Origin of the sequence: Vibrio sp. Hal054 (assembly GCF_037162405.1) — a bacterium.
GTDB classification, from domain to species: Bacteria; Pseudomonadota; Gammaproteobacteria; order Enterobacterales; family Vibrionaceae; genus Vibrio; species Vibrio diazotrophicus.
On sequence record NZ_JARLUT010000001.1, the window covers coordinates 3,344,940 to 3,402,610 of the forward strand.

50 protein-coding genes, 5 tRNA genes and 1 pseudogene (2 of these 56 cut by a window edge) are annotated in these 57,671 nt (G+C 44.9%); 41 read left to right on the plus strand and 15 right to left on the minus strand.

What is annotated here, in order from left to right; all coding sequences use genetic code 11:
• From cpaB to P4S58_RS15695, 15 genes and pseudogenes are all read left to right on the plus strand, one after another.
• On the plus strand, positions 1-600 hold the 3' portion of the coding sequence (cpaB, locus tag P4S58_RS15625) for a Flp pilus assembly protein CpaB (protein WP_102964123.1). It extends 288 nt beyond the left edge of the window; 600 of the gene's 888 nt are visible here — the last part of the coding sequence; its start codon lies off the left edge, out of view; the stop codon is at positions 598-600.
• Between the two features lie 3 nt (positions 601-603).
• Complete coding sequence (locus P4S58_RS15630) at positions 604-2,019, plus strand: type II and III secretion system protein family protein (RefSeq protein WP_281252110.1); 1,416 nt, start codon at positions 604-606, stop codon at positions 2,017-2,019.
• A 15-nt stretch (positions 2,020-2,034) separates the two neighbouring features.
• Positions 2,035-2,583, plus strand: a complete 549-nt coding sequence (locus tag P4S58_RS15635; RefSeq protein WP_102964124.1) for a pilus assembly protein FlpD — start codon at positions 2,035-2,037, stop codon at positions 2,581-2,583.
• A 296-nt stretch (positions 2,584-2,879) separates the two neighbouring features.
• Positions 2,880-3,443: pseudogene (locus P4S58_RS15640) on the plus strand (AAA family ATPase); the annotation flags it as partial.
• A gap of 273 nt (positions 3,444-3,716) precedes the next feature.
• A complete protein-coding gene (locus P4S58_RS15645; RefSeq protein WP_102964126.1) occupies positions 3,717-5,018 on the plus strand; it encodes a CpaF family protein in 1,302 nt (433 codons plus the stop codon).
• A complete protein-coding gene (locus P4S58_RS15650; RefSeq protein ID WP_102964127.1) occupies positions 5,015-5,914 on the plus strand; it encodes a type II secretion system F family protein in 900 nt (299 codons plus the stop codon). The genes P4S58_RS15645 and P4S58_RS15650 overlap by 4 nt, the downstream gene beginning before the upstream one ends.
• 3 nt (positions 5,915-5,917) lie before the next feature.
• Entirely contained in the window at positions 5,918-6,823 is a 906-nt protein-coding gene (locus tag P4S58_RS15655; RefSeq protein ID WP_102964128.1) for a type II secretion system F family protein, read from the plus strand.
• A complete protein-coding gene (locus P4S58_RS15660) occupies positions 6,820-7,590 on the plus strand; it encodes a tetratricopeptide repeat protein (protein ID WP_337164460.1) in 771 nt (256 codons plus the stop codon). Before P4S58_RS15655 ends, P4S58_RS15660 begins: the two co-directional genes overlap by 4 nt.
• Positions 7,587-8,057: a TadE/TadG family type IV pilus assembly protein gene (locus tag P4S58_RS15665; RefSeq protein ID WP_102964129.1), complete on the plus strand. Its 471-nt coding sequence runs from the start codon at positions 7,587-7,589 to the stop codon at positions 8,055-8,057. The genes P4S58_RS15660 and P4S58_RS15665 overlap by 4 nt, the downstream gene beginning before the upstream one ends.
• A gap of 2 nt (positions 8,058-8,059) precedes the next feature.
• A complete protein-coding gene (locus P4S58_RS15670; RefSeq protein ID WP_102964130.1) occupies positions 8,060-8,563 on the plus strand; it encodes a hypothetical protein in 504 nt (167 codons plus the stop codon).
• Positions 8,563-9,966 (plus strand): VWA domain-containing protein, encoded by a 1,404-nt coding sequence (locus P4S58_RS15675; RefSeq protein ID WP_102964131.1) that lies wholly within the window; start codon positions 8,563-8,565, stop codon positions 9,964-9,966. The genes P4S58_RS15670 and P4S58_RS15675 overlap by 1 nt, the downstream gene beginning before the upstream one ends.
• Positions 9,967-9,988: 22 nt before the next feature.
• Complete coding sequence (locus P4S58_RS15680) at positions 9,989-10,507, plus strand: HugZ family pyridoxamine 5'-phosphate oxidase (RefSeq protein WP_102964132.1); 519 nt, start codon at positions 9,989-9,991, stop codon at positions 10,505-10,507.
• 114 nt (positions 10,508-10,621) lie between these two features.
• Positions 10,622-11,011 carry a YbaN family protein gene (locus P4S58_RS15685; protein WP_102964133.1) on the plus strand — a complete coding sequence of 130 codons (390 nt, stop codon included), beginning with the start codon at positions 10,622-10,624 and terminating at the stop codon, positions 11,009-11,011.
• Positions 11,008-12,600, plus strand: a complete 1,593-nt coding sequence (locus P4S58_RS15690; protein ID WP_102964134.1) for an ABC transporter ATP-binding protein/permease — start codon at positions 11,008-11,010, stop codon at positions 12,598-12,600. The genes P4S58_RS15685 and P4S58_RS15690 overlap by 4 nt, the downstream gene beginning before the upstream one ends.
• A complete protein-coding gene (locus P4S58_RS15695; protein WP_102964135.1) occupies positions 12,597-14,231 on the plus strand; it encodes an amino acid ABC transporter ATP-binding/permease protein in 1,635 nt (544 codons plus the stop codon). Before P4S58_RS15690 ends, P4S58_RS15695 begins: the two co-directional genes overlap by 4 nt.
• Positions 14,232-14,296: 65 nt before the next feature.
• Here P4S58_RS15695 and P4S58_RS15700 read toward each other — a convergent pair whose 3' ends face one another.
• Positions 14,297-14,698: a c-type cytochrome gene (locus P4S58_RS15700; protein WP_102954968.1), complete on the minus strand. Its 402-nt coding sequence runs from the start codon at positions 14,696-14,698 to the stop codon at positions 14,297-14,299.
• A gap of 317 nt (positions 14,699-15,015) precedes the next feature.
• Between P4S58_RS15700 and P4S58_RS15705 the strand changes: the two genes are divergently transcribed.
• From P4S58_RS15705 to P4S58_RS15755, 11 genes are all read left to right on the plus strand, one after another.
• Positions 15,016-15,092: transfer RNA gene (locus P4S58_RS15705), tRNA-Arg, on the plus strand.
• 43 nt (positions 15,093-15,135) lie between these two features.
• Positions 15,136-15,211: transfer RNA gene (locus P4S58_RS15710), tRNA-His, on the plus strand.
• A 55-nt stretch (positions 15,212-15,266) separates the two neighbouring features.
• Positions 15,267-15,343, plus strand: a tRNA-Pro gene (locus P4S58_RS15715).
• Between the two features lie 9 nt (positions 15,344-15,352).
• Positions 15,353-15,428, plus strand: a tRNA-His gene (locus P4S58_RS15720).
• Between the two features lie 54 nt (positions 15,429-15,482).
• A tRNA-Pro gene (locus tag P4S58_RS15725) sits at positions 15,483-15,559 on the plus strand.
• A gap of 1,068 nt (positions 15,560-16,627) precedes the next feature.
• Positions 16,628-18,343 (plus strand): dipeptide ABC transporter ATP-binding protein, encoded by a 1,716-nt coding sequence (locus P4S58_RS15730; RefSeq protein ID WP_042489794.1) that lies wholly within the window; start codon positions 16,628-16,630, stop codon positions 18,341-18,343.
• Between the two features lie 94 nt (positions 18,344-18,437).
• Positions 18,438-19,997, plus strand: coding sequence for an ABC transporter substrate-binding protein (locus P4S58_RS15735; protein ID WP_102964136.1), 1,560 nt, complete (start codon positions 18,438-18,440; stop codon positions 19,995-19,997).
• Between the two features lie 169 nt (positions 19,998-20,166).
• A complete protein-coding gene (locus tag P4S58_RS15740) occupies positions 20,167-21,144 on the plus strand; it encodes an ABC transporter permease (protein ID WP_102964137.1) in 978 nt (325 codons plus the stop codon).
• 2 nt (positions 21,145-21,146) lie between these two features.
• On the plus strand, positions 21,147-22,085 hold the full coding sequence (locus P4S58_RS15745) for an ABC transporter permease (protein ID WP_102964138.1): 939 nt from the start codon (positions 21,147-21,149) through the stop codon (positions 22,083-22,085).
• 185 nt (positions 22,086-22,270) lie between these two features.
• Positions 22,271-22,849: a hypothetical protein gene (locus P4S58_RS15750; RefSeq protein ID WP_337164469.1), complete on the plus strand. Its 579-nt coding sequence runs from the start codon at positions 22,271-22,273 to the stop codon at positions 22,847-22,849.
• Between the two features lie 29 nt (positions 22,850-22,878).
• A complete protein-coding gene (locus P4S58_RS15755) occupies positions 22,879-23,214 on the plus strand; it encodes a hypothetical protein (RefSeq protein WP_337164470.1) in 336 nt (111 codons plus the stop codon).
• A 72-nt stretch (positions 23,215-23,286) separates the two neighbouring features.
• Here P4S58_RS15755 and P4S58_RS15760 read toward each other — a convergent pair whose 3' ends face one another.
• From P4S58_RS15760 to P4S58_RS15775, 4 genes are all read right to left on the minus strand, one after another.
• Positions 23,287-26,412 carry an efflux RND transporter permease subunit gene (locus tag P4S58_RS15760; RefSeq protein ID WP_102964140.1) on the minus strand — a complete coding sequence of 1,042 codons (3,126 nt, stop codon included), beginning with the start codon at positions 26,410-26,412 and terminating at the stop codon, positions 23,287-23,289.
• A 3-nt stretch (positions 26,413-26,415) separates the two neighbouring features.
• Entirely contained in the window at positions 26,416-27,567 is a 1,152-nt protein-coding gene (locus P4S58_RS15765) for an efflux RND transporter periplasmic adaptor subunit (protein ID WP_102955012.1), read from the minus strand.
• A 503-nt stretch (positions 27,568-28,070) separates the two neighbouring features.
• Positions 28,071-29,426 (minus strand): glutathione-disulfide reductase, encoded by a 1,356-nt coding sequence (gene gorA, locus P4S58_RS15770; protein ID WP_180980176.1) that lies wholly within the window; start codon positions 29,424-29,426, stop codon positions 28,071-28,073.
• A gap of 132 nt (positions 29,427-29,558) precedes the next feature.
• Positions 29,559-30,398, minus strand: coding sequence for a 23S rRNA (adenine(2030)-N(6))-methyltransferase RlmJ (locus tag P4S58_RS15775; protein WP_042489783.1), 840 nt, complete (start codon positions 30,396-30,398; stop codon positions 29,559-29,561).
• A 206-nt stretch (positions 30,399-30,604) separates the two neighbouring features.
• Here P4S58_RS15775 and prlC point away from each other — a divergent pair, with 206 nt between their 5' ends.
• Both prlC and P4S58_RS15785 read left to right on the plus strand, forming a co-directional pair.
• Positions 30,605-32,647 carry an oligopeptidase A gene (gene prlC, locus P4S58_RS15780; protein ID WP_102964142.1) on the plus strand — a complete coding sequence of 681 codons (2,043 nt, stop codon included), beginning with the start codon at positions 30,605-30,607 and terminating at the stop codon, positions 32,645-32,647.
• A 103-nt stretch (positions 32,648-32,750) separates the two neighbouring features.
• Positions 32,751-32,960 (plus strand): hypothetical protein, encoded by a 210-nt coding sequence (locus tag P4S58_RS15785; RefSeq protein WP_102942852.1) that lies wholly within the window; start codon positions 32,751-32,753, stop codon positions 32,958-32,960.
• Here the strand turns inward: P4S58_RS15785 and P4S58_RS15790 are convergent.
• The 4 genes from P4S58_RS15790 to P4S58_RS15805 all read right to left on the minus strand — a co-directional run bounded on the left by P4S58_RS15790 (position 32,932) and on the right by P4S58_RS15805 (position 35,392).
• Positions 32,932-33,396, minus strand: coding sequence for a DoxX family protein (locus P4S58_RS15790; protein ID WP_102964143.1), 465 nt, complete (start codon positions 33,394-33,396; stop codon positions 32,932-32,934). The genes P4S58_RS15785 and P4S58_RS15790 overlap by 29 nt on opposite strands.
• Positions 33,397-33,406: 10 nt before the next feature.
• On the minus strand, positions 33,407-34,189 hold the full coding sequence (locus P4S58_RS15795) for an HvfC/BufC N-terminal domain-containing protein (protein ID WP_102964144.1): 783 nt from the start codon (positions 34,187-34,189) through the stop codon (positions 33,407-33,409).
• Positions 34,186-35,031: an MNIO family bufferin maturase gene (gene bufB, locus P4S58_RS15800; RefSeq protein WP_102964145.1), complete on the minus strand. Its 846-nt coding sequence runs from the start codon at positions 35,029-35,031 to the stop codon at positions 34,186-34,188. The genes P4S58_RS15795 and bufB overlap by 4 nt, the downstream gene beginning before the upstream one ends.
• 100 nt (positions 35,032-35,131) lie before the next feature.
• On the minus strand, positions 35,132-35,392 hold the full coding sequence (locus P4S58_RS15805; RefSeq protein WP_102964146.1) for a BufA1 family periplasmic bufferin-type metallophore: 261 nt from the start codon (positions 35,390-35,392) through the stop codon (positions 35,132-35,134).
• Positions 35,393-35,702: 310 nt separating this feature from the next.
• Between P4S58_RS15805 and uvrD the strand changes: the two genes are divergently transcribed.
• Entirely contained in the window at positions 35,703-37,877 is a 2,175-nt protein-coding gene (gene uvrD / locus P4S58_RS15810; protein WP_102964147.1) for a DNA helicase II, read from the plus strand.
• Between the two features lie 747 nt (positions 37,878-38,624).
• Here uvrD and P4S58_RS15815 read toward each other — a convergent pair.
• From P4S58_RS15815 to rarD, 3 genes are all read right to left on the minus strand, one after another.
• Positions 38,625-39,284 (minus strand): LysE family translocator, encoded by a 660-nt coding sequence (locus tag P4S58_RS15815; protein ID WP_102964148.1) that lies wholly within the window; start codon positions 39,282-39,284, stop codon positions 38,625-38,627.
• Positions 39,285-39,365: 81 nt separating this feature from the next.
• Complete coding sequence (locus P4S58_RS15820; RefSeq protein ID WP_102964149.1) at positions 39,366-40,160, minus strand: AraC family transcriptional regulator; 795 nt, start codon at positions 40,158-40,160, stop codon at positions 39,366-39,368.
• Positions 40,161-40,233: 73 nt separating this feature from the next.
• Complete coding sequence (gene rarD / locus P4S58_RS15825) at positions 40,234-41,151, minus strand: EamA family transporter RarD (protein WP_102964150.1); 918 nt, start codon at positions 41,149-41,151, stop codon at positions 40,234-40,236.
• Positions 41,152-41,465: 314 nt separating this feature from the next.
• Between rarD and recQ the strand changes: the two genes are divergently transcribed.
• Positions 41,466-43,301: an ATP-dependent DNA helicase RecQ gene (gene recQ / locus P4S58_RS15830; RefSeq protein WP_102964151.1), complete on the plus strand. Its 1,836-nt coding sequence runs from the start codon at positions 41,466-41,468 to the stop codon at positions 43,299-43,301.
• Entirely contained in the window at positions 43,294-43,608 is a 315-nt protein-coding gene (locus P4S58_RS15835; protein ID WP_102964152.1) for a DUF3630 family protein, read from the plus strand. Before recQ ends, P4S58_RS15835 begins: the two co-directional genes overlap by 8 nt.
• A 143-nt stretch (positions 43,609-43,751) precedes the next feature.
• On the opposite strand, the gene P4S58_RS15840 is transcribed toward P4S58_RS15835, so the two are convergent.
• Entirely contained in the window at positions 43,752-45,581 is a 1,830-nt protein-coding gene (locus P4S58_RS15840) for an ABC transporter ATP-binding protein (RefSeq protein ID WP_102964153.1), read from the minus strand.
• Between the two features lie 139 nt (positions 45,582-45,720).
• Between P4S58_RS15840 and P4S58_RS15845 the strand changes: the two genes are divergently transcribed.
• The 4 genes from P4S58_RS15845 (at position 45,721) to fhuB (ending at position 51,603) form a co-directional block, all read left to right on the plus strand.
• The gene (locus P4S58_RS15845) at positions 45,721-47,826 is read left to right on the plus strand and encodes a TonB-dependent siderophore receptor (protein WP_102964170.1); all 2,106 of its coding nucleotides are present in this window, start codon (positions 45,721-45,723) and stop codon (positions 47,824-47,826) included.
• A 104-nt stretch (positions 47,827-47,930) separates the two neighbouring features.
• Positions 47,931-48,716 (plus strand): ABC transporter ATP-binding protein, encoded by a 786-nt coding sequence (locus P4S58_RS15850; protein WP_102964154.1) that lies wholly within the window; start codon positions 47,931-47,933, stop codon positions 48,714-48,716.
• Positions 48,707-49,639 (plus strand): iron-siderophore ABC transporter substrate-binding protein, encoded by a 933-nt coding sequence (locus P4S58_RS15855; RefSeq protein ID WP_102964155.1) that lies wholly within the window; start codon positions 48,707-48,709, stop codon positions 49,637-49,639. The genes P4S58_RS15850 and P4S58_RS15855 overlap by 10 nt, the downstream gene beginning before the upstream one ends.
• On the plus strand, positions 49,636-51,603 hold the full coding sequence (gene fhuB / locus P4S58_RS15860) for a Fe(3+)-hydroxamate ABC transporter permease FhuB (RefSeq protein ID WP_102964156.1): 1,968 nt from the start codon (positions 49,636-49,638) through the stop codon (positions 51,601-51,603). Before P4S58_RS15855 ends, fhuB begins: the two co-directional genes overlap by 4 nt.
• 28 nt (positions 51,604-51,631) lie before the next feature.
• Here the strand turns inward: fhuB and P4S58_RS15865 are convergent, their stop codons facing one another.
• Both P4S58_RS15865 and rsmD read right to left on the minus strand, forming a co-directional pair.
• Positions 51,632-51,898 carry a DUF1145 domain-containing protein gene (locus tag P4S58_RS15865; protein WP_042489753.1) on the minus strand — a complete coding sequence of 89 codons (267 nt, stop codon included), beginning with the start codon at positions 51,896-51,898 and terminating at the stop codon, positions 51,632-51,634.
• Entirely contained in the window at positions 51,895-52,494 is a 600-nt protein-coding gene (gene rsmD / locus P4S58_RS15870; protein WP_042489751.1) for a 16S rRNA (guanine(966)-N(2))-methyltransferase RsmD, read from the minus strand. The genes P4S58_RS15865 and rsmD overlap by 4 nt, the downstream gene beginning before the upstream one ends.
• A 297-nt stretch (positions 52,495-52,791) precedes the next feature.
• On the opposite strand from rsmD, the gene ftsY reads away from it, so the two are divergent.
• The 6 genes from ftsY to glpG all read left to right on the plus strand — a co-directional run.
• Complete coding sequence (gene ftsY, locus P4S58_RS15875) at positions 52,792-53,985, plus strand: signal recognition particle-docking protein FtsY (protein ID WP_337164476.1); 1,194 nt, start codon at positions 52,792-52,794, stop codon at positions 53,983-53,985.
• A gap of 79 nt (positions 53,986-54,064) precedes the next feature.
• On the plus strand, positions 54,065-54,739 hold the full coding sequence (gene ftsE, locus P4S58_RS15880) for a cell division ATP-binding protein FtsE (protein WP_042489747.1): 675 nt from the start codon (positions 54,065-54,067) through the stop codon (positions 54,737-54,739).
• Complete coding sequence (gene ftsX, locus P4S58_RS15885) at positions 54,729-55,697, plus strand: permease-like cell division protein FtsX (protein ID WP_102964158.1); 969 nt, start codon at positions 54,729-54,731, stop codon at positions 55,695-55,697. Before ftsE ends, ftsX begins: the two co-directional genes overlap by 11 nt.
• A gap of 164 nt (positions 55,698-55,861) precedes the next feature.
• Positions 55,862-56,719, plus strand: a complete 858-nt coding sequence (gene rpoH, locus P4S58_RS15890) for an RNA polymerase sigma factor RpoH (RefSeq protein WP_042489743.1) — start codon at positions 55,862-55,864, stop codon at positions 56,717-56,719.
• Positions 56,720-57,115: 396 nt separating this feature from the next.
• On the plus strand, positions 57,116-57,436 hold the full coding sequence (gene glpE / locus P4S58_RS15895; protein ID WP_102964159.1) for a thiosulfate sulfurtransferase GlpE: 321 nt from the start codon (positions 57,116-57,118) through the stop codon (positions 57,434-57,436).
• 8 nt (positions 57,437-57,444) lie between these two features.
• Positions 57,445-57,671: the start of a rhomboid family intramembrane serine protease GlpG gene (gene glpG / locus P4S58_RS15900; protein ID WP_102964160.1), read on the plus strand. Its footprint extends 625 nt past the window's final position; 227 of the gene's 852 nt are visible here — the first part of the coding sequence; its start codon is at positions 57,445-57,447; its stop codon lies beyond the right edge, outside the window.

A 57,671-nucleotide genomic window follows, 5' to 3' on the forward strand; every position in this document is an offset into this window, starting at 1 on the left:
TTAACCCGTACCGTAAAAGCTAATCAACCCCTAATAATGTCGGATCTTATTCGCCCTGATCAGAGCCAGTATATGTCGGCAATGTTATCCCCCGGAATGCGAGCTGTAACGGTTGAAATGACACTGGCAGGAATGAACTACGACATGCTTCGTCCCGGAAATTTCGTCGACGTGATTTTGACCAGCGAAAACACCCATGCTTCAAATCAGGGGTTTGGTGAGGTCAATAAACATGCAACCAGCGTGATATTACAAAATACGCGTTTATTGGCGATAAACGGCACGCTAACTCATCTTTTGGGTGGATCAAAGCAGCAGAAAGGAACTGAAGATCTTGTTGGGATGAGAGAGACACTTCCGGTCACATTTGAAGTGACTCCTGAAGGCGCGCAACGTCTGTTACTGGCAAAACAGCTTGGTAATCTTTCTTTGATACTGCGTGGTCACCTTGAGCAAGATGCTGCTCAGTCTGAAAGTCCGAAGACGTTATGGGATGAGCAACTGTCTGACAACCATCACCCTTCAGGTAAACCTGAACATTCTGTTCGGATTTTTGCTGGCGCAGAAGTTCGCACTCAAGAAAGAAGTACAACGAGATAAGTCATGATGCTTAGACATATTATTCTTTTAATCGCCTTGGTTGTGCCTTTCTCTACATTGGCAAATTCTGCGCAGAACTCACTTGATTTACACATTAATCAAAATCGCATCATATCCGTCAATGAGGATATTCAGGACATTTTTGTATCAGACCCGAGTGTATTGGTTGTCCATGCGCCTTCAAGTAGACATGTCATGTTGTCAGGTAAAGCTCTGGGCGAGACGGATGTTCTGTTGCTGGGTGGAGGCGCGAAAACTTTAGCGCATTACCAAGTCGCAGTTTCTGCAGATCTATCGGATTTGCAGCGCAGTGTTAGGCATTCGTTTCCAGAAGCGGATGTGCACTTTGCTTATAGCAAAGGGACGATCATTGTGATGGGGGAAGTTGCGAACGCTTTGCAAGCGCACGATATTCTTAGCCTTGCTTCAGGCTTTGCCAAAGGTTTACAGAATAAAGAACAGCAAGATTTAACCGCTGCTCCTCAACAGAGCAGTGCCGGTGGCCGTAGTGAAGGGGTAGCTAAACCTGGTGGTGGCATCGGTATGTATCCACTAGTTGTTAATCAGCTTAAAACATCGGGCAGTGCTCAGGTAAATATTTCCGTCAGAATTGTAGAAATGGAACGTTCGACCAGTGAGCAGTTAGGCTTACGCTGGAGCTCAATTGGCAATATGCGATGGGGAACTTGGGACACGTTACAAACGGCGCTTGGAGTTACTCCCGGAAATAAATTTCCAACCAACACTTTGCCGACTGATGGGCAACACGGCTTGAATGTCATTATTGATGCGTTGGTGGAAAATAGCTTAGTTAATGTGTTGGCTGAACCTAACCTAACGGCGAAATCTGGTGAGGCCGCCACTTTCATGTCTGGTGGTGAATTCCCTTTCCCTGTTGATAACAGTGACGATGGCGTGAGCATCGAATTTAAACGATTTGGTATTTCTCTCGAACTGACACCGACGGTGCTAAGCAATAATCAAATTAGTCTAACGGTGGCTCCGGAAGTGTCTACTCTCAGCCGGGAGCACAGTGTTTCTATTGCCGGTGTTGAAGTTCCCGGTATTGAAAGCCGCAGAGCGACCACAACGATTGAACTGGCCGACGGGCAAAGCTTCGCTCTGGCAGGGTTAGTACGTACCTATCAGGATCACAAGATTGAGTCTTTACCATTTCTGGGCGAAATCCCGATTCTTGCTCCTTTCTTTAGCAGTAATAGTTTCAAAAATTCAGAGAGTGAGTTGGTCATCATTGCCACTGCTCGGCTGGTTGAACCTACCAGTGACCCGAGTGAGTTAACTACGCCGCTTGATCGTTTCCGTCCAGCTAACCGATTTGAACGACTGTTCCTGAGAGATATGGGGGACACCCATGATGACCGCACCCGTTTATTTGGCAACTACGGCTATAACTATTAACAGCAGGTAAATGATATGAGATTAGTTTTAACTGCGTTGGGCCTTCTTTTACTTATGGGGTGCCAGCATCCGTACGAATCAAAGCCACATACCCGCTTTCAGGATCAGCAAACGCTCGAAACAACAGTGAGTCGGCTAGAGCAAGATTTGCTAGCAGCTGTAGCACCTCTAAACCTGCGTGAAGAAGAAGGCTATCTCACCGTGTTGTTGGATGGCGGCCGTCTGGATTCAAAAACACAGCAACGTTTGAAATCACACCTGACGGAGCTCGTTGTTATGCCCGTAGAAATTAGACATCAACCAAATGGTGCGAGTGTGGTTAATGCCGAGGTAACGGTAGATCTGAAGCCAAATACCTGCCGTTTTAACCAGCAAGCTCTGGTGGTTTCGAACTATGCCTGTCAGCAGTTGAGAAATCGCTACTTGAGTGTTGTGAATAAAAAAGCGTGGCATGAAGGAGAACAATATCAGCAGGGAACCAGTGCATTAACCACCGGGGCGGTGCAGCGTCTGTTTGGTAATCAGTTGAAGTCTGCAGAAAGACAACCAGTGACAGGAGAATAGTGGTGGCAGAAAGTGTATTTAATGTTGTTGCTTTTGTTCTCGATGATCACAGCCAGCAAGTATTTGAACAATTAGATAAAAACCTAACAACCCAGAATTTTGAAATACATAAAGGCAGTATTGAAGATGCTCGCCAGTGGTGTGTGAAGCAGGGTGCACCTCATGTACTTATCGTGGATGGTGGTGACTGTATTGGATTGGAAGGTTCACTGAGAAACCTTGCAGAGTACTGTCCACCGCAGATGAAATTGATTGTGCTGGGTAAGAAGCAGGAAGTTTCTCTTTATCGCAGTTTAATGTTTGCTGGCGTTAATGATTATCACACGACGCCACTCGATGTTGATGCAATACGGTTGAGCTTGCTGCATTTGCAAGGCTACCAGATTGCCAAACCTTTGCGACAGGGAAGGGTTATTTGTGTTTTAGGCAGTACGGGCGGATGTGGTGCTAGCACCATTGCGGCCAACCTTGGGTATTTTCTTGCCGAAACTCAGAATCAGTTTGTTGCACTGGTTGATTTTGATTTGTTCCACAGTCAGCACCCAATACTGCTAGGTACGGATTATGACCCGCATCTAGAGAATATTATTGAGGATGCGGAGCGTATTGATGAAACCTTGTTGGCACACAGCAGCCATCAACTGACGGATCGTCTACATCTATTCTACGGTCAGGACAGCCAGCTTCCCCATGATGACGCTGACCAACCAGTACAAGTGGTACAAGCGTTAGCGGAGCACTATGCGACGGTTATTGTTGATGTTCCCGACTTGAATCACCCAGCGATGAGGGCGATTTTGGCTCAGGCAGACAACTGCATTTTTGTTACAGACTACAGCCTGAACAGCTTTCGCTATTTAACCAAACTAACAGTCAACGCACCGGTGAAAACTCAGCGCCAAATCTTAGTCGGTAACTTATGCCGAAATGCAAAAGGTCGAGTGCCTAAGCAAGAGATGTCAAAAACACTCGGTTTGGATATAAGTGTTGAACTACCTTTTGATGCAAAAGCGATGGAAAAATCAGAGCGAGAGGGAGTACCTCTATTAACTGTGCGTACAAAATTGAGCAAGAAAATAACTCAGTTGGGTCAGTTGCTAGGGGCTCTTCTACAGAGCGCAAAGGGTAAGCCAATGTTTAAGCAAGAACTGTTGTCCCAACAGGCTCGTAGCTCTCAACTGCTATCTATGTCTGATGAGGCTAAATCAGCTTTTTATGAGTTAGTCGATCCGTCTGTCGCTGCCACTCTGGGGCGTGTTGAACTGTTGCCAAGAGTGAAAGATGCCCTGAGCATTATTTCAGGCAGAAAAATGCTGCCTTACAACCGTCAAGAGTTGTCAGTTTTGGCCTTACAGCTTGTTGATGAAATGGTAGGCATTGGTCCTATACAGCCTTTACTCGATGATCCTGAAGTTTCCGATATTCTGGTTAACGGGCCTGAAACCATCTATATCGAACGACGCGGCAAGTTGGAGAAAACGGACATTCGTTTTCGCGATTCAAAGCATGTGCTTAATGTAGCTCAGCGTATTGTGAATGCGATTGGACGTAGGGTAGATGAATCTAATCCTATGGTGGATGCCCGTTTAAAAGATGGCAGTCGTGTCAATGTGATTGCGCCTCCTTTAGCGCTGCATGGCACCTGTATTTCTATTCGTAAATTTCCAGCCAATAAGCTGATGCTCTCTCATTTGGTGGACAACGATAGTTTGTCCGCCCAGATGGCAGAGTTTCTGGCTCTTGCAACTTATTGCCGTTGCAACATCTTAATTTCTGGTGGTACTGGCTCAGGAAAAACAACCTTGTTGAATGCACTTAGCCGTCACATCAGTGAAGACGAACGAATTCTAACCATTGAAGATGCCGCAGAACTTTCTCTGGCTCAACCTCATTGGGTTCCGCTTGAAACTCGTAATGCGAGCTCAGAAGGAAATGGTGAAGTGACGGTTCGTGATTTGGTGAAAAACGCTTTGCGTATGCGTCCGGATAGGATTGTTTTAGGTGAAGTTCGTGGTGCAGAAGCATTTGATATGTTGCAGGCCATGAACACTGGTCATGACGGTTCTTTATGTACTTTGCATGCGAACAATCCGCAGGATGCGATTGTACGACTGACCAATATGCTCCAGATGGGCGGGGAGCGTTTATCGGATCACATTATTCGTAGCCAAATTGTCAGTGCAATCGACTTAGTCGTTCAGTTAGAGCGAATGCGTGATGGTCATCGCCGTATAACAGCGATAAGTGAAGTGACTGGAATTAAAGGTGAGGACATTGTACTCAACCCTGTTTTTCGCTTCGAGCTGATACGTGCTGAGCAGCAGAATATTCATGGTCGATTTAACTCTTATTCAGTGTCACCAACTCTTATAGAAAAAGCGGCGCATTTCGCCAAAGAAGACGCTCTTCTTCAATGTATGGAGCGTTGTGAATGATCTGGTTGATTTATATGGCGGCAGGTTGGTTACTGATAGGTACCGTTGTCTGGCGCTACATTGAACATCAGGAAGTTTGGCGTAATCAGTTAAAACGTTATGCCTTGCTTGAGCTGGAGTGTGGTTCAAATGAAACCCAACTTCCTTGGTATGGTTGGCTGTGGTATCAAAACCTGCAAACGTTCGTTAGCCCGAAGAAACTTAAGCAAAGCAAACTGCTTTTATCTGTTTCCATTTTCGTTGCGCCGTCAGTGCTTTGTTTTAACGGTATGGACTGGTATGCAGCGATACCCTTGTCATTCATTACTGCCATCGTAGTGGTGTGGTTTAGCTATCAACAGTTACAGCAAAGAGCAAAAGACAAGTTTCGCGATGAATTACCCGATGTGATCGATGGATTGATTCGGGCTCTGCGCGTCGGTGCGCCAATGGCAGATGTTTTACTTGAAATCGCTCAGCAGCATCAGGATGTGACGGCTCGTTTGTTTACTAAGATACACGATGAACTGAGAGTCGGTCAGAGTCTTGATGAAGTGATGAAGGCAGCAGCGCAGCGTATGCCAATTGCTGAATTTCGTTTCCTGACCATAGTGCTGAGTCTGCAGCAGGAAACAGGGGGGCGTTTAACTGGGGTTCTAGAAAGACTTGGGCACACCCTGAGAGCAAGAGCCGAATTAAATGCCAGTATTCAAAGTATTACTTCTGAATCAAGAAACTCAGCAAAGGTACTGGCGGCTTTGCCCGTGCTTGTCTGTTTAGTTCTATTTTCCACAGGCCGAGAGCATTTTGACTTTTTGATGACGTCATCTGGAGGTCAGGTAGTGATGGCTTATGTTGTGGGCAGCATTCTTGGTGGACTGCTGTTGATTCGACGTATGACTCAGCTTAAGGGGTGATGGATGATTCTTAGCCCCGTACTGCTCTGTTTATTGACTGTTGGCGCTGTGTGTATGGCGGTATTGATGTGGTTACTGCTGTTCCGTCAGTCTGAAGTCGCTTGGCAATTGCAGTGTCAGCGGTATTCACATTTAAGCCAAAATAGCGTCGTTAAGTCTGATAGTTCGTCATTTTTTACATCTCTTGGCTCCCTATATCCCGTATCAGAAAAGGAAACGGAACGTCTGAAACAGATGCTGGAACATGCGGGTATATCTGGTTCATCGGTTTTGCTCACGGTATTAGGCACCAAGCTATTCCTTGGTTTAATCAGTGTTGTTTTAGGTCTTATTTGGCAAGCCGTTGAGGGTGAGTTAATGGGGGCATATACAGTTATGGTGGTTCTCATTGGTTATGTGCTCGGCTCCAACTTACCTGAGTATTGGTTGCGGCGTCAGGCTACACAAGCTCAGCAAAAACAGCAGCAAGCTGTACCTGATGCGATAGACCTTATGGTGATTAGTGTTGAAGCAGGTCTATCACTTGAGCGAGCTCTGGAAAAGGTGGGGTTGTACCTTCTTGATGTCGAACCCATGCTCGCTCGGCAGATGCTTCGTACTTACGCTGAAATTCAGGTTAGAGGCGAACCAGCACAGTGCTTAAAAAAATTAGCATGGCGAACGGGTTTAAGAGAGCTTGAGCGTTTGGCGAATACTCTGGCGATGGCAGAACGATACGGTTCACCTTTGGCGGAGACAATGCGCACGATAAGCAATGATGCTCGGCAATCAAGAAAAATGTCATTGCAGGAACAGGCTGGCAAGTTGCCGGGGCGTATTACTCTGATTCAAATGGCACTCATTATGTTGCCTTTGATGGTCTTGATTGTCGCACCAACCATGAACTTATTACTGGAGAGTTTAAAATGATGAATGGTCATGTTTTACGTATGTGGGCATTGATTTTTGTAAGCTCGCTGCTTGTCGGATGTGCGACACCAGGCAAAGTCAAAAAGCAGACAGAATCGAATAACCGGGTATTAGCCGAAGCAGCCTTTAATTATGCTCAGTATGACAAAGCAGAGGCCCAATATTTAGCATTACTTGAGCTATCACCTGAGAATTTGCACTATCAAATGATGCTGGGTCGAAGCCAGTATCATCAAGATAAGAAGCAAACGGCTATCGCCAAACTGCGTTATGTGTGTGCCAGTGATGATGCTATCGCGGCTGAGTCTTGTGTGTATTTGGGGCGTTTTTTACTTACTGAGGGCAGAGAGTCAGAGGCGGTGGCTGCGTATCAGCTTGGAGTATCAAAAGCCAAAGACACTCATGTTAAGGCTCAGTTACATAATGGTCTTGGTGTCGCGTTATTGGCTAATCATCCAAAGCAAGCGCGTTCAGAGTTAGAGCACGCAATCTTATTGTCGCCTGATGAACCCTATTTCCGCTCTAATCTGGCCGTTAGCTATCTTCATAACAACCAAGTGAAAAAAGCTCGTGAAGTGTTTTCACCGCTATTGGCTTATCAACAACTTCCTCTTCAGGTGGAACTGAATTTTGCGTTGTTGCTATTGGCCGAAGGAAATGAGAACGAAGCCAGAGCTTTGCTTTCTCGTCATCTTCCAGCGAGCGAAGTAGAAAGAGATATCGAGGTTTTGATTTCTCGTCTTGCTGTTATCCGAGATGAGAAATGAGAGCGTATTGTCAGTCGCAACGTGGAGTGATCAGTATTGAAACCGCACTGTTATTGCCTGCTGTGCTGGCAGTGTTACTCGCGTTTTTCGATATAACCCGTATTCATTTGCAATACAGTCTGCTTGAGCATGCGATGCGCCATTCTCTGCGTGTTCTGATTGCTGAAGATTGGCGTAAACAGCCACTCAATATTGGCATAGTACAAAACATGATTGTGCGTAATAGCTATGGCTTTATTGACAGGGTTGACGTTGATATCACGCGTTACAACTCTTTGTCTGAGCTGCTTAACGTTGATGAAGAAGAGGAAGAGTCGAGTCGAGTTTTTCGTCCTGCTGATCCAGTATTTCGAGTCTCCGCAACCTTGACGACTCAGCTCGAGTTCAGCCCTTTAGCCGCCTTGTACTCAGAGCCGCTGGTGTTTCGTAGCACAGTTATTGCCTCCCAAGACTTACTGTTTGACTAGCTATGAAACGATACCTTTATTTGAACTCCAAGGCTCGACGCATACGCGGCAGTGTGAGCCTCGAAGTAACACTTATATTACCGATGTTGCTGACGATTATTGTCGCTGCCTCGGAGGTTCTCACTATTTTTCGAGTTGAACAGCGGTTGGTTAACCTTAACTACAACATTCTCGAGATGGTCGGTAACCGAAGTACGTTAACTTTAGACAACAACGTGGCTCAACTGCCTTATTTTAAAACGTTTGCCGAGACAGAGCTTTCTTACATTGCTCAAGGAACGGCGCACCTATCCATTGCTATGCACAATGCTGCGACCAATGAAACGACGCCTATCACAGTGAGTCCTCAGTGTCCTCTGACTCATGGCTGGCCTGATTTTGAGTTGGGTAACTTAGTTGAAGTAGCTATCTGTTTTACACCAGATGAAAAGGTGAGTAACAACGCTGTTTGGAAACTTTGGCCAACTGGGCGTTTCTACTCGCACATGATTAGGGAGATCAACTGATGTTGAGAGCTTCGCTCGTATCTTTTGGCTTCAATAAGCAAAGCGGTGTTATTTCGGCATCTGCAGCGATTTTTCTTACGGGTATGTTGACCTTTTTCAGCTTCGTCCTGTTGGTCGTTGTGAACAGCACAGCTAGTAGCCGACTTTCCATGTTAGCTGATGCAATTCTGTATTCTTCATCGGACAGTGTCAGTGCTATTCAGGATGCCAATCAGTTGTTGGATGCCAACGTTGGCGAAGAAAATAGTGGACTGTCTTCGCCAGATAGTCAGCTTAAAGTCGAGGATGAAAATACCCAAGTCACAGTTTCTGGGAAATTAAAAGCTGGCCAGTTCGCGCTTAATGAAGAACTGGTTTCGGGGGATTTACAACTGAGTCATCAGGCTGGTGCTCGTTTGCATCAAACCACGTTAGAAATCGTCATCATGCTTGACGTATCAGGCTCAATGGAAGGTGCACCTATGTCTTTAGCCATCAAAGGGCTAAAGGATTTTGCAGACATTTTATATGAAGAAGAAAGGCGTAATTTAAGTAAAACCATCAGCATCGTTCCTGCTACAGGTTTAATCAATATTGGTTGGCAACCACATTTTATGAAGACAAGTGCGATAGCCATACCGAGAGGGCTACGACCACTAGCAAAAGAGCAGGGATGGAAAAACTTACTCAGTCCAGGGGTGCCTGGACGTCGGCGACAAGCGATGTGTATGGCGTTACCGGAAAAACAGGATGGCATGACTAAGGCAGGACTTATTCATTCAGATTGGATCCGCAGTCTTGAAAAAGGTCCTAAAGAGCAAAATCTGCGCTTCTATTTAGAAACAGAAAAAAAGCCACCTAGTGCTGAATATAAAAACGGCATGCCATTGTATGCGCATTATCCAAGTATTAATTACCCATCCTATAACCCTGATTGGAAACACGCTCTTGCTCTGTTTGATTCGATTGATTGTGGCGTAAGCCGTATCCAGCCATGGAAGTCTAACCATCGGGAATTTGTTGAGAGCCTCGATAGCCTGTATCCGGAAATGAATACCAATAATGCTGAAGGCGTAATGTGGGCCTGGCGTTTGTTGTCGCCCAACTGGCGCGGGCAATGGGATAAGAGCAAGAAAGAGTTACCACGAGATTATGGCTTGGAAACGAATAAAAAAGTCATGGTGTTATTTACGGACGGTGACCACTTAATTGATCGTGAAGTCAGAGACAGAAAACAAGCAATGCTGTGCCGAGAGATGAAACGCAAAGGCATAGAGATTATCTCTGTTGATTTTAACAACCGCTCTCCTGCTGTGGAATCGTGTGCCAGCCATGGTCAGTATTATCAGGCTAACAACCGAACCATTAGAACAGTATTACAACAAGTTGCCACCACTCTGAACAAGATTCAACTGGTGGAATAACCTATATCTAGAAAGGAAAAATATGTCTTATCGCGAAGAACAATTAGAGCGTCTACCAGCTCGTATACAGGCGTTTATAGAACAGTTCTCGACCGCTCAACTGAGTACTGTTGATGATAAAGGGATACCTTTAGCCAGCTACGGACCGTTTGTTCGACAAGGAAATGACTTCATCATGCTGCTTAGCACAGTGTCAAAACATGCACGTAACCTACAGTGTCATCCTAAAGCCTCGCTAATGCTGGTGGAGCCAGAAGATAAAGCCCGCCATCTCTTTGCGCGTGAGCGTTTAGTGATCGATTGTGATGTTGTTCATATCGATAAGGCTCATCAGGAAGCCGCTCCTCTCAAACTTCAGATGAAAGCTACCTTTGGGGATATTGTTGAGCAGCTTTGTGGAATGAAAGACTTCAGTTTCTACCGCTTTGTTCCTAAGTCTGGCAACTATGTGAAAGGTTTTGGGCAAGCGTTCCTACTCGATCGTCATATGCAGCAAGCTATTCATTTAACGGAAGGGCATACGGAAGAAACGCCAGCTTGAGTTCAATGAGAAGCTGTGAAGGAAACTTCTACCAATAAATAGAGCGATAGACATAGAGCCACCATCCAAAGGCGGCGCTTCTATTTGCGATAGCAACCTCAAAAGATAATTAACATGATAAGAAGATATACCTATTTAAGTATTGGTCTCATTGCGACTGTGTTTGGTATGGTCGGTGTTTTTCTTCCTTTATTACCAACAGTGCCTTTTGTTTTACTGGCACTTTACTGTTTTAGCGTTAGTTCGCCTCGCTTTCAGCGTTGGTTACTGGCCAATCGACTATTAGGACCAACGCTACGTAACATCAAAGAGAACCTTGGATTAACTATTCAAGAGAAGATCAGAGTCTTGGTTCTGGTATGGGTTTCAATTTTGGCTACGGCATTTGGTTTATTAAGTGATAGACCATCGGCACAAGTAACGTTGATCGCAATTGCTTTGATCGAGACCTATGTGATTGTGAAGTACAAAACACGGTTTGAAGCGAGTGAGGGGCAATCATGATAGGTGCTGTTCCTCAATCTGCGAAACCATGGTTAATTAAAACAGTTGGTAGTGGTATTACCGTTATTCTTGCGTTGGTTGCTCAGTATTGGTTAGTCAGTCAGGTGTTTGCTAATGAGTTTTTGCAAACAGCCCATTGGATTGCTTTGGCGATAAGTGTTTTATTGGCCAGTCGATTTTTCCTCATTATTTGGCATCGTTCTCTAGGCGCCGGAACTTCAGCCGAGGTCAAACAAAGCATACGTACTCGTCTACTAGATAAATTGTCGCGGCTGCAACCTTCACAGCTCACTCCGGAGTTACGTGGAAAGCTCAACTACTTATTAGGCGAAGGTATCGAGGTGCTTGATTTATATTGGGGATTGTTTGTTCCCCAGTTTTTCATTGGCCTGCTTGGTCCTCTGCTTGTTTGTGTATTTATTGCGTTAATTGATCCATTTTCTGGTTCCGTTCTCCTGTTCATGATTCCTGTCATCCCCGCTATTTTAATGTTGGTTTTCAAGAGGTTTGCCAGTGTTAGCGCAACATACAAACACAATCTTGCGTTGTTAACAGAGCTCTTTACTCAAAGCTTGCATGGCTTACCTGTGCTGAAGTTGTATCAGCATTCTCAGGCATGGGGAGGAACAATTGAACAACACGGTGCGAAGCTACGACGCTCGACTATGTCTCTATTGAAAACGAACCAACTGGTTATTCTTCTTGTTGATTTGCTTTTTTCTCTCGGCACGATTATCGCCGCGTCTTTATTGGCAATTACTCGTTATCACGCCGGAATTATAGAAGCGAGTACTGCGGCATTTATTATTCTTGCTAGCGTGGAGTTGATTCGTCCTCTGTCGTTGATGGGCGCTTTTTTCTTCGCAGGGGCTCTGGGGCGTGAAGTTCAATCTGATGTTCTCAGCGTTTTATCGATGCCAGAAAATAATGAAGACTATCCGGTGCCTAGTGGTGAAAACGTGGTGCTTGATATCCAATCGCTTAGCTTTGGTTATTCTTCAACATCTCAATTGTTTAGTGAGTTTAATTTAACCGTTCAGAAAGGCGAATTGGTTGTTGTTTGCGGCCAGAGTGGCTGCGGTAAATCAACGTTATTCAAGTTGATTCGAGGACAACTAGAACCAGATAGTGGTGTTATTGCCAAACAATCAGTGGGTTACCTACAACAAGTTCCCTATATTTTTGATGGTACAGTCGAAGAGAACTGCCGCTTTGCCGCAGTAGACACGTCACAACATGATATTCAGGACGCATTGAAGCGCTCGGGGCTTGAAGAGTGGGGGGTGTGTTCCGATGGTTTGCGCTACCCACTAGGGGAAGGCGGGAAGTATATATCAGGTGGTCAAGCTGCAAGAGTTGGTTTGAGCCGTGCGCTGTTGTCTTCTCAACCTTTATTGTTGATTGATGAGCCGACGCGTCAACTGGATGAATTGGCAGAGTTAAAAGTCATTGATGCTTTGCATCAGATGAAAAGGAACTCGGGGCTTCTCGTTATTAGTCATTCTCCAAAGCTAATTGAGAGCGCAGACCGTTTAATCGATTTAGGTGCTTGTAGTTCTAACGCTAAATGTCGTGAGGTGGCTTTGTGATTATTAGGTTATTAAATTTTGCCAGACCGCATTGGCTTCCTTTAAGCGTATCTTTGGCGTGTCGAGTACTAAACCAATTGGGCACAATTGCGATTCTCGTCGTGGCAGGACACTACGCACAGCAATTGTTTGATGGAGAACAAACTTTCCTTTGGCAACAACTCATATGGCCTTTGTTAGTCATTGGCGTAGGGAAAGCTTTCTGTCGATATATAGAACAATTATCGGGACACAATGCTGCATTTCGTATTCAAGAAGATTTACGAAATCAAGTCTATTGGCAATTAGAATCTCAAGCTCCTGACAATATTCATCTTCTTTCTACAGGAGATCTGACCGCTAGAGTTGTTTCGGACATTGAGCGTATAGAAGTCTTTTATGCCCACACCATTATTCCTGTGTTATCGGCGCTGATTGTTTCAGCCTTCGTTACCTACTATGGCTACCTTCTGTCAGGATCAGTGGCATTGATTTTATGCGGTTTACTACTAGTTGTAGGCTTGTTCATTCCTAGTTGGCACCTGATGCGGAGTTACACTTTAGGAAGCACTCTTCGCCGTGAGTTTGGTCAGCTTAACTCTCGATTGACGGACATCGTTGCTGGGGTAAGTGAAATCCAAAACTGGCACGCAATGAAATTCTTTCAACAACAAGTGTCTGATCAGGGGAAGCAGCTACAGCAATACCATAATCAATTGGCAAAACGTAACGGCCTCAAAGATGCGTTAACTGATTTGGTCATCGGTTTAGGTTTCTTGGGGTTTGTATTGCAAGTTTGGTGGCTAGAAGGAGAGGTATCTCTGCCTCTTTTATGTCTGTATGCCGGAGCGTTTGGGCCTGCTCTTGCGCTGACCCGGACATTCGAAGATTTGCCACAAACTTTCCCCGCATGCGTGCGTGTTTTGTCGATGCTTACAAAGAGCTCTGATTCTGCTAAACCTGAGTGTAATAAAGTTAAGAAAGCAGAACCGAGCAACACTCTACTAAAAGTTGACCAACTGAGGCATCAATATCCAGAACGTTCCGATGGGTTATTCAGGGATATATCTTTGGAATTGAACGCGAATCAATATGTCATTATTCAGGGAGAAAGTGGCAGTGGTAAAACCACGCTGTTGCGCTACTTAGCTGCAATTTATACCTCCGACCAAGGTTCTCTGTCTTTCAATGGAGAGTTAATTGATCACTCGAATCGATTAGCTATGTGGCAGAACTGCTGTTACATACCTCAGCAGACAATCATCTTTCCAGCGAGTTTGCGCTACAACCTGTGTTTGGGCCAAGAGTACAGTGATGAGATGTTGGTAAAAGCGCTCCAGCTCGTTTGCCTCGAACCCTTGTACCTCGCATTGGAGCAGGGACTGGATACTGAGCTTGGTTTAAATGGTTCGAGAGTCAGTGGTGGAGAAGCTCAGCGCATCGCACTAGCAAGAGCGTGGTTGAGGGATGCTTCTGTTTACTTATTGGACGAGGCATTTAGCGCTCTGGATAAACAGACTGAGAAAGAGATACGGCACAGGCTTGAAAGCCACTGGAAAAATAAGTTGGTGGTGGAAATTGCTCATCAGGCTGAAGAGGTGAGCCAACGTTGTCAATATTGGCAATTGCAGGATGGAAAACTGATTTGTTAAATAATAAAAAGGGCTTGGTTAATCCAAGCCCTTTTTACATAGAAAGTGTTTGATATAGAAAGAAATTACAAACCTTCAATCATGTGCTCGATTGCTGCAACGATTTCATCGTCAGAACAGTCCATACATGTACCTTTAGGTGGCATCAGGTTTAGACCGTTAATCGCATGACTTTTCAGTACATCTTTACCTTGGGCAATACGAGGAGCCCATTGGTCAGCGTTACCTTTAATTGGCGCACCACTAACTCCAGAGGCGTGACAAGCGATACAGAAAGTACCGTAAACTTTCGCACCATCACGAGGGCCTGCAGGTTCTGCAGAAACAGGTTCACTACCAGCTAGGTAAACATCACCAACGGGTTTAATACGTTCAGCAATAGCATCATAATCAGCTTGGCTAGTTGCTAGGGCTGCAGTAGAAAAAGTTAGAGCAGCGAACAATACGCTAAAGAGTGATCGAGACATATCCTATAAACTCACTTTACATTCCGAAGGTAAGTGCTGCTTACCTATTTATATTTAGAGTAGGGGTGATTTTAAGCAACATAGTTTGTGTGTTAAGTTAACTTTGCTGTTAAATCAATGTAAACAGTGAGTGATTATATCCCGATAAGTTGTTGCAATAAACAACAAGTTGCGATCTTCAAGGTCTTAGTCACATCCTTATTGTGGTAATAGCTACAAGGATGTGACGAAAAAGCCATCAAACGGCAAAAAAAGTTGAAAAAATACTAGACGACATAGTGTGAACTACGTATTATTCCACTCCGCCGATAGGGCATGCGCCCGTAGCTCAGCTGGATAGAGCGTTGGCCTCCGGAGCCAAAGGTCGAAGGTTCGAATCCTTTCGGGCGCGCCATCCGGATGCTTACGGGATTGTAAGCGAATTGGCAAATACAGTGGTGGCCATAGCTCAGTTGGTAGAGTCCCGGATTGTGATTCCGGTTGTCGCGAGTTCAAGCCTCGTTGGCCACCCCATTATTCTGGTAACTTCGGTTCCCTTTCTTGATGAATTTCGAGATAAAACACTCGTCGGTGAATAGCGCAGCTTGGTAGCGCATCTGGTTTGGGACCAGAGGGTCGGGGGTTCGAATCCCTCTTCACCGACCACTAATTTTGGTGGCCATAGCTCAGTTGGTAGAGTCCCGGATTGTGATTCCGGTTGTCGCGAGTTCAAGCCTCGTTGGCCACCCCATTATTCTGGTAACTTCGGTTCCCTTTCTTGTGAAATTCAAGATAAAACATAAGTCGGTGAATAGCGCAGCTTGGTAGCGCATCTGGTTTGGGACCAGAGGGTCGGGGGTTCGAATCCCTCTTCACCGACCACTATAACGAAGCCTCAGTCGAAAGACTGGGGCTTTTTTACATCCAGATTTTGGGTTTTCGAACAGAGCGGGGTTCGCCTGATGTTCGGAATCTGGCTCTTCACCGACCACTACATAAAGTCTCGTCAGAAATGACGGGGTTTTTTGCATTCATGGTTTAGGTTTTCGAACAGAGTGAGGTTCGCCTGATGTTCAGGATCTGGCTCTTCACCGGCTGTTATATAAAGTCTCGTCAGAAATGACGGGGCTTTTTGCATTCATGGTTTAGGTCTTCGAACAGAGTGGGGTTCGCCTGATGTTCAGGATCTGGCTTTTCACCGGCCACTATAATGAAGCCTCAGTCGAAAGACTGGGGCTTTTGTCGTCTTGAAGCGGAATGACGGTGAGATGGATGTTTTAATGATGTTTTTGTAATTTTATTTGCTAAACACTGGGATGGGTTTCAAATTCTAAAGGGCCATTCCTTGCGCTGGGTAAAAATCATCTAAAGTATAAGTGCGTGTATTTTGTACGAAAATGGGGGTTAGAATTTAAAAGTGACTAAATTTGCAATTTATGTGAATGAAATCGTCCGGAATAAACATCTGCACTTGTGATCTATGTTTCGATTTAATGACTGCTGTTTAATTTTAATTTGGTCATTAGTTTTTTCTTTCACTGTAATTTCTGATTTTGTTTCTATTTTGTTAACAAAATAACGTTGCTTAAATTTGATTTATTATTCACTGTGTTGATTTTAGATTGTATGGTTATTCTGTTGCTTTACAGTGTTTAAGGCTAAGTTGGTCAGTGTGATTTTACGTGCTAGATAAATGGTCAAACCATTGTTATGTGCAATTGTGGTGCATACAAATTCGATAATAGTGCTTTGAATTCGTTTTTTATCGACTTTTTATCCTATCTTTGTTGCTTTTCTGTGAAATATTTGCCAAATTGATGGGCTTGTAAATTGTCAGAATTTTGTACTGACAAGAATGGATTCACTTGTCTTCATATTACTCGTATTTTTCATCGGTGTATGAGGCGCAGACAGGGCAGAAAACTGCCGAGCAGTAGAGGTCTGGTGTAAATGTCACTTTTAGAAGTAAAAAACCTTCGTATTGAATATCCTTCGCGTCACGGTGTGCATGCGGCAGTAAAATCACTTTCGTTCAACATTGAGCGTGGTGAGATCGTCGGTGTGGTTGGCGAATCTGGTGCGGGTAAGTCTACCGTTGGTAATGCTGTTATTGATTTGCTTAGCCCTCCAGGCACGATTGCTGGTGGTGAAGTTTTCCTAGATGGTGAAAAAATTTCCGGTTTATCACCTGAGAAAATGCGCAAAGTGCGTGGTTCTAAAATTGGCTTTATTTTCCAAGACCCAATGACGTCTTTGAACCCGCTATTTACTGTTGAACATCAACTAACAGAAACTATTCATGCCAATATGAAGGTTTCCGATGAAGAAGCATATCGACGTGCGCTCTCTTTAATGAAACAAGTGGGTATTCCTCAGCCTGAAAACCGTCTTAAGCAATACCCTCACCAGTTTTCTGGTGGTATGCGTCAGCGTGTGGTTATTGCTATCGCCCTTGCTGGTGAGCCTGATCTGATTATTGCGGATGAACCAACAACGGCGCTGGATGTTTCTATTCAGGATCAAATCCTAAGTCTTATTCGTGATTTATGTATCAAGAACAACGTAGGTTGTATGTTGGTAACGCACGATATGGGTGTTGTGTCTAACGTTACCGACCGCGTAGCGGTTATGTATCGTGGTGATCTGGTTGAATTTGGGCCAACAGCGAAAGTGCTGGGTGACCCTGACCACAAATATACGCGCAGCCTGATTTCAGCTGTCCCTCGCTCTGACAAGAAACTCGACCGTTTCCCGCTAGTGACTTATATCGAACAAGCGGAAGAGACAAAATCGATTGATATTAAAAACCACTGGTTAGGCAAGAGTCAGGACGACAGAGCGTACACAGGTCCATTGCTTAAAGTAGAAAACGTTAACTTACGTTTTGTGACTAAAGATTCTTTATTCGAAAGCCGCCGTGAATACGTGCAAGCTTCAAACGATGTGAGTTTTGAAGTGTTTGAAGGCGAAACCTTTGGTCTGGTTGGCGAATCTGGTTCAGGTAAATCGACTATTGCGCGTGTTATCGCGGGTCTTTACCAGCCAAATGATGGTCGCGTGACATTTGAAGGTATTGATTTAACGGCTCTGAAATCTGAAAAAGAGCGTCGCCCAATGCGTCGTCAAATGCAGATGGTATTCCAGAACCCTTATACGTCGATGAACCCACGTATGAAGATTTTCGATATCGTTGCGGAGCCTATTCGTTTCCATAAGCTAACCAGCGGTGAAGCTGAAACGCGTCAAATCGTGAACGATTTATTAGAGCACGTAGGCCTTGGAAAAATGGCTGGCGTGAAATATCCGCACGAATTTTCAGGTGGTCAACGCCAACGTATTTCTATCGCTCGTGCGTTAGCAACGCGCCCGCGCTTATTGATTTGTGATGAACCAACATCCGCTCTGGATGTGTCTGTACAGGCTCAGATTTTGAACCTTCTCAAAGATCTTCAAGATGAACTGAACCTAACCATGCTGTTTATCAGTCACGATTTACCTGTGATTCGCCAGATGTGTGATCGCGTAGGTGTGATGAAAATGGGGACCTTACTGGAAGTTGCGCCAACGGAGCAGCTTTTCAACTCTCCTCAGCACGAGTACAGTAAACAACTGATTTCTTTGATGCCTGAATTCACAGGATTAAGAGAAGAAGTAGAAACGGCCTAAAGCCGTAACCATTACCAAACGTTCTTGTTTGGCATTTTAAGCAGAAGCAAATACAACAACTAGGGATTTGGATTCCCGCATAAGGAGTTATGCAATGAAAACCATGAAAAGCAAATTAGCATTAGCTTTAATGGCCGCTGGTTTAAGCTTTGCAGCTAGCGCAGCAGACATCAAAGTAGCGTACGACGCAGACCCAGTGTCTCTTGATCCACATGAGCAACTTTCAGGTGGTACGCTTCAGATGTCTCATATGGTATTTGATCCACTAGTTCGTTACACACAAGATTTGGATTTTGAAGCTCGCCTAGCAGAAAAATGGGAGCGTATTGACGACAAAACAGTACGTTTCCATCTACGCAAGGGTGTGAAGTTCCATTCTGGTAACGAACTAACGGCTGACGATGTAGTTTGGACATTCGACCGTCTACAAGCTTCTCCAGATTTCAAAGCGATTTTCGAACCGTTTGAAAAAATCGTTAAAGTAGATGATTACACATTTGACCTAGTGTCAAAAGGTGCATACCCGCTTGTTCTTCAAACCGCAACTTACATCTTCCCAATGGACAGCAAGTTCTACTCTGGTACTGGTGAAGACGGTAAAGACAAAGCTGAAATCGTGAAACACGGAAACTCTTTTGCTTCTACTCACGTATCAGGTACTGGTCCTTTCATCGTTACTTCTCGTGAACAAGGCGTAAAAGTTGAGTTTGAACGTTTTGACGGTTACTGGGACAAAGCGTCTAAAGGTAACGTAGACAAACTAACTCTAGTGCCAATCAAAGAAGATGCGACTCGTGTTGCTGCGCTGCTTTCTGGCGACGTAGATATGATTGCTCCTGTAGCGCCTAACGATCACAAACGTGTTGAAGAAGCGAAAGGCGTTGACCTAATCACTCTTCCTGGTACTCGTATCATCACGTTCCAAATGAACCAATCTAGCAACGAAGCGTTGAAAGATGTTCGTGTTCGTCAAGCTATCGTTCATGCGATTAACAACGAAGGTATCGTTGATAAGATCATGAAAGGCTTCGCAACAGCGGCTGGTCAACAAAGCCCTAAAGGCTACGCAGGTTACAACCCTGAGCTAGTTCCACGCTTTGACCTGAAAAAAGCAAAAGAGCTAATGAAAGAAGCCGGTTACGACAAAGGCTTCACGCTTACTATGATCGCTCCAAACAACCGTTATGTGAACGATGCAAAAGTAGCTCAAGCTGTTTCAGCAATGCTGTCTAAGATCGGTATCAAAGTTGATCTTAAGACTATGCCTAAAGCGCAATACTGGCCAGAGTTCGACCTATGTTCAGCGGATATGTTGATGATCGGTTGGCACGCAGATACAGAGGATTCAGCGAACTTCACTGAGTTTCTGACTATGACTCGTAACGAAGAGACAGGTAAAGGCCAATACAACTGTGGTCACTACTCTAACCCAGAAGTGGATAAGTTAGTAGAAGACGCTAACCTTGAAACAGATCCAGCTAAACGTGCAGCAATGCTACAGAAAATAGAAGCGACTCTGTACAACGATGCAGCGTTCGTTCCTCTACACTGGCAAAACCTTGCTTGGGGTGCCAAGTCTAACGTACATGCGAAAGACATCGTGAACGCAATGGACTTCCCTTACTTCGGCGACCTAGTGGTTGACGAGAAGTAAGATTGAGCATTAACAAGTAACACCACGCCTTCGGTGTTTGACATCGAAGGCGTGTTTTAACACTTAGACAGTTTATTTTTTCAGTCGGATAAAGTGTCGTTTTTTAGGCTGAGTATTTTCGCACCTCGTGTGTATTCCGAATTTTGCATGGAAAGTTAAGGGGCAAGGAATGTTTACGTTTCTGGTCAAGCGCCTGTTTCAGGCACTGATAGTGATGTTTGTGATCAGTTTAGTGGCGTTTGCCATCCAAGATAACTTGGGTGACCCGCTTCGTGAGCTTGTCGGCCAATCTGTTTCAGAAGCTGAGCGCCAAGCGCTGCGCGATGAACTTGGTCTGAACGATCCCTTCATTACCAAATATACTCGCTTTGTTACTGCTGCGGTGCAGGGTGACTTAGGCACATCTTATTTCTTTAAACGCCCAGCTATTGAAGTCATTCTTGATAAATTAGTCGCGACTTTGGAGCTTGTATTTGGCGCTTCATTAATCATTATTGTTTGCTCTATTCCAATTGGGGTATATACGGCAATAAAACCAAAAAGTCTGTTTACGAAAGTCGTGATGGCCGGTAGTAGCATCGGTATTTCAATTCCGGTGTTCTTAACAGCAATTATGCTGATGTATATCTTCTCAATTGAATTAGGTTGGTTACCATCCTATGGGCGTGGTGAAACCTACAACCTGTTGGGTTGGGAATCGGGCTACTTCACTGTTGATGGTTTGTTGCACTTGATTCTGCCTTGTGTCTCTCTGGCTTCAATCATGTTACCGCTGTTTATTCGCTTGGTTCGTTCTGAAATGCTCGAAGTTCTGAGCTCTGAATACATTAAATTTGCCACTGCAAAAGGCTTACCGCTGAAGAAAATCTATTTTCAACACGCTTTGAAAAACACAATGTTGCCAGTGCTCACGGTAGGTGGTGTTCAGATCGGTACTATGGTGGCATATACCATTTTGACTGAGACAGTATTCCAGTGGCCGGGTACAGGTTTCCTATTCCTTGAAGCGATTAACCGTGTAGATACACCTTTGATTACTGCTTACGTTATTTTCGTCGGTTTAATCTTCGTTGTAACCAACACCGTGGTTGATTTGTTATACGGATTGATTAACCCAACCGTAGACTTAACAGGAAAAGGAGCATAATCATGAGCGAATTTGCAGCAGCTCCTTCACGCTGGGAGCGTTTTAAACAGTCAGATTTTCTGTACTACTTCTTACGTGACAAAGTGGCAATGTTCAGCTTTGCCATCTGTATGATTTTCTTGGTGCTCTCAGTGGCTGCGCCACTTATTGCACCGACAGACCCATACGATATGTCATCCATCGACATTATGGACGCAGAACTACCACCATCTTGGATGGATGGCGGTGATACACGCTTTCTACTGGGTACGGATGAACAAGGGCGTGATATTTTATCGACCATGCTTTACGGCTCACGCCTTTCACTGACGATTGGTTTCCTTGCGGTAGCGCTACAGCTGTTCTTGGGCATTATCATTGGTCTATCTTCTGGTTACTTTGGTGGTCGTATTGATAGCTACTTAATGCGTTTTGCCGATGTTCAGTTATCGTTCTCGACCATGATGGTGGCAATCATTGTATCGGCAATTTTCAAAGCGAGTTTCGGTAGCGAGTTCTATAGCGAATACGCAGTGTTAATGCTGGTGGTGATTATCGGTGTGGCTGAATGGCCTCAGTATGCGCGAACTATTCGTGCATCTGTATTAGCTGAGAAGAAGAAAGAGTATGTGGAAGCGGCTCGTGTCATGGGCTTTAAAGCGCCTCGCATCATGTTCCGTCACATTCTGCCTAACTGCTTGTCGCCAATTTTGGTTATTTCAACGGTACAGGTGGCAAATGCCATCATGTCAGAAGCGGCATTATCATTCCTAGGCTTAGGTTTGCCAGTTGACCAACCATCATTGGGTGCCCTGATCAGTATCGGTTTCAACTATATTTTCTCAGGCTCTTGGTGGATCACTGCCTTCCCAGGTGTGCTGCTTGTAACTTTAGTATTGGTGATTAACCTGCTCGGTGACTGGCTGCGTGATGTATTTAACCCGAAAATCTATAAAGGGTGATCCTCGTCGATTGATTTTGTTGACATAATCTACCTAAACTAGAGCCGTAAGTGATTTACGGCTCTTTTTTTGCTTATCTTTTCTTGCAATAACTGAAAATTTTTACTCACAACCATAAATAGTCAGATAGATACAAGCTCAGGTCGAGTATTGACAGTAACCATAGTCACCTGAACGGAGAGCGTATGGATATTAAAGGGGCCTCAATGCCAAAACTTTCTCACCTTCTTTTGATTGGATTGCCTTTTTGTTTTACTTCTCAAACACTTTTGGCCGCAGAGCCTGATCAGTTTTTGTGTGGTGGAACTCAAGCTTCAACCAATGAGCTTCCTCAATTAAACAGCAATTGCCCAATTGGTAAGGGACTGTGGGGGAATTCTGCACCTAAAGGGAAAGATTCTTCTTTCTGGATTCAATGTGGGTTATTGAATGAATCAATGCCGTTAAGCCGCGCTAAAGTGCTTTATAAGCATATTTCGACCGATGTATGGATGAAGCCTGAGGGTAAAGCGTTGCGTTGTTTGATTGGTCCGTACGACAACTATGCGACAGCCAAAAAAGAACTCGCAGGGGTAAGAAGCGAGAAACTTTACAAGGAAGCATTCATTCGCGAAGTGCGCAAAGGCGAGCAGGATGCTCCAGTTGTTACTGAGAAAAAACAGTATCCAAATCCAAGAATGCTCCTAAAAAAGTCGCCGCCGCGAAATCTAAGCCAGTTGTTAAACCAGCGCCTAAAGCGAAACCCGCAGCAACGCCAGCAGTAACTAAAGCTGCGCCAAAGGCGACCAAACAAATGCCTAGTATCACCATTCGACGTGAAGCAACGTTGAGTGGTATTCATTACGTGGTGCCCTACGTGATGGATGAGAAGGAGCAGTTCTATATGGAGCATGATTTGGCGTGGAATCGCTTAAGTTATGCCGACGCGGAGAAACGTTGCCAGCAACAAAAAATGCGTTTAGCCACAGAAGCAGAATGGAAGCAGTTGCTTGATTCTAAAGTGATGGAAAAAGATAAGTGGCCAGTTTATTTGCCTTATTGGGGTGAGAGCAGTAAAGGATTCTTTACCACGGGTAAGGTCAATACTTTAAAAGGTACCTCTCTTCTCAATGTGCTTTGCGTAAAGTAATCCAAAGTTTACTTATTTAAGAGAATAAAAAACCCAGTGAATGCCACTGGGTTTTTTCATTGCTAGATAAGATTATGCATCTTCTGGGATCTTATGTGGTTGTGTGCGGAACAGCTTCATCACAATCACAAAGAACACAGGAACGAAGAAGATGGCCAGTACCGTTGCGGCGAACATACCACCCACAACACCCCAACCAATTGCGTTACGGCTAGCGGCACCCGCACCTGTACTGAGTGCTAATGGAAGTACACCCAAGATGAAGGCAAATGACGTCATCATAATTGGGCGTAGACGCATACGACACGCTTCTACCGTCGCACTGATAAGGTCTTTTCCATCGTCGTAGAGTGCTTTCGCAAATTCTACAATCAAGATGGCGTTCTTCGCTGACAAACCGATAGTCGTTAACAAACCCACTTGGAAGTAGATGTCATTGGAGAGCGACTTCATTGTTGCCGCTGCAATAGCACCAAATACCCCTAGTGGAACAATCAGGATGACAGAGAATGGTACACTCCAGCTTTCATATAGAGCCGCAAGGCTCAAGAATACGATTAGGATAGACAGCGCATAAAGTAGCGGAGCTTGTGAACCAGTTTGTACTTCTTGGTAAGAAGCACCTGTCCACTGTAGGCCAATACCCTGAGGCAGTTGAGCCACAATGTTGGTGATCGCCTGCATTGCATCACCAGTACTCTTACCCGCTGCTGCCGAACCTTGAATGTTAACCGCAGGAACACCGTTATAACGCTCTAGACGAGGTGAACCGTAAGTCCAGTCAGTTGTCGCAAAGGCATCAAACGGAACCATTTCACCTAGGTTATTTTTTACATGCCATAGACGCAGATCTTCAGGGGTCATACGGTATTCAGCATCGGCTTGTACGTATACCTTCTTAACGCGACCGTTATCGATAAAGTCGTTAACGTAGCTTGAACCTAGCGCCGTTGACAGCGTACTGTTGATATCCGAAACAGACAGACCCATTGCCATCGCTTTTTCGTAGTCGATGTTAATACGGAACTGTGGCGTATCTTCCATACCGTTTGGACGAACACCTGTCAGGTTGGGGTTTTGCGAAGCCATACCCAACAGCTGGTTACGAGCCTGAATTAACTTATCGTGACCTAAGTTCGCATTATCGGTGAGGTAAGCATCAAAACCCGTTGCGTTACCTAAGCCCATAATTGCAGGAAGGTTAAAGGTATAGATGTTCGCTTCTTTCACTTGAGAGAATGCTCCCCAAGCTCTGCCAATAATCGCGTTGACTGACATCGCTGGATTTGTACGTTCATCCCAATCTTTGAGTCGAACAAACGCCATACCCATGTTCTGACCTTGACCTGCGAAGCTAAAGCCTGAAACAGTGAACACCGACTGAACGGAGTCTGATTCGTTTTCCAAAAAGTGTTTTTCAACTTTATCCATCACGTTCAGCGTTTGCTCTTGCGTTGAACCTGCTGGTAACTGAATGATAGATAGGAAAATGCCTTGGTCTTCTTCAGGAACGAAAGAGGTTGGTAGACGAGTCCACAGCGTACCTAGTACACCAACGATAATGACGTACATAGCAAGGTAGCGAATACGCTGGTTCACACCTTTACTCACGACGTTCTTATAGCCGTTCGTACCACGGTCAAACGCTTTGTTAAACCAAGCGAGCGGACCACGGCGAACATGGTGTTCACCTTTGTGCATCGGTTTTAGCAAAGTCGCACAGAGCGCTGGTGTCAGAACCATTGCCACTAATACCGACAGCACCATAGACGATACGATAGTCAGAGAGAACTGGCGATAAATCGCACCCGCAGCACCACCGAAGAACGCCATAGGGATGAATACCGCACTCAGTACCATCGCGATACCGACTAGTGCGCCAGTAATTTGCCCCATCGATTTTCGGGTTGCTTCACGTGGAGGCAGACCATCTTCCGCCATTACCCGTTCAACGTTCTCTACCACAACGATGGCATCGTCAACCAACAGGCCTATCGCCAGTACCAGACCGAACATAGTCAGGGTGTTGATTGAGAAGCCAAACGCCGCCATTACACCGAAAGTACCCAACAGAACGACAGGAACCGCGATGGTTGGAATTAACGTTGCACGGAAGTTCTGCAAGAACAGATACATCACGAGGAATACCAGTACGACCGCTTCAATCAGCGTATGCACTACTTCTTCGATAGAGATCTGAACAAATGGCGTTGTATCGTATGGATAAATAACTTCAATGTTGTCTGGGAAGGTTGGTGACATCTCGTTAATACGAGCTTTCACTAACTTAGAGGTATCCAGCGCATTGGCACCAGTAGCCAGCTTAATCGCAATACCCGCAGCGTATTTACCGTTATATAGAGCAACTGCTTGGTAACTCTCGGCACCTAACTCAACACGAGCCACATCTTTCAAGCGAATTTGCGCACCATCGGTGTCTACTCGCAATAGGATGTTTTCAAACTCAGACACCGTTCTCATACGGCTTTGTGCCGTAATCGTGGCATTCAGACGCTGGCCTTTGACTGACGGTGTTGCACCTAACTGACCAACAGAAACCTGAGTGTTCTGCGCGCTGACCGCAGATTTCACTTGAGCAGGCGTCAGGCTGTATTTATTCAGTTTGTTTGGATCTAACCAGATACGCATTGCGTTCTGAGCACCGAACACCTGAACTTCACCGACACCCTGAACACGGCTTAGTGGGTCTTTAATGTTAGAAATCATGTAGTCAGAAAGGTCAGTGTTGTCCATGCTACCGTCTGTTGAGACAAAGCCGACAACCATCAAGAATGAACTAGATGATTTTGAAACGGTGATACCTTGTTGTGTTACTTCATTTGGTAGTGTTGCTTCGGCAAGTGCAAGTTTGTTCTGCACCTGTACCTGAGCAATATCCGCATCAGTACCACTTTCAAAAGTAAGCGTAATGCTGAATGCACCGGATGAACTACTTTGAGACGACATATAAATCAGGTTATCAATACCGTTCATATTCTGTTCTATCGTCTGTGTCACACTGTTTTCAACGGTATCAGCCGAAGCACCTGGATAGGTACCTGACACAATAACCGTTGGTGGTGCGATATCCGGATACTGAGATACCGGCAGTGTCATGATCGATAACACACCAGCAAGCATGATGATTATTGCAATCACCCAAGCAAAGATTGGGCGATCTATAAAAAATCGAGCCATATCTTATTGTTCCTTAGATGATTCCATCAGTTGCGGATTTACCGTGCTGCCAGGGCGTACTTTTTGTAGGCCTGCCACAATAACGGTTTCACCAGCTTCTAAGCCTGAATCAATCAACCATTGTGAATTCACAGTATGACTTGCTACGACTGGACGGCTTTCAACTACATTCTCAGCATTTACAACCAATACAGAAGCTTCACCGCGTGCATTGCGGCTCAGCGCTGTTTGCGGAACAAGAATGGCGTCAGAACGAGCTTCAACCGGCAGTTGAGCACGCACATAAAGACCCGGAAGTAGGAACTGATCTGGGTTTGGCAGTGTTGCACGAACGTTGACTGTGCCTGTGTTTTCATTCACAGAAACTTCAGCAAACTGTAGCGTTGCTTTTTGCTCAATTGGCGTACCGTCATCAAGGAACAGCTTAATGCCTTTCAGTTCGTCTTTTTCTTTACCAGTGCTTTGGCGCAGTTTCAAAAGCTCATTACTTGGCTGAGAAAGGTCAACATAAAGTGGGTCAAGTTGTTGAATCGTTGCCATTACATCAGTTTGGTTAGCGGTTACTAACGCACCTTCAGTAACGTGTGAACGACCGATACGACCTGAAATCGGCGCTTTAATATGCGTGTAATCAAGGTCAATTTGCGCAGAGTTAACATTCGCTTGTGCCGCTTTCACAGATGCCAAAGCTTCTTTGTAAGTGGCTTGTGCGTCTTCATAAGCTTGTTGGCTCACAGCATTCTTTTTCACCAGTTCGCTGTAGCGTTTTGCCTGAAGCTCTGTACGGCTAAGGGTTGCTTCCGCTTTCGCTAAATTAGCTTGCATGCTTGCCAATGAAGCTTGATAAGTTGAAGCGTCAAGTTCAAACAGAACATCGCCTTTTGCAACTAAGCTACCTTCAACAAACTTACGTGCTGTGACAATACCACGAACCTGAGGGCGTACTTCTGCGATACGGAAAGCATTAGTACGGCCAGGCAGAGTACTTGTTACCTCAACTGGCTGGGTTGTGACTTTGATGACATCTACTGCGACAGCAGGTGCAGCACCGCTGTTGACCGCCGCTGGTTTGGCGTCTGGTTGACAACCGGCAAGCACAATTGCAGCGGCAATCGTGGTCAACCACGTTTTTGACAAGGATCTACCTTGGCCCATTTTGATCTCTCCTTTACCACTAGAACTCATCCTGCACGCTTCCTTATTTATGCTTTAAAGGTAATTGATGGGCAGAACGTGAATTGGAACTCGAATTTACTTATATAAATATTGATAGTGTAAATAACCAACAGTTAATAATCGGTTAAGACATTAGTCTGTTACACATTCTAAGAATGACTTTGTCATTTATTGCACAGTTGGACAAGACCTTACACGCATTTCATCATTAAAATTTATGAAAAAGGTTGAACTATGCGCTTGATGAGTATTTGAACAATAAATACGACAAGAGATGATCGTATTGGTGAAGACGGCAGCAACCAGTGCTGTGAACTTGGTACCACTTGTTTTTAACAGCACCTCAAAATCAAAGTGATAACTCTGAATAGGCGCAGGTTTACTCGCAATGAATCGCCTTAAAACTGTCGAAGCATATCGCCGTTGAGTTACAACATAAAAAAGCCCCGCAATTTTGCAGGGCTTTGCTCTAACAACTGTTACTAACGCATCGTCACGAATTCTTCTGAACCCGTTGGGTGGATAGCAACGACTGAGTCGAAGTCTGCTTTGGTTGCGCCCATTTTCATAGCGACGCCGAAGCCTTGGATCATTTCATCGACGGCGAAACCAATGCCGTGTAGACCAACAACCGTTTCTTCTTCACCTGCACAAACCAACTTCATCTTACATGGTTGACGGTGCGCAGTGACAGCTGTGTACATAGCGGTAAAGCTTGAAGTGTACACTTTCACGTTCTCTTCGCCGTATTTAGCAATCGCTTCTGGTTGAGTTAGGCCGATAGTGCCGATTGGTGGATGGCTGAATACCACAGTTGGGACTAGGTTGTAGTCCATTTTCGCGTTGGTTTTACCGTTGAATAAGCGCTCAGACAGTTGGCGACCCGCTTTAACCGCAACTGGAGTCAGTTCAATACCACCTTCCATGATGTCACCTACACAGTAGATGCCAGCCACGTTAGTGTTCTGGTACTCATCAACTTTGATATAGCCTTGCTCGTTGGTTGCAACACCCGTTGCTGCTAGATTGATAGTATCTGTTGCTGGGTGGCGACCGATAGCCCAAATTAAGGTATCAACGTTTTGGCTTTCACCATTTTCTAGGTGAAGAGTCAGGCTGCCGTCGGCTTCTTTCACAACTTCTTTTGGCACGCTGTGCGTATGTAGCGTTGGGCCTTCAGTGTTCATCACTTCAACCAATGTTTCGATGATCATTGGGTCAAAGCTACGTAGCGGAGATTCTTTACGGCAGAACAGGTGAGTTTCTGTGCCAAGTGCGTTGAGAACACCGGCAATTTCAACAGCGATGTAACCAGCACCAATCACGGCAACACGTCTTGGTTGTTCAGCCAAATCAAAGAAACCATTGGAGTCGATACCGTACTCAGCACCCGGAATGTTAGGAATGGTAGGGCGACCACCGACAGCGATCAGAATGTTGTCTGCTGTGTAGTGCTCACCATTAACTTCTACGGTTTTCGCATCAACAAACTTAGCAAAGCCGCGAATCACTTCTACTTTGTTGTTACCAAGAACACGGTCATAAGATTGGTGAATACGGCCAATATACGCTTGGCGGCTTTCAACCATTTTCGCCCAGTTGAAGCTTTTTACGTCGACGTCAAAGCCGTAATCAGACGCATATAGGTTCATAGCTTCAGCAACTTGAGCACCGTGCCACATGACTTTCTTCGGCACACAACCTACGTTGACACACGTACCGCCAAGATCTTTCGCTTCAATCAGCGCGACTTTTGCGCCGTACATAGCTGCACGGTTTGCTGAAGCGATACCGCCGCTACCGCCACCGATACAGATGTAATCAAAATGCGTTGCCATTACTTTCTCCATTTTTCTCTGATAGCTCGCCAGTAAAATTAAGCAGGGAGCCATTTCATTTATTAGGGCATAGCTAAATAGTTGGGGTAAACCGTGAGATCACAAGTTACCCCTTGGAAAAACTTGAGCAAGTTATTCCGGAACAATCCATTCCACTTTGTAGTGACCTGTCGCTGGCGCAATTGCTTGCTTTAAAAACGGCAGGATTTCTTTCATTTGGCTTTCAAGCTTCCATGGCGGGTTGATAACAATCATGCCCGATGCTGTCATGCCGCGCTCGTTGGTATCAGGAGAGACACCCAGCTCGATTTGCAAAATTTTAGTGATACCTAAATTTTCGAGACCTTCAATCATATCTTCAATATCACAGCGGTTAACCACTGGATACCAAATCGCATAGATGCCCGTTGCCCAGCGCTTGTAGCTTTGTGCAATGGCATTCACCACGTCTCGATACTCTTTAGCCAGTTCGTAAGGTGGGTCGATCAAAACCAGACCACGACGCTCTTGCGGTGGCAAGCTTGCTTTCAGGCGTTGAAAGCCATCTTCTTTGTAAATTGACACTTGGCGATCACGATCGAACTCTTGTTCCAGCAGTGGGTAATCACTCGGGTGTAACTCAGTTAATACCATGCGGTCTTGCGGGCGCAGGTGAGCACGAGCCACGCGAGGCGAACCTGGGTAGTAACGTAGTTCATCGCCTTGGTTAAGAACTTTGATTGCATCAAGATAGCTTTGAATATCTTCTGGCACATTATCTTGTTGCCAAATACGCGCAATACCTTGTTTGTATTCACCCGTTTTTTCCGACCACTCATGAGTTAAGTCGTAGCGGCCCACACCGGAGTGAGTATCGTGATAAACAAATGGTTTATCTTTTTGCTGTAGTGCATTGAGGATTAAGCTTTGTACGATGTGTTTCACTACATCTGCGTGGTTTCCTGCATGGAAACTGTGTCGATAACTTAACAAGTGTCGCTCTCTAACTTATGGCTGAATATGGAAAAACGAATGCGGCTAATTATACACCCAAAATTGTATGTTGAGGTGGGTCTAGACACATTTCGAATTGTATTGAATTGACGCTACTCTTGAAAATTCACCTTCCTACCTATATTTATTAACCTAACAGACGAGGATATTTCATCCTCACTATTTTTCATAAAAAGGAACGTTTTATGTCTAATCCACTTCTTAGCTTTACGGATTTACCTCCGTTTTCAGATATTAAGCCGGAGCACGTAAAGCCAGCGGTTGAACAGGCAATAGAAGATTGCCGTGCAAAGATTGAACAGGTACTTGAAGGTAATACACAACCAACTTGGGAAAATGTTATTGCACCTATCGAAGAAGTGGATGATCGCTTGAGTCGTTTATGGTCACCGGTGAGCCATATGAACTCAGTGATGAACAGTGACGAATTGCGTGAAGCTTATGAAAGCTGCCTGCCAATCCTCTCTGAATACGGAACTTGGGTTGGTCAGCACAAAGGTCTGTTTGAAGCGTATAAAGAAATCAAGAACAGTGAAGCTTTTACAACGCTAAGTCAGGCGCAGAAGAAAACCATCAAAGATGCACTACGTGACTTTGAATTGTCTGGTATCGGTTTACCTAAAGCAGAACAAAAGCGTTATGGCGAAATCAGCAAGCGCATGTCTGAGCTGGGTTCTAAGTTCTCGAACAATGTACTTGATGCCACCATGGGTTGGACTAAGCACATTACCGACAAAAACGAGCTTGCGGGCATGCCGGAATCAGCGCTGGCTGCGGCTCAAGCCGCGGCAGAAGGCAAGGGGCTTGAAGGCTACTTGTTAACTTTGGATATCCCTTCTTACCTACCGGTAATGACTTACTGTGATAACCAAGCGCTACGCAAAGAACTTTACGAAGCTTATGTAACGCGCGCGTCAGACCGTGGTCCGAATGCGGGCAAATGGGATAACACCGAGAACATCGCTGAGTTGCTGAAACTGCGTTATGAAGTGGCTCGTATGCTGGGTTTCAACACTTACAGTGAAAAGTCTCTGGCAACCAAAATGGCAGAAACGCCAGATCAGGTTCTAAGCTTCTTGAACAATCTAGCAACGAAAGTGAAACCACAAGGTGAACGCGAAGTTCAAGAGCTGCGTGAATTTGCTGAGCAAGAGTTTGGTGTGACTTCGTTTGAACTGTGGGATATCGCTTACTACAGCGAAAAGCAAAAACAGAAACTGTTTAAGATTTCTGATGAAGAGCTGCGTCCTTACTTCCCAGAAAACAAAGTGGTTTCAGGCTTGTTTGAAGTACTGAAGCGCGTATTTGGTATGAAAGTTCAAGAGCGCGAAGGTGTCGATACTTGGCATGAGTCGGTGCGTTTCTTCGATATCTTTGACAGCAATGATGTGTTGCGTGGCAGCTTCTATCTTGACCTTTACGCTCGTGAACATAAACGCGGCGGGGCGTGGATGGACGAGTGTCGCGTGCGTCGTATCAATGCCAATGGTGAGCTACAAACGCCTGTGGCCTATTTGACCTGTAACTTCAACCGTCCAGTGGGTGATAAGCCAGCACTGTTTACTCATGATGAAGTGGTAACTCTGTTCCACGAAACGGGTCACGGTATTCACCATATGCTGACTCAGGTTGATGTTAGCTCTGTTTCAGGTATCAACGGTGTGCCTTGGGATGCGGTTGAACTACCAAGTCAGTTCCTGGAAAACTGGTGCTGGGAAGAAGAGGCGCTGGCGTTTATTTCTGGTCACTACGAAACAGGCGAACCTTTACCGAAAGAGATGCTCGACAACATGTTGGCAGCGAAGAACTTCCAGTCAGGTATGTTTATTCTGCGTCAGCTTGAGTTCGGACTGTTCGATTTCACTCTGCATACCACTTATGACCCAGAAGTGGGTCCTCAAGTACTGGAAACATTAGCAGAAGTGAAGAAGAAAGTAGCAGTATTGCCAAGCCTTGAGTGGAACCGTTTCTCACACAGCTTCAGCCACATTTTTGCTGGTGGTTACAGTGCGGGTTACTACAGCTACCTATGGGCAGAAGTGTTATCGGCAGATGCGTTCTCTCGCTTTGAAGAGGAAGGTATTTTCAATGCGGAAACGGGTGCAAGTTTCTTAAATAACATTCTTGAAATGGGCGGCAGTGAAGAACCGATGGAGTTGTTCAAGCGCTTCCGTGGTCGTGAGCCACAAATCGATGCGTTATTACGCCACTCAGGTATTGCTGCTTAAGTTCTATATTATTTAAATCATTCAGTTCAAGAATTAACATAACCCTGCCTTATTAAGCAGGGTTATTTGTTAGAGTGGTTTTGGTATTGAAAAGGAGAGAATAATGACGCGCCGTAACCTACTAATTTGTTCTTTAACTGCCACATTTTTTCTTCAGGGATGCGCTGAAATGAAGCAAGCGGGTAAAGAAATTGGTCACGCGACACGAGATGCAACAACCGCGGTGGGACATGCAACGAGAGATACCACCAAAGCGATTGGCCATGCGTCACGAGATGCCGTAATCAGTATTCATGACGAGCTGTCACAATAAGGTGTTTCCGTTGTATCCATCGATCAATGGATAAAGCTCCGGGTCCCCACACAATGACGGTTAACATCATCATTCCCCATAGTTGATGATCATAAAATCCTCTCTCCCATAGCAATGGGTATGAGATGACGGCGATGGCATTTACGGCGAAAAGTGCGAGAGCACTGAACCTACCAAACAGCCCTAAAACAAGAAAAATCGGAATGACCAATTCTGCCGCAGTTGCGAGATAAGCGGCTATTTCCCAAGGGATTAAAGGAACTTGGTACTCCAACTTAAACAGGAATAGAGTGCTATTCCACGTGGCTATTTTTGTCAGCCCTGAATTAAAAAATACCCAACTTACCCAGATGCGGCAGATCAGCAATACGACAGGTGGGAGCTGTGATGCAAACCATTCAATAGATTGGTTGAGGCGAGCAATGACGGATATCATACAGAGACTCCTAGTGAGGGGTTGCCAATGAGAAACCAGCAACGATATTGAGTGCGATCAGTGACGGCAATTCGGTCAGTGCTTCGGGTTTAATTCTACCTAGTGGCATTTCGCTGCTGAGATTCAATAGCAATTGGTATTCTTGGTTGTTTAACTCTTTCGTCCAAGGCCGACCATATTCATCACAAGCTATGACTCCTGATTGAGCGTTATTCAGAATCAGGTTGTCGAAATTTTGTTGGCTAAACGCTCTTTGGAGATCGAATAAGGCGAAATCGGATGTAAACGGGAAGACCCAATAATCAAGATGAAGAATTACGTTGGGGTGCTGTTGCTCAGAAAGAGTATGGATGGCTTCCAGTGGTTGCAGTGACCGCTTTTCGCTCTGTCCAAACGTTTGTTGAGCTTTATCTAACGTCCATTCAAAACGCGCTAAATCTCTTGCATACGGTGCGGCGTCGGTGACTTGCTCAAACTGGCTGATCACGTCATCAAAATGGTTTCCATAATGACTCACATTACCTTCTGTAGGCGGTGAGCGAAGAATGTATTCACGAGATAGTGCGTTAAAGCATTCATCTCCTAATACCTCTCTAAGCATTGGGTAGGTAGCTTGCATGACTTCCGTTAAACTCATGACAAAATTATTGCGGTAGATTTGGAGTCTCTCTTCAGCGCTAAATCGTCCACCTATGATATCGCACGCTTCTCCCTGTGCTTGATAACGCAAGCCCTCAGCAAAGGTTGCCTGTAGCTCTGCTAATCCAAGTGGTTGGGCTAATCCAAAGCTCATGATGCTTTCCTTTTCATCGAGTCGAGCCTTGTGAGCATCTCGCTAGCTTTGTTTGCTTCCGCTAGCAGAACCTCAACATCTGGAATGTCTAAATCCCATTCAATTAAAGTTCTTCGGCTGCCGTGTTTCTCACACCAGTTTTGGTAGAGTTGCCACACTTCAGCAGATACCGGTTTGCTGTGGGTATCTATCCATATTTCCCCTTCGGCAAGTGTGTTAATCGAAAAGCCGGCAAGGTGAATTTCGTCAACGGCATGCGCAGGAATAGAATCAATATAGGTTTGGCTGCTAAAACCATGATTGAAAGCAGAAACATGTACATTATTCAAATCGAGCAACAAACGGCATTCGGTGCGTTGTTGTACTTGTACCAGAAATTCCCACTCTGAAATGGTGGAGTGGTTAAACTGCAAATAGCTAGAAGGGTTTTCAATCAGAATCGGGCGCTTTATGGCGTCCTGCACCGTAAGCACATTACGACAAAACACCTCTAAAGCTTCTTCGGTGTAAGGCAAAGGCAGTAAGTCATTGAAATAGTGACCTCCATTTTCGCTCCAGCTTAAATGATCGGAAACGAAAAGCGGCTGGATTTCGTCGATCAATGCCTTAAGTTTCTGTAAATGAGTACTGTTGATGCCTTGTACTGAACCTAATGAAAGACCTATACCATGACAGCTAATTTGATGGTTTTTACGAATGCTACGCATCTGATTGCGGGCAATTGAGTGGGGAGAAAAATAGTTTTCGCTGTGAATTTCTAACCAACTCACTTGTGGTGTTTGCTCTACAAAATAGTTGATATGGGGAGACCGCAAGCCTACACCTACTTGGTTATGCAGCATGAAACCTCCGTTAGACTTGTTGTGAGTGTGCTATAGCAGTGAAAGGAAAAGTGGTGCGCTTGTTGAGCTTAGTGCACCACTTATTTGTATTTTTAAAGGATTAAGAAGACATAGTGCTTCCGCCAGAAAGTTTGCCGCACAAGCCTTTAGGTACCACAACGAAGGCATCTTTCTGTCCATCTTTTTTCGATGTCCCAGCACATGAACTCATTTTCGTCGCACAGTCGTTTTGGCCCGCTTTCGCCACGCCGTAGCATTTTTCTTCTTCAGCCGCGATGGCTGAGGTAGACGTTAATAGAGAACCACCTACTGCAAGTAAGCTTGTTACTGCCGCTGCTACTGCCAAATTTGATTTTTTCATCATCACTTCCTCATGAATTGTTCTTACCTGATTTCGCAAGTTAACAACTTGTTAATCGTTGAGCTTGCTTATTAGAAAAGAGAGGAAGGATTAAGAAAAACTTTCAATTAATGGAATAAAAAATCGACTAATTAAGGGTGAAAACACGCTAAGCGAATGAATTTTTTAGCAATCTATGAGCAAAAAAACTTCAATTATTTTTTCTTGAGTCAGAAATCTCTGCAAAGAAAATGGCTTGTTTAACGAGCATCTCGGTCGAATTTAGGGTTATAATCATCGTCATTATGTATAAATAACCAGTAGCCTAGCCATGATGGATCCTTCTCTTTTACTCGACGGTTTAAACGACAAACAACGCGAAGCAGTTGCTGCGCCACTTGAAAACCTACTAGTGTTGGCAGGTGCGGGCAGTGGTAAAACGCGGGTTCTGGTACACCGTATCGCTTGGTTATTATCGGTAGAGCAGGCGTCACCGTTCTCAATTATGTCTGTGACCTTTACCAATAAAGCTGCTGCGGAGATGCGTGGGCGAATTGAAGATCTGATGATGGGCAGTTCGTCTGGCATGTGGAATGGTACGTTTCACGGTATTTGCCATCGTATTTTGCGGGCGCACTATCTGGATGCGAAGCTGCAAGAAGATTTCCAAATCATTGACTCTGAAGACCAAATGCGTTTGTTGCGCCGTCTGATAAAAGCGCAAAACTTGGATGAGAAGCAGTGGCAAGCGCGTCAGGTATCGTGGTGGATTAACGGCAAAAAAGACGAAGGCTTACGTCCAGCGCATATTGATTCGTACCGTGATCCTATCACTCAGACTTATGTACAGATTTACACGGCCTATCAAGATGCGTGTGATCGCGCTGGATTGGTCGACTTTGCTGAGATCTTGCTGCGAACGTTAGAGTTATTACGTGATAACAAGCATATTCGCGAACATTATCAAGCTCGCTTTAAACATATTTTGGTCGACGAATTTCAAGATACCAACAACATTCAATACGCTTGGCTGCGTCTGATGACGGGCAAAGATACTCACGTGATGATCGTCGGTGATGATGACCAGTCTATTTATGGCTGGCGCGGTGCGAAGGTTGAGAACATCGAAAAATTCACGCAGGAATTTCCGAGTGTGAATACCATTCGTCTGGAACAAAACTACCGTTCGACTAAAACTATCCTTGAAGCATCAAACACCTTGATTGCCAATAACAGCGAGCGTATGGGTAAAGAGCTTTGGACAGATGGTGTCGAAGGTGAGCCTATTTCAGTTTATTCCGCCTACAACGAGCTGGATGAAGCGCGATTTGTGGTTGGTAAAATTAAAGCGTGGCATGAAGATGGTGGTGCTCTGGAAGACACCGCGATTTTGTATCGTAACAACGCCCAGTCACGTGTACTGGAAGAAGCATTAATTCAGGCTGGTTTGGCATATCGAATCTACGGCGGTATGCGATTCTTCGAACGTCAGGAAATCAAAGACGCTCTGAGCTACTTACGTTTGATGGCTAACCGTAATGATGACAGTGCGTTTGAGCGCGTCGTCAATACACCAACTCGTGGCTTAGGCGATAAAACCTTGGATACCATTCGTTTTGCCGCTCGTGACCGTGGTTGCACCTTATGGGATGCCAGTGTTCTGTTGTTAGAAGAGAAAGTATTAACAGGGCGCGCGGCGTCAGCCCTTGGCCGCTTTGTTGAACTGGTTAACGCACTAGAAGATGACAGCGCTGAAATGTCTTTGCACGAGCAAACTGACCATGTGATTAAAACTTCCGGTCTGTTTGAAATGTACCAGCAAGAGAAAGGCGAAAAGTCGAAGGCGCGAATAGAGAACTTGGAGGAGCTGGTAACGGCCACTCGTCAGTTCGAAAAGCCTGAAGAAGCAGAAGAGATGACGTTGTTGACGGCATTTTTGACTCATGCGGCACTGGAATCTGGTGAAGGTCAGGCGGATGAGTTTGATGATGCTGTCCAACTTATGACTCTGCACAGTGCTAAAGGTCTGGAATTCCCTATGGTATTTATGGTTGGCGTTGAAGAGGGCATGTTCCCTAGCCAGATGTCAGCAGAAGAAGCGGGGCGTTTAGAAGAAGAGCGCCGCCTGTGTTATGTGGGCATGACCCGTGCAATGCAGAAGCTTTACATCACTTATGCGGAAATGCGCCGTTTGTACGGACAAGACAAGTATCACAAACCTTCGCGCTTTATTCGCGAGCTGCCAGAGAAATGCTTGGATGAAGTGCGAATGAAAGCGCAGGTGAGTCGTCCAGCTAGCAGTGGTCGTTTCAGCCAGACGGTTGTAAAAGAGAACTTCAATGAAACTGGTTTTACGCTCGGCTCTCGTGTTCGTCATCCTAAGTTTGGTGAAGGCACCATCATCAACTTCGAGGGTAGCGGTCCGCAAAGTCGTGTTCAGGTTGCGTTTAACGGTGAAGGTATCAAATGGCTGGTCACTGCATACGCTAAGCTGGAACGCATGTAATTGTTGTGGATGTATAGAGATAAGAACCTAGCCTCAGTGCTAGGTTTTTTTACATCGTCGATTCAGTTGTAAGCAGAAAAAGAAAAACCCCGAGGGCGCGAGCCCTTCGGGGTTATAGTCTTACTTGCAGCAATCCAGCTACTAATAGGTGCTCCCTGCATCTATTCCTTGATAAGTGTGCTGTATTCCTTCAGCGCAATCCTTTCATCGCCATCCTAGCGGTGTCCATAATCTTCCTGATCTGCTAACAATCCTCGTTAGCTCACATCACTTGTTCCCTGAGCGGTGTCCCTGACATCATCCTGATGTTAAGTCCTTTCCTCATCCAGAGGTGTCCATTGCCATTCCCTTGTCGCTACCATCCTAGTAACGAATGAGTCCGTTCAATGTCCATTTTGCTTTCCATGCCGATTATTCATCCTGAACAACCGTAACTTCATCCTGAAGTTCACTATCCTTAGCGATCCATTCCGTGTCAGCATCCTTCCGACAGAGTTAATATTACCGACTAGGAGGCATTCAGCAACGCAAAGAAATCGTTTGCATGCTGATATTTTTTGCCTAAAAAGTAACTTGTTTATAAAAATCATTCACTTAATTATTTCAGGCATCTTTTTTCTAGCGTAGAAACAGATATTTCCCTATCTGTTTGTGAGAGATCTCGCACAAGGTTATGGGGTGATCCGCTATTGTTTGTGTTGGGTTAATTTGCACTACAAGTGAATTTAAATTCATTTTAACGGTGTTTTAGTGAATGAAACTGGTCAGTGACTGCCAAAGAATCGTGAGACCAATTAGAGAAAAAATCACTCCACACAGTAAATCAATATAGCGACTTGCTTGGTTTAGCTTTGTTTGTAGGCGTTCAGTGGAGAGCATCCACGCAAGGCAAGTAAACCAAATCAGCGACAATCCCCATAAAATTAGCAGCGCAAAGCCTTTACCCGTCACCGACATACTTGCCGGAACCAGCGTCGACATTAAGCTGACAAAGAAAACCAGAGCTTTCGGGTTCAGGATGTTTGTCATGAATCCACGAGAAAAGGCCTGTTTTTTATTGCTCAGTAACAGCGCTTTTTTATCTGCGGGCGCGATCTCTGCTGCTGAGTTCCAGTTGGCGATAGTGGCTTTCAGCGCTCCAAAGCCGAGGTAAAGTAAATAACTGCCTCCGCCGAGTTGCAGTAAAGCAAACAAGACAGGCTGTTGGTGGACCAAATAGCTGATACCAGTAATGCTAAGAAGCGAATGCAGCAATATGCCGAAAGAGAGTCCAAGCGCTATATAGATGCCAGTTTGGCGGCCATAACGAGTGGCATTTTGCACCACTAATGCGACATCGGGTCCCGGACTCATCAGTGCGACGAAATGGACTCCGGCTAGAGTGATAAGGATACTGGCTTCATTCATATAAAAACTCCTACTTCGAATGAAGAGATTGTGCCTTGAGCTCTCTTAGTTGGCTTGTAAATTTTTGACAGTGTGAAACGTTTAATTCACCGCAGATGGAGAAATACCGTAGCAGTGTTTAAAAGCTTTGGTGAAATGTGCTTGGTCGTAGAAACCAACCTGCATAGCGACTTCAGTACCAGACAAGCCACTTTTTACTAACTTCATTCCCTGTTCGATACGCAAACGAGTAAGCCAAGCATATGGAGTCATGTTCATGCGGGCTTTGAAATGGCGTTGAAACTGAGTCGGGCTGAGTGAACAAAGGTTAGCGAGTTGTTCTAAGCGGACTGGTTGATCAAGATGTGCAAGAAGATACTCTTTCAGCGTAGCCAGTGATTGCTTTCCAAGTGGTATGGCTGCCTTTTGTTTTAACGCACCATAACGTTCAACCAATCCACCCAAACCCTCATAAGGAAGGCAATCAAGCGCGAGTTGGCTCAAGTTTGGTTGCATGAGCTTCTGATGTAATTGAGCAAGAGGGGCAAACAGATTTTGATCGCTAATGATGAGCTGTTTAAAGCTCAACATGTCACTTGGTTGCGTGAACTCTAGGTTGTCAGTAAACCAAGTTGGGTCAATAGAAAAGACTCGTACCTGATAACCCGTATCTAAGATAGAGCTGCCGTCATGGAGTTCATCTGGCGGCATAACAATAATGTCACCGTAACCGACATTGTGTTGAGTGCCTTGATGAGAAAATTTTTGCTGTCCGCTGGTCATTAACCCAATGTGAAAATCTAAGTGATAGTGGCGATCGAAAGCGAACTGATGGTAATCAGCTTCGATCAAACTTATCCCTTGATGTTGAGTTGATGAGTAGAGGATTTTGTCCATATTAAGCTTGGCGAAATAAACAGCAATTCGCCAAGCTTAACCAGTCGCTATAGGAATGTCTTGTAAAAAACGATCACTTAGCTGCAACAATAGTTGCAGAGCGCTTTCTGCCTTGGGTCAAACCGTCATAGCTGAACACCACTAACGCACCCCAGATGAAGGTGAAAGTGATAGCTTTGTCGGTCGAGAATGCTTCTCCGTAAATCAGCACGGCCAATAAGAACATCAAACTTGGGCCTATGTACTGGAAAAATCCCAAGGTCGACAGTTTGAGTTTTGTCGCTGCACCCGTAAAACAGAGTAAAGGTAATGTAGTGACGATACCGGCGCTGATCAGCAGTACATTAAGGTTAAATTCGTTGTTGGTCATTGAGCTGGTGGCTGAGTCGGCAAACCAAGCCAGATAAATCAAAGCGGTTGGTATCAGTACCAAGGTTTCAATAAATAGGCCTGTCTGGCCGTTAACACTCACTTTTTTACGCAATAAGCCATAAAAGGCAAAACTGATGGCTAGCGCAAACGCGACCACAGGTACGGAGCCGAACACAACGATTTGAATCGCGACGCCAATCGCTGCCAGCGCTACTGCAAACCACTGAAGTTTACGTAATCGTTCACCGAGAAACAGCATGCCAAATACAACGTTGATCAGAGGGTTAATGTAGTAGCCCAAGCTTGCGTCCAACATGTGGTTTGCATTGATTGCCCAGATGAAAATCAGCCAGTTGGCACCGATGAGTAGAGCGGTAGCTATCAGATATAACATCTTAGATTTTGACTGGAAAATGCTGACAACGTTACGCCATTGGTGACTAAAATGGATGATTATCGCTAAAAAGAAAAACGACCAAATAACGCGATGGCTGAGGATTTCCAGAGCAGGAACGAAAGTAATGGTTTTAAAATATATCGGTGCAATACCCCACATTGTGTAGGCACCGATAGCCAGTAATACGCCTTTTTTAGCGTTTGTTTGCTCTTCTGGAGTCATTGTTTATTCTCGATTGAGAGTTGTTCGATACCTAGTTATAAATGGCAGCATTTACCGAGGTATTACAGAATGTTTCGAAAGGAATTTGCAGTATATACACAAAATACCCGACTGTGCAGCTAAGGAATTATCGGCAAGTGATATTTAACACTCATCTGGGAGAACCTCTGATTTGTCGAACTTTTCTTACTGCGACTTCGAGTTCACCATTCTCTTATACATTTAGCGGTTTTATTCACCGTTAAACGTCTCTACAATATCGGGCTAATTTGATGCTAACGCATCATTGGATTTACCCATCACTGAGAGCTTGCATGACCGCCACTTTAATTGCTGAACATTCAGAGTCACCGTTGACTGCGACAGATGTCTTGCGTGACGTATTCGGCTATCAAACTTTCAGAGACGGTCAGCAAGAAGTCATAGATACCGCAATTCAAGGTAATGACAGCCTTGTTATCATGCCGACTGGCGGTGGTAAATCACTCTGTTACCAAATTCCAGCCTTGGTTCGTTCTGGAGTCACTGTGGTGATTTCGCCACTGATTTCGCTGATGAAAGATCAGGTCGACCAACTAAAAGCTAACGGGGTGTCTGCGGAGTGTGTCAATTCGACGCAAACCCGTGAAGAGCTAATCAGTGTTTATAACCGTATGCATGCGGGACTGGTTAAGCTGATTTATGTTTCTCCCGAGCGAGTACTCACTAACGAGTTTATCGAGCGTTTGCATAATATTCCGCTGACGATGATCGCGGTGGATGAAGCACACTGTATTTCTCAGTGGGGGCATGATTTCCGTCCTGAATATGCGTTGTTGGGTCAGCTAAAGCAGTTATTCCCTCATGTGCCAATTATGGCGCTGACCGCGACCGCCGATGACGCCACTCGTAGCGATATTCTGCATCGCCTGAACCTGACTGAGCCTCATATCTATCTGGGCAGTTTTGACCGTCCCAATATTCGCTATACCTTGGTTGAAAAACACAAACCGGTTTCTCAAATTATTCGTTACTTGGGCACGCAAAAAGGGCAGTGCGGAATCATCTACTGCGGCAGCCGTAAAAAAGTTGAGATGTTGACTGAGAAGTTGTGCAACAACCATATTCGCGCGGCCAGTTACCACGCTGGGTTAGAGGTCGATGAACGTGCCTATGTGCAAGAAGCCTTTCAGCGAGATGATATTCAGATCGTGGTTGCGACTGTGGCGTTTGGTATGGGGATTAACAAACCGAACGTACGTTTTGTGGTTCACTTTGATATTCCAAGAAATATAGAGTCTTATTATCAGGAAACGGGTCGAGCCGGTCGTGATGGTTTACCAGCAGAAGCGATGATGCTTTACGATCCTGCGGATATTTCTTGGCTTCGCCGTATGTTGGACGAGAAAGACGAAGGACCGCAGAAGCAGGTTGAAACCCATAAGCTGACAGCGATGAGTAACTTTGCTGAAGCGCAGACATGTCGTCGTCAGGTTCTTCTTAATTATTTTGGTGAGTATCGTGAAAAGCCTTGCGGCAACTGCGATATCTGCCTTGATCCGCCAAAGCACTTTGACGCGACAGATGAAGCGCGCAAAGCGTTGTCGTGTGTTTATCGTATTAATCAAAACTTCGGTATTGGCTATGCAGTTGAAGTGCTGCGTGGCATGCAAAATATTCGCGTGCGCGAAAATGGTCACGATAAAATTTCCACCTATGGCATTGGTCGTGACCATAGCCATGATTACTGGGTCAGTATTTTCCGCCAGTTAATTCATAAAGGCATGCTGTGCCAAAACATCACTCGAAATTCGACCCTTCAACTTACTGAAGAAGCTCGTCCATTGTTGCGTGGCGATATGACGTTAGAATTGGCTGTTCCTCGTCTCGACACCGCTGTTCGCGCGGCTAAATCCGATAAGCTTTCGAGCAAGAATTACGATAAGAAGCTGTTTGCCAAGTTACGTAAACTGCGTAAATCCATTGCGGATGAAGACGGTTTGCCACCTTACGTGGTGTTCAGTGACGCAACCTTAATTGATATGGCGGAGATTCTGCCAACCTCTTACGGTGAAATGTTGGCAGTCAACGGTGTTGGTCAGCGGAAGTTGGAAAAATACGCCGACCCATTCTTAGATTTGATTCAGGAGCATTTAACCCATCATGGCTGAGTTCGGTTTAAAGGAATATCTGGCACAAGAAGGTCGACTGATTGTTCAAACTCAGGCGTTTGAGTTTGATAGTTTTCCTGCAATGGGTGAGCGTTTACTTACTTTGTTGTCTGCAACAGCGGTAGAGAAGCAACAGGATGCCGATCTGCATTCATGGCTGATTGATTTTGAAGGTTGTCGATTGATGCTGCGCGCTGAGCACTACAGTGAATGTGTGTGGCTAGAAGCGTTGGGCGAAGGTCAGAGTAAAGAAGAACTGGATTTTATTGCCGCCTTGTTAGCTCGCGGAGTTCCCTGTTCTCGATAAATAAACTGTTGATGGTTGCGAACGGGTAGCAAACGCAAACACGCATAAATCCATCCTTGGAGATCCTATTTGCCGTCCATGGCAAATAGGGTTTGCTTATTGATAGCCGTTCACTTTAATGCGCAGTCTAAAATCAGCGAGAATTATTCCTCGCCAATAAACCCGCCTGTCTGATGTGTCCACAACTGAGCGTATACCCCATTTTGAGCAAGTAGCTCTTGGTGTGAACCTTGTTCGATGATTTCACCTTTATCCATCACGATCAGGCGATCCATGGCTGCAATGGTTGATAGTCGGTGCGCGATGGCAATAACCGTTTTGCCTTCCATCAGCACTTCAAGGTTCTCTTGAATCGCAGATTCCACTTCTGAGTCCAATGCGGATGTTGCTTCATCCATAATCAGTATCGGTGCGTTTTTCAGTAGTACACGCGCAATGGCAATACGCTGACGCTGACCTCCAGAGAGCTTCACTCCTCGCTCACCTACTTCCACATCGTAACCCGTGCGACCTTGTTCATCTTTTAAATCAATAATGAAATCATGAGCATGTGCTTGCTTGGCTGCGCAGATAAGAGCCTCTTCATCGGCGTTTGGATCGCCATAAAGAATATTTTCACGAATCGAACGGTGCAGAAGTGAAGTATCTTGCGTGATCATACCGATTTGTTGACGCAGAGATTCCTGTGTCACCGCCGCGATGTTTTGACCATCAATAGAAATTGTGCCGGACTGAACATCGTAAAAGCGCAATAGCAAGTTAACCAAACTCGATTTACCGGCACCTGAACGACCAACAATCCCGACTTTCTCACCCGGTTTTAAATCAAGATTCAAAGATTGGAAAACGGGTTTATCTTCGCTGTAATGGAAATCGACCTGGTTAAATTCGACTTTGCCTTGTGTCACTGTTAGTTCTGGCGCATTAGCAACGTCTTTAATCTCAACATCACTGGAGATGGTGTTCATACCATCGACAACCGTACCGATGTTTTCAAACAGCGCACTTACTTCCCACATGATCCACTTAGACATACCCTGAACGCGCAACGCGATACTAATCGCAACCGCAATCACACCAACGGTAACTGCGTTATCCAACCAAAGGTTGATGGATAGAGCTGCAATGGAAAACAGCAACAAGTAGTTAATAGCATCCACGCTAAATAGCAGGCACGTCACCATGCGCATCTGTTTATAAACGGTTTTCAAAAACAGCTTCATGCTGCTTTCGGCATAATCCATTTCACGTTGCGAATGGGAAAATAGCTTTACTGTCGTGATATTGGTGTAGCTATCGACGATGCGGCCTGTCATTACGGAGCGAGCATCCGCTTGTTCGGTGGCAACTTGCTTCATTTTTGGAATGAAGTAGAGCTGAATGAGGATGTAGGTAATTAACCAAATCAAAATAGGCAGCATCAGCACCATATCGGACTCGCCCATCATCCAAATCATCGAAACAAAATAGACCGAGATGTACACCAGTACGTCGACCATCTTCATTACGGTTTCACGCACAGAAAGAGCACTTTGCATCACTTTAGTGGCAACACGCCCTGAGAAATCTTTCTGAAAGAAGCCCACGCTTTGTTTGAGCATGTAGCGGTGCACTAACCAGCGAATCGACATCGGATAATTGCCGAGCAATGTTTGATGCATGATGTTGGAGTGCAGAAATGCCAGCAACGGCATCACTAATGCGACAAGAATCGCCATCGACCAGAGGCGGCCGCTTTGGTCTGCCCAAAAAGTCTCTGGTTTTTGGCTGCTGAGAATATCAACCAACTCCCCCATATAACGCAGAAGCGTCACTTCAGCGATAGCAACACAGGCACTGAGTAGCGACATAATCAGTAATGGTTTTTCAAAACCACGAGTGTAATGACGGCAAAAAGCAAACAAGGTTTTTGGCGGCTTTTGAGGTTCTTCTCTGGGAAATGCCTCGGTAAGTTTTTCAAACCATTGGAACATGTTTTATTTGACCTATATTAATGAAATTGAGATTGCTTCGTATTTGCACTTCCAATTATGGTATTTATCAGTAAAATGCCGTACGCATAATAATGATAATCAAAACTATTCTCAAATTTTTACATCAGGGGTTCCAATCATGGTAACGACACGCCCAACTAGACTCGGACAAGCAATCCGCACCGCGCTTTGTTTTAGCTTGGCGCCATTCTCACTTCTTACTAGTCAAAGCGTATTGGCAGAAGAGGTTGTTCAAAAAGATTCTCAAGCAGTAGAAACCATTGTGGTTACTGCTTCTGCGCTGAAAGTTGATACACCAGCGCAAGAGACGCCGAAATCTGTTTCTGTGGTAACAGAACAAGACTTGGTCAATCGCGCGCCTCAAAAACTGGATGAGGCACTTCGCTATACCTCTGGCGTAGCGGCTCAACCGTATGGTGCAGATAACGATACTGACTGGATTAAAGTTCGTGGTTTTGATGCCGCGACCTATCTAGATGGAAGCCGTTTATTCAAAAACAGTTACTACACTTGGTTGCTTGAGCCCTATGGTTTAGAAAAAGTTGAAGTACTTAAAGGCCCTGCATCAATCCTTTATGGTGAAGCGCCTCCGGGTGGGGTGGTGAATGCTGTGCAGAAGAAACCGACAGATGTCCCTCAAGGTGATGTAGGTGTTCAAGTCGGTAACAACAGTCTTCGTACTTTATCTTTGGATATTTCTGACTATGCAAACGAAGATGGTTCTGTACGCTACCGTTTAGTCGGCCTAATGAAAGAGAATGATGGTGAGCTAAACGGAACCGAAAGCCGTCGTTTTTATCTTGCTCCAAGTCTGGCTATCGATATTTCCGAGCGTACCCATTTAACCTTGCTGACTAGCTACTTAGAAGATAGTGGTATTCCAACTAACCCGTTTTTCCCTGCCGCAGGGACTTTAACGGATTCAAATTTTGGTTCTATTGATCCATCAACCAACTTGGGACAGCCTGATTACGATAAATATGAGCGTAAGCAAGTGTCTGCGGTATACATTCTTGAGCATGAATTAAATGATGAATGGGCGCTGACGCAGACGTTTAACTACGGATACAACGAGCTGTATCTGCGCAGCAGTTATTCATTTATGAACTCAGATCCAAGTACAGATACTTTATATCAAGGTCTGGTTTTTCGTGACGGAAAAACAGAAAGCTTTAGCTTGGATAACAATGCCATTGCTAAGTGGGAATCATCACGCATTGCCAACACAGTTTTACTCGGTTTAGAACTGCAGCATCATAATACTGATGGTGTTGAAGCTGATAACTATAGCTTTGGTAGTATTAACCCATTTAATCCGGTTTACGGCAACTACACAGCGATTGACGAATCTGCAGCAGCAGATCGTGATATTACCAAGCAACAAGCCAGTTTATACGGTCAATATCAAATCAAGTTTGATAGCCAGTGGATTGCTTCAATCGGTGGTCGTTTTGACTGGGTTAAAACGGATAACGAGAGCGTTTCGAATTCTCAGCGTGAAAGCCGTAATGATTCAGAGTTTTCGCTAGATGCCGGTGTAATGTATATCTCTAGCGTGGGGCTTTCTCCTTATGTGAGTTACTCACAATCATTTGATGTATTGAGCACAATCGATAGTGCGACTGGAGATTTATATAAACCATTGAAGGGTGACCAAGCTGAGGTTGGTATTAAATACGAACCAAGTTTTTACAATGGTTATATTAATTTGGCGTTGTTTGATATGACGCAAAAGAACGCTTTAGTTACTAATCCAACGACTTATGTGGCGACTCAAACCGGTGAAGTCACTTCTCACGGTGTTGAAATTGAAACGACAGGATACCTAACGGATAGTCTGAAGCTAACTGCGAGCTATACATACACTAAAGCCGAAACTGATGAAACGTCAGGAAAAGGAACGAAACAAGCTGCTTTGATACCTGAACATATGGCTTCTGCATGGTTAGACTTTGATGCAAACAAAGTGGGACTTGAAGGTTGGAAATTTGGCTCTGGTATTCGTTATATCGGTGAGTCAAAAGATAACCCTAAATCGAGTGACTTAACGGTTCCAAGTGTTACGCTAGTCGATATGATGGCGTCTTACGACATAACGAAGGCTTGGCAAGCACAGTTAAATGTTAATAACCTATTTGATAAAGAATACATCTCAGGTTGTGACTATTGGTGCTACTACGGTCAGTCTCGTAGTGTTGTGCTAAGCGCGAATTACCGTTGGTAATCCTTTTAAACTCACTCTCTTAAGGGAGTGAGTTTTTTTGTTTGTTTTATTCCTGCTTCTGCAGGATTTGTTGTTTGAGAATTCCCAGAATCAGGGAGAGAGAGATGTATCACTTACAAGGGGTTGAAATGGTACGAGGTGGGCGAACCATCTTGTCTGTGGATTCACTGAACATACCCACCAATGAGTTAACGGTTGTGCTCGGACACAATGGTTCAGGCAAGTCGACTTTAGTCAGCCTTTTGTCTGGTCAGCAAGCGCCCGACAAAGGTTTCGTTGAGTTAAATGGACAATCTCTCTCATCTTTAGCCGCAAAAGAGTTAGCGAAATCTGTCGCGTTTCTTCCACAAAAGTTGCCTACCTCTGCGGGCTTAACGGTTCGTGAGTTGGTTCGTTTAGGACGTTTTCCTTGGCGTGGTGCTCTTGGGCGCTGGAAAACCGAAGATGAAACCATTATTGATGAGTCGATTGCCAAAACAGGAGTTACGGATTTTGCTCATACGCTTGCGGATGAACTGTCTGGAGGTGAGCGCCAAAGAGCTTGGGTTGCGATGTTGCTTGCGCAGCAATCGCCCGTTCTGATTCTTGATGAACCCACTTCAGCGCTAGACGTACATCATCAATATCAATTGATGGCTCTATTGGCTGAATTAAATCAAACACAAGGTTGTGGAATCATAGTGATTCTTCATGATCTGAATTTGGCTCTGCGTTATGCCACTCATATTGTGGCGCTAAAACAAGGGCGAATAGCTTTTGAAGGTGCGGCGGAATTGCTGCTTGATGAGCAGCGACTATCAGAGCTTTATCATTCTCCCATCAGATTGATTGAACACCCGCAGCCTGCTGCTGAATCTAAAACCAATAAGGTCGCCATCGTATGTGCTTAAAAACCCTAAAAAAGGCATCTCAAAGCCTAGTTGTACTCTTCAGTTTATTGCTCTGTGGTCAGGCAGTGGCTGACATTCATATTCAAGACAGCCGTGGCGAACAAGTCTTTTCCCAATCACCTCAACGTGTCGTTGTGTTGAACTGGGATTTACTTGAACAGGTTTTAGAACTTGATATCACACCAGTCGGTGCGCCAAATTTACCTTCATATACTGAGTGGGTTTCTCAGCCTGCGATCCCTGCTGGCGTTGAAGATATTGGTACTCGCGCCGAGCCTAATCTCGATAAAATTTCAGCGTTAAAACCGGATGTGATTATTGCTGCTTCTCCACAGAAGGATCTGATTCCGACTCTTGAACGTATTGCTCCGGTTGTTTATCTGTCCAACTATGGTCAGCAAGACCAGTCAGCTCAAGTGGCTATTGAGCAATTCAAAACATTGGCGGTGTTATTTGGTAAGCAAGAATTAGCACAGCAGAAGCTAGATGCAATGAGTGAGCGATTTAAGCAATTAAGCACATCGTTACATCAGGCATTCGGCGAAGAACTGCCATCAGTTGTCGCAATGCGTTTTGCCAGTAATACGTCTGTGTTTTTGTATGGTGACAACTCTGGCACTCAATACGTAATTGAACAGTTAGGCTTAAAAGCGGCGTTGCCTCAGCCCGCCACACCCTGGGGTATCGTTCAAAAACGCTTGAATGAATTACAGAACGTGAAAGATGGGTATGTGCTCTATATCTTGCCATTCCCAGAACAAGAGAAGCTCAATAAATCCATGTTGTGGAAGGCGATGCCTTTTGTCCGTAGCGGTAAGGTGAATGCGGTTCGTACCGTATGGAGTTACGGCGGTGCTATGTCACTGCTTTACACGGCTGAAGCATTGACTGAAAGCTTGCTTGAGGTTGCGCCAAAGTCATGAGGTTTGGTCATTTAAACCTGCTTGGTTTATTGGTGCTGCTGGCGGCAGTGTTCAGTTTGCAGATCGGCAACGAACTAAGTTTGTCGATGCAATGGAGTCTCGCAACCTTAGCCACTGAAGCGCAAGAGTTTGCGGACTTCAATTTTTTCTATGCCCAATTGCCAAGGGCAGCTATCACTATTCTCGTCGGCGCGATGTTAGGTCTGGTGGGTAGCCTAATGCAGCAGCTGACTCAGAACACGCTGACTTCACCACTGACTTTGGGCACATCTTCCGGTGCTTGGCTGGCATTAATCGTCGTTAATATCTGGTTTCCAGACTTAATTTCCGATTACAGTGCGCTTGCAGCAATGGTCGGTGCGTTGTGTGCATTTGGTGTAATCGTATTAATTACGGGCGTTAACAATATGACCGGCTTGCCTTTAGTGGTGTCCGGCATGGTCGTGAATATCCTTCTTGGTTCTATTGCCACCGCGATCATTTTGCTTAATGAACAGTTCGCTCAAAACGTATTTATGTGGGGAGCTGGTGATTTAGCGCAGAATGGTTGGGAATGGCTAGAGTGGTTACTTCCGCGTTTAGCTATCTCAATTCCGCTACTTATCGTAGCGCCCAGAATTCTGACTTTGATGAGATTAGGTCATCAGGGTGCTGCCGCTCGTGGTCTGGCAGTGATTCCTGCGTTCTTGTTATTGATGATGGCGGGCATCTGGTTGGTTTCAGCATCTATTACTGCGGTAGGGGTGATTGGCTTTATCGGTTTATTAACGCCAAACATTGCTCGCGCGATGGGGGCAAGAACGCCAAAGATGGAGCTTTATTCGAGCATGTTGCTTGGTGCTTTGCTGTTGCTGTGTACCGACATGCTTTCTATGTGGTTAAGCTTATGGACGGCGGAAGTAGTACCGAGTGGTATCACGACTGCTGCGATTGGTGCTCCTGCGTTAATCTGGTTTAGCCGTCGTCAGTTAAAAGCACAAGACACGCTGTCTATCAGCTTGCCTCATCATCGCAGTAATGTGAGTACCGTCAGTGTTTCGCTTCTTGTTTTCGCTTTTGTTGTGGCGATAGCGCTACACAGTTTTTTGCAAGTGAGCGAGAACAGTTGGAGTTGGATCATCCCAAATGAATACCAATGGCAGCTGCGTTGGCCTCGTGCGTTAACGGCTTTATTTGCTGGTATTGGTCTGGCGATTGCAGGAACGATTCTGCAACGTTTGATTTATAACCCGTTGGCAAGCCCAGACATTCTTGGTGTCTCTTCCGGAGCGACATTTGCTTTAGTATTTGCCAGTTTGTTTCTTGGTCAATCAATGTTGAACACCAACTGGGCAACGGCACTGTTGGGCAGTGTGATTGTGTTGATTGCTCTGTTGGTGTTAGGTAAGCGCCACCAGTACGCGCCTTCTAGTTTAATTCTGACAGGTATTGCGATTACAGCATTGCTCGAAGCCTTGGTGCAGTTCTGTCTTTCAAAAGGCACAGCGGGCAGTTATCAAATCTTACTGTGGCTAGCTGGCTCGACGTATCGAGTCACTTCCTCACAAAGCCTCTACTTGGCTGTCGGCGTTGTCGGATTGTCCTGCTTTGCTTTGCTGACGTCACGCTGGCTAACTTTGATCTCTATTGGACGCAGTTTTGCCGGTGCGCGAGGGTTAAGTCCTCAAACGGCCAGTTTAGTTCTGCTGATTGTTGTGGCTCTATTATGTGCCTTGGTGACCGCAACAATGGGGCCCGTCTCTTTCGTTGGCCTAATTGCACCACATATGGCAATGATGCTGGGAGCGCAGAAAGCAAAACAGCAACTCTTGATGGCAAGCTTCGTGGGTGGTTCGTTAATGTTATGGGCGGACTGGTTGGGGCAAGTGATGTTGTATCCAATGCAGATTGCGGCGGGAACTATCGTTGCTATTCTCGGAGGAAGTTATTTCTTGTTGCTGTTAGTTTTCAGCAGAACGAAATAAAAAAGAAAAGAGCCCGTTCGGGCTCTTGTTACATCATATGTTTGCGACGAATATCGAGTAGGGCGAAGATGCCGAAAATCAGTATCGACCATTTTTCCCAACTGCTGGTTTTTACTTTGTCACCAAATGCGCCAACAAAAATCAGCATTTGTAGACCATGCATCATGAACAGGAAGGCGGTCATGATGTAAAGCGCGATAGCCGCTTTGCCGGGAAACGGCATAACAATGTTGAGAAGCAAAACAAGCCAAACAAATGCAATCGCAGCTTTCGCTAATACTAATAGAGCTTTCATTCTGTGGTCCTTTCAAACAGTCGGTAACATACTTGGCCAGCACTTTTTTCTCGGTATAGCTGCCAGCTTTCTGGTAATTCAGGTAACGATAATTCTTTTTCGGTCTCTATGTAAATCATCGCGTTATCAGCAAGCCACCCATTCTGCTCAAGCAGTTGTAGTGTTTCATCTAACAAGCCTTTACGAAATGGCGGGTCGATGAAAACAACATCAAAAGGGGAGCCACTCTGCTTTAAGTATGCGAGAGAGTCAGTATTAATCGCTTCAATATTGGTTGCTTTCAATGTGGCGATGTTCGTTTTCAACTGATTGAATGCCTGAGCGTTCATCTCCAGCATGGTGACACTTTCAGCCTGGCGCGATGCACACTCAAAACCTAAACCGCCCGATCCTGCGAACAGGTCAAGGCATTTGGCATTTGGTACATCTTGAGCAATCCAGTTAAATAAGGTTTCTTTGACTCTGTCTGTGGTTGGGCGTAAGCCTTCAGCATCGTGAACGGGTAGTTTTCTTCCGCGCCATAAGCCGCTGATAATTCGAACTTGCCCACTTGGAGCACGATTTTGTGATGGGTTTTGTTGGCGACGTCTTACCATAGATTTTTTGACCGCTAATTAAGTGTTATTATACCCCAGTAACCTCAAGATGCTTGCTCTGAACTCGTTGATGAAGCTCTGAATTCTGCATCTTGAGGTCACTTGGGTATATAGCCAACCTTTCAGTAATAATACTTTTGCTGAAGATAAGCATTCATAAATATGGCAAAGTTTACCAAGTGAAGAAGAAAGTTATCACTGCTTTGTCATTTTTCTTTTCTTTTTAGGGATAATTCTTTAAGAAAAGAGTCATAGTTTAGAAAAATAATCGGACAAGAAAATCTAGGATATCCTCAGATGACGGAAAAAAAGAAGCGTGGCTTACTGTCATGGCTTGGCTTTGGTGATGAAGAACCAAGCCAAACAAAAGCAACCGAAGAACAAGTAGAACAAACAAAACCAGAACAAACGGTTGAAGAGCCGGTCGAGGAAGTCGAGACTGAAAAAGCAGAAGCAGAAGCAGAAGCAGAAGCAGAAGCAGAAGCAGAAGCAGAAGCAGAAGCAGAAGCAGAAGTTATTGAGGAACCTCAAGCGAAAGAGCCTCGAATTCAAGAACAGGAAAAGCCAACAGAGAGCTTCTTTGCGCGTCTGAAACGCAGCTTAAGCCGCACTAAAGCGAATATTGGTGCCGGTTTCTTTGGTTTATTCAAAGGCAAAAAAATCGATAGTGATTTGTTTGAAGAGTTAGAAGAACAGCTATTGATTGCGGATGTGGGTATGGATACCACATTGAAAATCATCGAAAACCTGACAGAAAAAGCATCTCGCCAGCAACTAAAAGACGGTGAAGCGCTGTACGATCTGTTGAAAGGTGAGTTGGCAGAAATTCTGTCGACCGTTGAACAGCCTTTGGTTGTTGATACCGCAAAAACGCCGTACGTGATCTTAATGGTTGGTGTAAACGGTGTCGGTAAAACCACAACAATCGGTAAACTGGCTAAGCAGTTCCAGTCTCAAGGTAAGAAAGTGATGCTGGCTGCGGGTGACACATTCCGAGCAGCAGCTGTTGAACAGTTACAAGTATGGGGTGAGCGCAATAATGTTCCTGTTATTGCTCAACATACTGGCGCAGACAGTGCGTCCGTGATTTACGATGCGATTGAAGCTGCGAAAGCGCGTGGTGTGGATGTGGTTATCGCTGATACGGCAGGTCGTTTACAAAACAAATCCAACCTGATGGAAGAGCTGCGTAAAATCGTTCGCGTAATGAAGAAAATCGACGATTCAGCGCCGCATGAAATTATGCTGACGTTGGATGCGGGTACTGGTCAAAATGCGATTAGCCAAGCGAAACTGTTCAGTGATGTTGCACCAATCACAGGTATTACTCTGACCAAACTGGATGGTACTGCAAAAGGCGGTGTGATTTTCGCAATTGCTGATCAGTTCCAAATTCCGATTCGCTTTATCGGTGTTGGTGAAGGCATTGAAGATCTGCGTCCATTCGAAACGCAAGAATTCATCGACGCGCTGTTTAGTCGCGAAGAGTAATAACCCAAAGTAAAACGAACAGTAACATACCCTAGAGAGATACTTATTTAGGTATCTCGCTGCAAAAAAGGAATGATGCGTGATCAAGTTTCAACAGGTGAGCAAGGTATATCGAGGCGGGCGACAAGCTCTGCAGAAAGTCGATTTTCATTTACGTCGTGGTGAGATGACCTTTCTGGGCGGACACTCTGGCGCAGGTAAGAGTACTTTGCTTAAGCTCATTTGCGCTATTGAGCGACCTACTGACGGCAAAATCAGTTTTAACGGCCATGACGTCACACGTATTCCAAACAAAGATATTCCTTTTTTGCGTCGTAATATTGGCATTGTTTTCCAAGATCACCGCCTTTTGATGGACAGAACCGTGTTTGACAACGTTGCGTTGCCGATGCGAATTGAGTCTATCTCTGAAAACGATATTAAACGACGAGTTTCGGCCGCGTTAGATAAAACCGGTTTGTTGGATAAAGCTCGTTGTTTACCGAGCCAGTTATCGGGTGGTGAGCAGCAACGCGTTGGTATTGCTCGTGCTGTGGTGAATCGGCCTACTCTACTATTAGCCGATGAACCTACGGGTAACTTGGACCCAGAACTATCGACTCGTATCCTGCATCTGTTTGAAGAGTTTAATCGAGCAGGAGTGACCATTTTACTGGCAACCCACGATCATAACTTAGTGAATTCTCGCCCTCAGTATCGCCACTTAGAGTTAAATCAGGGCTTTTTAAGTGAGGTTGAAGATTATGGCCGTTAATCCTAAAAACAAAAAAACGACCAAAGCTCGTGATGCAAAAAGAGTGAAAACCGATAGCTTTTTGACTATTCATATCAAACAAGCCAAAGCGTCTTTCTCCAGCCTGTGGCATCGCCCTATGGGTAATGTTCTCACATTGGCTGTTATCTCTATGGCATTGACCCTACCAGCGTGTATGTATTTGCTGAGCAAGAATATTGCGTCTGTGGCAGACAATGTAGCGAGCCCTTCTCAAATCAGTGTTTACATAAAAGAAGATACGCCTGAGCCAAGAATTATGGTGTTGAAAGACGAAATCGAAAGCCGTGCTGAAGTGGAGAAAGTCGATTATATCTCTCCACAACAAGGTCTTGAAGATTTGAGTCAGCATTCAGGTTTCGACCAAGCTATCAGCCTGCTTGATGAATATTCACTGCCGGGTGTGCTGATTGTTTCTCCAAACGTGGAAACGGACCAGGAAATAAAGGCGATTGCTGATTCCATCCGTGGTCAGGAAGGGGTAACAGACGTACGTTTAGACGAAGACTGGCTAGCTCGATTGGATGCTATTCGTAATTTAGCGACGATTGTGGTTATCAGCTTGTCATTATTAATGCTGGCTTCTGTGTTTTTGATTATCGGCAACACACTCCGTTTTAACGTTCAGGCCAACAAAGAAGAAATTCAGACTATGAAGCTGATTGGTGCGACCGATAGCTTTATTCTACGTCCTTATTTATACGTCGGTATGTGGTTTGGTGTTTTGGGAGCTATATCGGCTTGGCTACTAACAGCCTTTATCACCATAGTGCTGAATGGGGCGGTGGAAGATTTAGCTAAGTTGTACGACAGCCAGTTCCGGTTAATCGGTTTAAATTGGGATGAATCTTTACTACTGCTTATGCTGGGAACGGCTTTAGGTTGTATCGCGGCGAAAAGCGCAGCCCAACGCCACTTAAAAGAAATTGAACCTGTGTAGCGAATCCTTGTCTTTATTAGGTTAAAACAATATTTGAGTGGCTAGTTGACTTGTCACTAACATTTGTTTATGCATAATAACCAATCGGTCTTGAATACTGTTCATTTTGGGTTCAAGATTGTTAGATTAAATTGGCTCCAGATCAGAGATTGATGAGGAATTGAATGACTAAGTCAACATATCAATTAGCGCTTGTTTCGCAAGATAGCTTAGATAGTTATATCCGCACAGCGAACAGTTATCCTATGCTGACCGCAGAGGAAGAGCGTGAGCTTGCTGAGAAGTTGCATTATGAAGGTGATATTGAAGCGGCTAAAGGCTTGATTCTGTCACACCTTCGTTTCGTTGTTCACGTTGCTCGTGGTTATTCTGGCTACGGCTTGCCATTAGCGGATCTTGTTCAGGAAGGTAACATTGGTCTGATGAAAGCGGTAAAACGCTTTAATCCTGAAGTGGGTGTAAGACTGGTATCTTTCGCGGTTCACTGGATCAAGGCTGAAATCCACGAGTACGTATTACGTAACTGGCGTATCGTGAAGATTGCGACGACAAAAGCGCAACGTAAACTTTTCTTCAATCTACGTAAGTCGAAAAAGCGTTTAGGTTGGTTTAACAACGGTGAAGTAGAAACTGTTGCTCGTGAACTGGGTGTAGAGCCTTCAGAAGTTCGTGAAATGGAATCTCGCTTAGCGGCACAAGATGCAACGTTTGAGTTTTCTGCTGATGACGATGACAACAGCAACTCTTATGCGGCACCAATGTTATATCTGGAAGACAAGCATTCAGATTTAGCCGACAACCTAGAAGAGCAGAACTGGGAAAAACATACGACAAAACGTCTGAGTCTTGCTTTAGCAACTCTTGATGAGCGTAGTCAACATATCGTGCGTTCGCGTTGGTTGGATGATCAAAAATCAACCCTTCAGGAACTGGCCGATATGTATGAAGTATCTGCTGAGCGTATTCGTCAGTTAGAAAAGAATGCGATGAAGAAATTAAAAGAAGCGGTAGGCGAGTTGTAATTCCCCTAACCATTCTGTAAATACCAAAAAACCGAGGTCTGTTGATCTCGGTTTTTTTATGCCGGATCGAAAAGACCTTTCAATTGAACATGGGAAACTGTGGATAAGTCTGTGGTAAATTTATTTACTGACTGTCATCAAGTAGGGTAAATAAAGGTATGAACGCTGTTTTTTATTTGGGGATACTTTTAGATCTACACACAGAAAGAGCAGGATCATCACTAGATGTTGTGGATCGATCTTGAGAAAAACACTTTATCACCGCAATCCACAGGATTATCCACAGTTGATGAACAAATGATCGCTGGTGGATAACCTTACTCAGCCCATGTACTTGTCATTCTCTGGATAGGTTACAATGGCGCTGAAAAAATATTACTAAAGTGAGAGTAAATCATGGACCAATTTCAGCACATTGATGTAGCGGGCGCTCAAACCCTCATCGAACAGAAGAATGCCAAGTTAGTGGATATCAGAGATCCCCAGTCGTTTGCTGTTGCACACGCAAAAACGGCATTCCATTTAACCAATGACAGCATCGTTTCATTCATGGAAGAGGCTGAATTTGATCAGCCTGTTTTGGTTATGTGCTATCACGGAATTAGTAGCCAGGGTGCCGCCCAATACTTGGTTAACCAAGGCTTTGAACAGGTGTATAGTGTGGATGGTGGTTTTGAAGCTTGGCATCGTGCCAACTTACCTGTCGAAGCGAGTTAGAGAAACAGATGATTAGATTGATCACTTTAAATAACCCTCGAATGGCGCAAGCATTTATTGATTACATGGCGTCACGGCAGATAGAGATAAAAATGACGTCAGAGGGAAGTGGTCAATTTGCCTTGTGGTTGATGGAAGACGAACATCAACTGGAAGTGGAAAACGAAATAGAGCTATTCCTAGCCAATCCCAACGACGGTAAGTATCAGGCAGCCTCTTGGGATATGGCAGAAAG

What these genes read in the sequence shown, in the direction of transcription:
- P4S58_RS15630 (WP_281252110.1), top strand. Translation starts at nt 604, where the DNA reads ATGATGCTTAGACATATTATTCTTTTAATCGCCTTGGTTGTGCCTTTC.
- P4S58_RS15635 (WP_102964124.1), top strand. Translation starts at nt 2,035, where the DNA reads ATGAGATTAGTTTTAACTGCGTTGGGCCTTCTTTTACTTATGGGGTGC.
- P4S58_RS15645 (WP_102964126.1), top strand. Translation starts at nt 3,717, where the DNA reads ATGTTTAAGCAAGAACTGTTGTCCCAACAGGCTCGTAGCTCTCAACTG.
- P4S58_RS15650 (WP_102964127.1), top strand. Translation starts at nt 5,015, where the DNA reads ATGATCTGGTTGATTTATATGGCGGCAGGTTGGTTACTGATAGGTACC.
- P4S58_RS15655 (WP_102964128.1), top strand. Translation starts at nt 5,918, where the DNA reads ATGATTCTTAGCCCCGTACTGCTCTGTTTATTGACTGTTGGCGCTGTG.
- P4S58_RS15660 (WP_337164460.1), top strand. Translation starts at nt 6,820, where the DNA reads ATGATGAATGGTCATGTTTTACGTATGTGGGCATTGATTTTTGTAAGC.
- P4S58_RS15665 (WP_102964129.1), top strand. Translation starts at nt 7,587, where the DNA reads ATGAGAGCGTATTGTCAGTCGCAACGTGGAGTGATCAGTATTGAAACC.
- P4S58_RS15670 (WP_102964130.1), top strand. Translation starts at nt 8,060, where the DNA reads ATGAAACGATACCTTTATTTGAACTCCAAGGCTCGACGCATACGCGGC.
- P4S58_RS15675 (WP_102964131.1), top strand. Translation starts at nt 8,563, where the DNA reads ATGTTGAGAGCTTCGCTCGTATCTTTTGGCTTCAATAAGCAAAGCGGT.
- P4S58_RS15680 (WP_102964132.1), top strand. Translation starts at nt 9,989, where the DNA reads ATGTCTTATCGCGAAGAACAATTAGAGCGTCTACCAGCTCGTATACAG.
- P4S58_RS15685 (WP_102964133.1), top strand. Translation starts at nt 10,622, where the DNA reads ATGATAAGAAGATATACCTATTTAAGTATTGGTCTCATTGCGACTGTG.
- P4S58_RS15690 (WP_102964134.1), top strand. Translation starts at nt 11,008, where the DNA reads ATGATAGGTGCTGTTCCTCAATCTGCGAAACCATGGTTAATTAAAACA.
- P4S58_RS15700 (WP_102954968.1), bottom strand. Translation starts at nt 14,698, where the DNA reads ATGTCTCGATCACTCTTTAGCGTATTGTTCGCTGCTCTAACTTTTTCT.
- P4S58_RS15730 (WP_042489794.1), top strand. Translation starts at nt 16,628, where the DNA reads ATGTCACTTTTAGAAGTAAAAAACCTTCGTATTGAATATCCTTCGCGT.
- P4S58_RS15735 (WP_102964136.1), top strand. Translation starts at nt 18,438, where the DNA reads ATGAAAACCATGAAAAGCAAATTAGCATTAGCTTTAATGGCCGCTGGT.
- P4S58_RS15740 (WP_102964137.1), top strand. Translation starts at nt 20,167, where the DNA reads ATGTTTACGTTTCTGGTCAAGCGCCTGTTTCAGGCACTGATAGTGATG.
- P4S58_RS15745 (WP_102964138.1), top strand. Translation starts at nt 21,147, where the DNA reads ATGAGCGAATTTGCAGCAGCTCCTTCACGCTGGGAGCGTTTTAAACAG.
- P4S58_RS15750 (WP_337164469.1), top strand. Translation starts at nt 22,271, where the DNA reads ATGGATATTAAAGGGGCCTCAATGCCAAAACTTTCTCACCTTCTTTTG.
- P4S58_RS15755 (WP_337164470.1), top strand. Translation starts at nt 22,879, where the DNA reads ATGCCTAGTATCACCATTCGACGTGAAGCAACGTTGAGTGGTATTCAT.
- P4S58_RS15760 (WP_102964140.1), bottom strand. Translation starts at nt 26,412, where the DNA reads ATGGCTCGATTTTTTATAGATCGCCCAATCTTTGCTTGGGTGATTGCA.
- P4S58_RS15765 (WP_102955012.1), bottom strand. Translation starts at nt 27,567, where the DNA reads ATGGGCCAAGGTAGATCCTTGTCAAAAACGTGGTTGACCACGATTGCC.
- gorA (WP_180980176.1), bottom strand. Translation starts at nt 29,426, where the DNA reads ATGGCAACGCATTTTGATTACATCTGTATCGGTGGCGGTAGCGGCGGT.
- prlC (WP_102964142.1), top strand. Translation starts at nt 30,605, where the DNA reads ATGTCTAATCCACTTCTTAGCTTTACGGATTTACCTCCGTTTTCAGAT.
- P4S58_RS15785 (WP_102942852.1), top strand. Translation starts at nt 32,751, where the DNA reads ATGACGCGCCGTAACCTACTAATTTGTTCTTTAACTGCCACATTTTTT.
- P4S58_RS15790 (WP_102964143.1), bottom strand. Translation starts at nt 33,396, where the DNA reads ATGATATCCGTCATTGCTCGCCTCAACCAATCTATTGAATGGTTTGCA.
- P4S58_RS15795 (WP_102964144.1), bottom strand. Translation starts at nt 34,189, where the DNA reads ATGAGCTTTGGATTAGCCCAACCACTTGGATTAGCAGAGCTACAGGCA.
- bufB (WP_102964145.1), bottom strand. Translation starts at nt 35,031, where the DNA reads ATGCTGCATAACCAAGTAGGTGTAGGCTTGCGGTCTCCCCATATCAAC.
- P4S58_RS15805 (WP_102964146.1), bottom strand. Translation starts at nt 35,392, where the DNA reads ATGAAAAAATCAAATTTGGCAGTAGCAGCGGCAGTAACAAGCTTACTT.
- uvrD (WP_102964147.1), top strand. Translation starts at nt 35,703, where the DNA reads ATGATGGATCCTTCTCTTTTACTCGACGGTTTAAACGACAAACAACGC.
- P4S58_RS15815 (WP_102964148.1), bottom strand. Translation starts at nt 39,284, where the DNA reads ATGAATGAAGCCAGTATCCTTATCACTCTAGCCGGAGTCCATTTCGTC.
- P4S58_RS15820 (WP_102964149.1), bottom strand. Translation starts at nt 40,160, where the DNA reads ATGGACAAAATCCTCTACTCATCAACTCAACATCAAGGGATAAGTTTG.
- rarD (WP_102964150.1), bottom strand. Translation starts at nt 41,151, where the DNA reads ATGACTCCAGAAGAGCAAACAAACGCTAAAAAAGGCGTATTACTGGCT.
- recQ (WP_102964151.1), top strand. Translation starts at nt 41,466, where the DNA reads ATGACCGCCACTTTAATTGCTGAACATTCAGAGTCACCGTTGACTGCG.
- P4S58_RS15835 (WP_102964152.1), top strand. Translation starts at nt 43,294, where the DNA reads ATGGCTGAGTTCGGTTTAAAGGAATATCTGGCACAAGAAGGTCGACTG.
- P4S58_RS15840 (WP_102964153.1), bottom strand. Translation starts at nt 45,581, where the DNA reads ATGTTCCAATGGTTTGAAAAACTTACCGAGGCATTTCCCAGAGAAGAA.
- P4S58_RS15845 (WP_102964170.1), top strand. Translation starts at nt 45,721, where the DNA reads ATGGTAACGACACGCCCAACTAGACTCGGACAAGCAATCCGCACCGCG.
- P4S58_RS15850 (WP_102964154.1), top strand. Translation starts at nt 47,931, where the DNA reads ATGTATCACTTACAAGGGGTTGAAATGGTACGAGGTGGGCGAACCATC.
- P4S58_RS15855 (WP_102964155.1), top strand. Translation starts at nt 48,707, where the DNA reads ATGTGCTTAAAAACCCTAAAAAAGGCATCTCAAAGCCTAGTTGTACTC.
- fhuB (WP_102964156.1), top strand. Translation starts at nt 49,636, where the DNA reads ATGAGGTTTGGTCATTTAAACCTGCTTGGTTTATTGGTGCTGCTGGCG.
- P4S58_RS15865 (WP_042489753.1), bottom strand. Translation starts at nt 51,898, where the DNA reads ATGAAAGCTCTATTAGTATTAGCGAAAGCTGCGATTGCATTTGTTTGG.
- rsmD (WP_042489751.1), bottom strand. Translation starts at nt 52,494, where the DNA reads ATGGTAAGACGTCGCCAACAAAACCCATCACAAAATCGTGCTCCAAGT.
- ftsY (WP_337164476.1), top strand. Translation starts at nt 52,792, where the DNA reads ATGACGGAAAAAAAGAAGCGTGGCTTACTGTCATGGCTTGGCTTTGGT.
- ftsX (WP_102964158.1), top strand. Translation starts at nt 54,729, where the DNA reads ATGGCCGTTAATCCTAAAAACAAAAAAACGACCAAAGCTCGTGATGCA.
- rpoH (WP_042489743.1), top strand. Translation starts at nt 55,862, where the DNA reads ATGACTAAGTCAACATATCAATTAGCGCTTGTTTCGCAAGATAGCTTA.
- glpE (WP_102964159.1), top strand. Translation starts at nt 57,116, where the DNA reads ATGGACCAATTTCAGCACATTGATGTAGCGGGCGCTCAAACCCTCATC.